We start from the raw sequence: 43736 nt of genomic DNA on the forward strand, positions 1-43736 counted from the left end.
TTGATACTATCATATAGTATTTTAAGGTATTTAATCGACTTAATAAAAACATAACTACCAATAAATCAAAATAATAGTATTTTATCACACTCTATTTATATATGGGTTATATTCCCTCTTTCTCCGCTGATTTATAAAAGATAACTTTTCAAAAGTCATCAAAAAAGCACAAAACCTATGATTCACAATGAGTTATAGGTTTTTTGTTTTTTAGGGGTATCGCATTCTGTTCAAAAGTGCACCTAAAAAGATTCGGGATTCGGTGCACAAAAAAACATCTAAGCGATGTGCACCTTTCAACTGAGCAAACCTAGACGCCAAAGGGTGCCAGAGAGTTTTAAACTGTGTTTTTGGAACGTTTTAATTCGACATTTATTAATATTAAAACAGTTGAATTATGTTAGAAAAACAGTTGTCAATTAATTTCTTTCTCAAACCAACTAGAGAGAAAAGTGATTTAAGAGGTGTTTACCTAAGAATTACAGTAGATGGTATTCGCAAAGAGACTTCTCTTAGTCACAAATGGGATATCAAAAGATGGAACCAAAAAGCAGGTCGTGCTAATGGCGCTAAAGAAGATGCTAAAACGCTAAACTACCTATTAGATACAATTGTATCAAAGATTACCAAGTACAAATTAGAGCTCTTAAGTAATGAAGAGCCTATTACTGCTACTGTACTTATGGATTATATCCAAGGTAAAGGAACAAGTAAAGCTAAAGTTTTAGAAGAATTTCAAAAGCACAATGATGAAGTTTTTAAGTTAGTTCCTAAAGAGTACGCTATTGGAACACATGAAAGATATGTAACAGCAAGATCACATGTAGCAGAATATATCCGTTATGTCTATGGTAAAGAAGATATCGAGTTCAGAGAACTCAATTATGAGTTTGTACTTGGCTATGAACATTATTTAAAGACCATTAGAGCGTGTTCTAACAATACAGCTATAAAGTATATCTCAAACTTCAAGAAGATTGTTCTACGGGCAGTTGCTAAAGGAATTATCCCTTCCAATCCATTTGTGCAATACAAACCTAAAAAGACTAAGCTCAATAAAAAACCATTAAGCAAAGAAGAGCTATCAATTTTGGAAAATAAAGAATTTACCAATGAAAGACTAAGCACCGTAAGAGATGTGTTTGTTTTTCAATGTTATACTGGTCTTGCTTATATCGATGTATTTCAGCTAAAGAAAAGCGATATTACAAAAGATGAAGAGGGTAATTTGTGGATTAGAATCAATAGACAAAAAACAGATGCAAATATTACAATTCCTCTGCTTCCCAAAGCTATTGAAATAATGGAAAAACATAAAGAACATCCTGCTTGTATTGGTAAAGATATTGTACTACCTGTTCGCTCCAATCAAAAGATGAATGAGTACTTAAAAGAGATTGCTTCTCTATGCGAGATAAGCGAATTAAACACCCATAAAGCAAGGAGAACTTTTGGAAGTACAGTAACACTTGGTAATGGTGTACCTATTCACGTAGTAAAAGAAATGTTAGGTCATCACTCTGTTAAACAAACTGAGGAATACGCTCTAACAGAAGAAGAATCTATCAAGACCGAAATGCAGATACTAAAAGGTAAGCTTGAAGAAAAAGCAAATAAGCCAACGGATAGTTTTACTGATTTACTTGAGAGCTTAAAAAAGCTAAATCCTGATAAATTAGCTCAGCTAACTACTTTTATTAATCAATTAAATGGATAATAAAACTCCCTTGAATTCTCTACATTTTCTAATAATTCAACTGTGGTATTTGTTGTAAGGAATTCAAGGGAGCCCATTTTCAACCTTTTTAATGAATAGAAGTTAACTTCTACTCATTAAAAAGGTTCATAATATCTTTTCTGTTGTAGTAATATGAACCAAGTATTTTGCGATACTGCAATTTACCGCTGATGCGCAGTGTTTGTAAGGAAGCTGGAGAGATACTGAGTAATTGCCTTGCTACTTTTGCCTTTACCCAATCAAGAGAGCTTTCTTTATTTTGTTTAGTTAATATTTCTTTTAGCTCTCCAATGATTGTTTGAGCAAACAATCTTAAATCTTCTTTTGTAATTTGATTTTCCATGATAGTTGTTTTTTAGGTTAAACAACTAAGGTAAAGTAGTTACTAAAAGGTTGAAATAATAGGAAGGTAAAAAGCAGACTTGGCTTTAAACGTACATTTATAGAACTTAGTAATTGGTAAAAGATTATTAGCTCCTTTGATCTACTATTATTTTTAACTCAGCTTGTAATTGAGTAATTAGTTCTATCAGTACTTCTGTTTTTTCTGTATCAAAATTAATAAGTCGTTGATGTAGTACTCTATAGTAATCTAATAAAGAAAAAAACTTGTTACCGAATTTATCAAATAAGTATTGATACTTAATTAAGTCAGTGTTCACATTTACGCAGAGTAACCATAAAGAAAAACTAGATAAGTAATTAGGCAAGTACGATAAATGAGCTAATATATATGTCCTACAAAATGACATAAAATAAAGTGATAGTAGATAAGGAATACTTTGCTTGCATTCTTGGTTCTTTTTTAGTTTTTGTAGATTTTTGAGTAGTTCTTTAGCGGTATTATTAGTAACAGAATTATAGTAGTATAGATCAGTATATAAGGATGCGTGAGGGACTAACCAATGTAGAGATGCATTATATTGACTAGATGAATAAATCTTATTCTCATTTTTTATGATGTCAGCAAAGAAATCTTGTGAGCTGTATAATTCAGTTTGAATCCATATTTTAGTATGGGCTATAATAACAAAGTTCGTTTGCTTATTAAACTTATCTTGTAAACTTGATTCCAAGTTCTTAATCTGTTCATTCGCGAATTTATCTCCTATAATAAGAAGATAATAAATAGTTTGACTACCAAGAGTTAACCTCTTATACAGATAAATTTCTTCTATACACTGATTCTGATTTAAGCATCTTTCAATGATGATATCATTAAAAGTTTCTTGTTTATTTAGTTCTATAGTTACCTCTGCAACAATAGGCTTAATTGTCTGGTGTTTGATTAAACGTTTTAAAGTCTTAAAACGGTCTTGAATAAAATTATGAAGTGCGTTTTCAACCTTCTCAAAAGCGTCAAAGCACTCATGGTAATAAACTTCTCTGTCATCTTCTATTGCTTCTTTTACTCTGTTTATTAAAGCAATAAGGTAATATTCCTCTTCGTTTCTCTTAAGAAATAAACTTTCAATCTCTGGATTAAACTTGCTGATTGCTTTTATTCGTTGATGGAGATTACTGCTTGAACTGATATGCCCTACATATAGTTCTTCTAAATATTTCAGATGTAATTCTAATAAACGTTCGTAAAGGAGAAATACACTTGAAATAGCATCTAAAGACTTATACTTGTTTATTTCAGAACTTAAAAGACTATGATCTTGAAAATATCTCTCCTTATGAATATTATACTGATTATTAAATTCTTTGAAACCTCTTGTAGTAAGTTTATCAAAATCAATTTCTTCTTTCTGATAAATTAGATGCTCTTCTTGGTAGATAAACTCTATTAGTGGATAACCGTGCTCAAACTTATATCTCAAAGAATTATAATCAAATAACAATACGATGATACCATAGTTCTTGAATAGTTTTTTAATTCCTTTGCGATTGGCTATTGTATTAACATCACTTCTATTGGTTAGATGTATAAGTAAATAAGAAGTCATCTCTATAGTGTTACTACAATAGTAAATCTCTAATATAGAAGGAAACTCTGTAATAAGCTGTTTAAGCTGATTACTTAAAAAGTCGTTGATAGGAAAAATTGTTGTTTTCATAATTATTGAGTTTTTTTGATTTGATTAAAATTCAATAGAACTCATTGAGTAAACTATTCTGTAAAGAAGTATAATATTCTCATTAAGGGATATTTTACAAGATAATTTTATAACTTTACCTTTCAATCTTTTTAAATCATTGGCTTTATCTTTGAGCCTTCTTAACTCAGCTATTAATTATGGAACATAAAATACATCAAGGAAGAAATGTAAAGCGTTTTAGAGAAATGCTTGGAATCAAACAAGAGGTTCTTGCTTTTGATTTAGGAGAAGATTGGAATCAGAAAAAGATATCTGTTTTAGAACAGAAAGAGGTAATTGATAATGCACTACTACAACAGATTTCAAAGGTGCTTAAGATACCTGTTGAGGCAATTGAGAGTTTTGATGAACAGCAAGCTATCAATATTATTGCCAATACAATTACGAATAACGATAATGCAGGGATTATTGTAACCAATAACATTAATCCAATGCAAGAAATTGTAAAACTTCACGAAGAAAAGATTGCTTTGTATGAACGTATGCTTAAGGAGAAAGATGAGATGATGACTCGTTTAGAGAAATTGATTCAAACTAAGTAGATATAAGTTTATACATATAACGGAAAAAAGGTAGAATTACTATGGATGGTATTCTACCTTTTTCTGTCTATTAAGATTATTCATCCCTCTGATATAATAACCAACATGCCTCTATTAATCTATTTATACTAATAAAAGAGGTATTAACTTCTATTGATGGTGGTTCTATAAAGTCTCCAAGTGCAAACTGTGTTATTTCAAATAAATCAGTTTCTAACTTAACTACAGATTGTTTTTCAAAAATATTTTCAAATACTAAATAGGGATTTAAGTACTCCTCTTGTGATAATGCCCCTAAGAATGTCATTAATTTGGAAACTTCTGATTTGTCTATTGGATTTATCGAATAGTATTTTTTTGAGTTGCTTAGTATCTTATAACTACTTCGTATTATCGAACGTAGTAAAGAATAGATCAAAAAAACTATATGAGGGGTCTTCTGTAGATAAATTTCACTTTTATGAGTGTGATTCATTAATTCTGATAAATGCAATTTTAACTCAGGCGGGTGAACTACATCAAATAAGCAGTAGAACATATAATAAGGATTATTGATTGGTTCTCCATACCATATATGGGCTTCTAAAGAAAATTTTACTTTTTTCATAATCATGTCTTTTAAGGTTTGTTTTAAAAGTATCATGCATTATATCAGTAAACTATTCGTTTGATAGGTAAATTATCTTTAAAAAAAGCATTACTAATTTTAAAATTTAAGTTGAGTTAAGACATATAAAATCAGATAACTAAGTAATTTCAAGTATTATCGCTTTTCATCTCACACATTAGGGGCATATGGTCACTTAATTCAATCCATTCAGAGAAAACACCTATTTCAAATTTAATTAATTTTTTTAATAATTTATATGAACCAAAAATGTAATCAATATGATAAGGTTTTTCGAATTTTCGCTGAAAATAAAATGTTGCTTTAGATTCATTACCTTGAAGTTGATTAAAAAAATCATGATAAAAACTTTCAATATGGTATTCTTTTAATTCATCTACTACGTCCGTATGATTCCACCATCTATCCCATTCATCCCAAATGCTATTACTATTAAAATCACCAACGATTAAAGTGTTTCCTAACTTAGTTTTATTAATTTGCAAATATTTCCATAATTGACCAATATAACCAAAATTTGGTGAATTATTCTTATGTGTCCAAACAGCTAATAAATCAAATTCGTTATTTACTCTACAAGGTAAAAAATATTTAACAAAATGATCTTTATATTGACTTGACCATTGTAATCTTTTTAGTTGAATCCCTTCTTTAGCAAAAATTCCTAACCCCTTATTTTTATTGTCACCTATCCAAAGATAATTTCTTGCAAAATCCTTATATAGAAGATCATTTGTCAACAATGGATTTTCACATTCTTGAATAATCAAGATATCAGCATCAAACTTATTTAATGTTTTGTACTTATTTCTAAAAGCACCATTACAATTCCAAGTTATTATTTTCATCTATATCGATCACTTGAGATTATTATTTCAGACATCGCATTAAAATATACTTATTCTTATGTTTTAAGAACATTAAAATGCCTTTTTAAACTTTTTCAAAGGTCTTTAATTTCAAGATTAATTTATGAACTGAATTGAAACTTGAATACTCTCTTTTAAGAATATCTATAATCTCATCAACGTCCTTTTGAGTAAATATCTCTTTTTGATTTAGAAAATATCGATCTACAGTTTCAATCGTATCTGATTCGTTGTAATTACTACTATATGGTGTTATACGAACAAGTTCTAGTAATCTGTTCATTTCGGAATCTATGAATTCATTCTCAGGATGCCTTTTTAACTTTGTAAGTAACCATTTATAATGAACGTCATCTGCTACTTTATTTAAGTTATTTTGAAATATTTTTAAATTTTTATTTTTTTCTTCTTCGAACTTCCTATCTAATTCATTACTCAATTTTTCTAACTCTCTTTTTATATACTTTCTATGATCATAAGCAGAATATAAATTAACTCCCACTAAAGAGGCAATAATTAAAGCTAATGAACTATAAAAGACAGTAATAATTTTATCATTTGCTGAATTTAAAGTATCTACTTTATCAAGTATCGTTTTGTGTTCTGCATCAGATTCTATTTGTTTATATTTTAATTCCAAAACTGATGCATTTAAATCCTTATTCTGAGAATAAGTTGTATTAAGAGTGTATAAAAAAATAAAAATGATTAAATAAATTGATCTCATGTTTTAAACTTCTGTAGTTGTATAAAATTATAATACTAAATGTCAAATCAAATATACCTTTTTAAAAACAAAAAAAAACAACACTAGATAGTGAATTAATTAAAATAGAGGCTTATTCTTTTCATTGAAGCTTGTAGTTATCTGTTTTTCGAATTCGTTAAAATGATGTTCCAAAAGATTATATAGGTAAGCGTAAATTGTAAGTTTATCATCTGCAATGACCTGAACTATACGAGAAAGTATCTTGTGATGCTTAGGATCAATATAAACCGATTTTCCATGACGTGCTGTGCTTTTGACATCCTTACAAAAGAGCTCTTCATACTCTGTGATGTCATATTCTTTAGTAAGTGGAGGAGCTTTTTTTACACGCTTTTGTTTCATAGGTTCCTCTTTAGTTTCTTCTTGCTCATCTCTTATACCAGAAGCATTCAGTTCAGCCTCTGTAAATCCCTTAGGCCTTACGCCGTCAACCATTAGTGCCATCATTGCTTCTTCGTCAATTCTAGGTTTCTTTTTAAATTCTTCGTTCATAATTTCTGGTTTTTTAGCTGTTTATAGTTTTGTCTACTTATGTAGGTAGTTAAATGTTAATCTGTCCTTTTAGTTGCAATTCCAATGTTTCAGACATTAAACTGTGTAAAGATTTTATCAACAGTCTATTTGTGTGTTTAATCGTTGGGAGCTATATAAAATCATAGCTACGATATTGCGTTTGTCCAACCAAAACATTGATTAGACAAATAACTAGAGATATAGACAAAGAATGAAAAAAAGGTATTTAAGTGGCATACTTGGCGTTAACTAATAGGGGTTTAAATAGTATTCACATTATAAAAAACATATTGTAAATATGTTGAAAAAGTTACTGCAAAAGTAACAGCAAGTTATGTTTTGAGGCACTCGAAATTGAGATTCGAGCTTTCAAAACGACTTGCTCTTGCAGAGAGCTGTAAAACTACTCCAGAGTCGATAGTTTTTTGTTTAAATAGTAGATAGACTCAAAATATTGAGTGGTTTACGGATGTTATGTGTAAGTTTAATTATATTTGAAGTTAAAATTTTGAAAAATGAGTTTAGTTTACCTTTACATAGACAGTTATAGAAACTTTAATAAACAAAGTATAAATTTTGGAGATAAGTATACTTTTAACTATGACGAAATTTCAAAAGAGTTAAAACAAGAAGACAATAAATTATATTTGGATAATTTCTACTCAGTAAAAGATTCCGCAACTAAGACAAAAATCACTAATGTAACTAGTATTGTAGGTGCAAATGGGAGTGGGAAATCTTCAATATTAAATTTTCTACTAGGAGGTTCACTTAATATTGATATTAAAACACCTTTTTTATACGATTTTATTCTAATCTACAAATTAGATAGCAAGTACATTGCTTATTGTACAGAAGGACTAGTTATTGAAAGGCATGGAGAAATTTCAATAGAATCACTTAACAAAAAAGATAATAGATACTACCTCAATGATCATTTATTTAGAGGAGTTGATGATAATATATCTATTTATTTATCTAATATCATGGATTTTAATGTTTTTTTTTCAAACATCAGTTCTGATAAGCTTATCAATTTATCATCAAATTATTTGATGAAGAATAATATTAATCAATACTTAAAAGAAGATTTAAATTTAAAAGTTAAACTGATAGCTAGTAATTTGATTAAAAATGAGCGTATAATTCCATTTGAACTACCTAAAGAATTGCAAATAATATCGTCATATGACTATTGGGGTGAAATAAACAGTGATGAGTCCACTATGTTTAATAGGGGTGGAGATTATTTTATAGAATTGAAGGAGTCAATAAAGTCTCTAACCAATACGTTAACTTCTTTAAAAAGCTATGAAGATGGCTTAAATAGAATTTTATATAACTCTTTACTTCAGTATTTATCCACAGATTTCATTTCGCCATTTATTTTTATTGAAGAATCTAAATCACCAATTAATGAAGAGTCGCTCGCTAAAGAACTTATTATTATAAAAGAATTTTGTTATTATATAAATTTAAAGAATGTTGAGTTAGCGAAAAATATAGAATATCCAATGATTGATATAAGAAACTTAATTATAGATATATTAGATAATCTATTGGAAACTTCCAAAGAAAGTGATAAATTAAGTTATAAGTATTTAGAAAAAAGAATTATGTTTTTAAAATACATATATAAAATTCCTAATTTAGAACATTCAAATAGTGAAATTGTTTTATTTGAAATTTCTGATGCTTTAGTAAATAATTTAAATACATATTTTGATTCCGTTAAAAATATGCAATATATTGATTTTAAATTTAGAGACTTAAGTAGTGGCGAAGGCGCTTTGTTATCCATCTTCTCGAGATTATATTCTCTTCGAGTAAGAATTGACAAAGGTATATATAGATATTCTAAAAATTTGACTTTAATTTTCGATGAGTTTGATTTATATATGCATCCACATTGGCAAAAAAAATTTCTAAAAATACTTATAGAGTTTTTAACTGAAATTTATATAGGAAAAAACATACAAATTATATTTGCTACTAACAGTCCTATTCCCATATCTGATGTTTTAGGATATAATATGGTATTTCTAGAAACCGAAAACGGTAATAGTGCTGTTCGTACTACTTTAAACGAACAGCATGATACTTTTGCAGCAAATATCCACACGTTATATTCAGATTCTTTCTTTATTCAAGATGGGCTTATTGGAGACTTTGCAAAGACAAAGATTAATGAGGTTATTAGTTATTTAAAAGATAAGTCCAATGAGAATCCGTTTAAAAATGGTACAGAATTGAGGCAATTTATACTTCAAATAGGAGAACCGCTAATAAAAAACAAATTGCTTACTATGTATAATGATAAAAATAACTTGTCCATACATGAGCGTTTAGATAAGATTGAAAAAAAAATAGGGCTAGATAATGATTAATATTAAAAGACATCTAACTCAAGATATTATTGATGAGCATTTTTCAAACATCTATTTAAATAATATAAATTTGGAAACGGGTAAAAGTAAAAAGATAATGCCTAACTATCTGGATGAGTTATTAGATTTAGATTTGAATGATAGACAAAGAACAGCAATAGAGTTTTTAAAACTTAATGTTTGCAATCAAGAGAACTCTATTTTGATTCGAGATGTGAATGCTTTGTCTGAATTTAAAAAGGAGTATGAGGAAAGTTTTAAAACTGTATTAGATACGGAAATAGTATATAAACAAAATAAGTCTATGACACTGAGAAGGTATCTTCTGGATAAAGTGTTTTATTATGCGGACTACGATAGATGGGATGCTTATGGCTTAGCTAAAAAATTAAATGTAAATGTTTGTCCGTATTGTAATCAGTTGCCTACTTATACGATTGGGACGTCTCTTAAAAAAGGAGTACGCCCTGAATTTGATCATTTCTTTGATAAAGCAAGATTTCCGTATTTAGCATTGTCAATTTATAATTTAGTTCCCTCTTGTCATATCTGTAATAGTAATTTAAAAGGAAGTACCAAGTTAAATTTAGATGATCATTATCATCCTTACCTAAAAGGTTTTGATGAACAAGGGATTAAGTTTACGCTAGGAATTGAAAAAGTTGAAATGCTTTTGACCAGTATTTATCAAAAGAAAGCGGTTTTTAAAGAAAAAGATACTTACAAAATTGAAATAGTCGGTTCTGAAAACATTAATATTTTTCGATTAGAGGATCGGTATAATTATGATATAAGTTATATAGATGAGATTATAAAAAAAGCTTTTATCTATAACGACTCCTATGTTGAGAGTTTGTACAAAGAATGGGACGAATTGTTTTCTTCTAAAGAAGAAATTAAACAAACTTTAATGGGGAACTATTTAAATTCTCAGGATATAGGAAAAAGACCATTAGGTAAATTAACTAGAGATATAACGGAAGAGTTGAATATTTTTTCAAAAAAGACATTTCTATAGATTATTAATGGAGCAAACTTCACAAAAAACTAATCCTATATAAGTAATTATAAAAATAATTATATTTGTATCAGAATCAAACAATTCCAATCATAGTTTAAAACTTTCGTAATAAGGTGCTCACTCCAATTCAAAAAAGTGAACCTCCCTATTTATAAAGCATACGAAATAAAAGAGGCTAACCCTCTTTCTCCGCAAAGAAGACCGATAATATCGCATGAATATAATGGAGATAGGTACAAACCTCAGCTCCCGTGTTCTGTAAACGAAAAACAATACACCCTAGATCTAAACCTGTTTTTAATTACAAAAAAAGATCAATAAATATAAAAAGCGAAGAGGGTGACCATTTAGGTCACCCTCTTCGTTATCTAAAAATCTATTATTTAGGACTTATTAGATCTTTGTATATTTTTCCGTTTTTGATAATGAGCAGTAAGTTGTTTTTTGGGTCTTCAATTACACTGATATCTTTTAGAGCATTTTTGTCAAAAAGTAAGATATCTGCATAGGCGCCTTCCGCAATTCTGCCTAGGTCTAAAGGATAAGGATCTCTAGCACCACTCATTTTAAGTAGTTGAGCATTGTCATAAGTAATCATTTTTAAAATTTGGTAATTGCTGAACCACTGCTTTAGTTTAACTACTAATTCATTTTGTCTTAGTGGGTTTTTAGGCGGAGAAACTAAGTCAGTTCCAAAAGCTAGTTTTACTTTGTGTTTTTTTGCCCAGGTGTATACTTTGTCAGTTCCTTTGCCCACTAATATTTTATTGGCAATTTGTACAGGATCAGTATAGGCACTTGCATCTTCATCAAAAGGTTGCATGCTCAACCAAAGATTTTTTTGTGCGATAAGTTCTATTGTAGGCTCATCCAACAAATGTCCGTGGTCGATACACTTAACCCCTGCATCAATAGCTTGTCTAACTGCTTTAGGGGTATAGGCATGAACCGTTACATAAGTTCCCCAGTTTTCTGCTGCATCAACGGCTGCTTTAATCTCTTTTGTCGTGTATTGAGTTGCGTCTAACGGATCGTATATCGTAGCCACACCGCCACCGGCCATTACTTTTAATTGAGAAGCTCCTTTTCTCAACTGCTCTCTTGCGGCAACAGTAACCTCTTGTTCGCCATCAGCAATAATACTTCCGCCTAATACCTGAAATCGAGGAGGGTTGTGGTCAATCATGCGAGGTTCAGACCATGAAAAACCAGCATCTCCGTGTCCACTTGTTTGTGAAATCATGGCTTCACTGGGATAAATTCGAGGTCCATTATTGATACCTGAGTCATTCGCTTGTTTGATTCCCATCACGTGTCCTCCTAAGTCTCTTACTGTTGTAAATCCACGTTGTAAAGTGTTCTCAGATTCTTTTGCTGCATTGATAAACAAGAAACTCTCCTCTCCCATTGTAATTGCTGCATTGGAATTAGCTGCTAAAAAAGAATGCCAATGACAGTCAATCATCCCTGGCATCACGAATTTGCCCTTCCCGTCAATTACTCTTGCACCGATAAGTTCTGATGAGGGTAATTCATCCTTGCCAAATACTAGCATTTTAATTTTTTCCTTCTCCATGACGATTGAACCAATTAGAGTTTGCTCGTCTTTACCATTAAAAATTTCTACATTTTTGAGGATAATTCTTTCATCGGTAAAATCTGGAGCCTTACTTTGAGCAAATCCCATAGTCGTTAAAAGAAGTGCTCCGAAAAGCACGTTGGTTTTTAATAATTTTTGTTTCATAATATGTAATAATTTTTGTTAAATATAATACAATTAAACTATTGTTTGTGAATTTTGAGTTTAAAAGAATATTTTTTTAATACAAATTGAGATGTTTTTATTCTTAATTAAAAAAAGCGATAGCAGGGCTACCAGCTCTTGGGGCAGTTGCTTTTACTAAAGCTTCCATTGATGTTTAAAATCTTTATAGCATAAGTCCAACTTAATACCCTGTACCTAAGGTGCAAATCAGAACATAGTAGCCTTCTTTCAATGGGTTGACGATTTGCGGATGTTGATCTAAGGTACAAGGTGACTTGGCGATACTGAGTGTTCAATTTCTTTCGAGTAGGAGGGGATTTGGTGGTTTTGACGCTCGGTAGGGCGTATGATGTTCAAAGAGATCGTCTTGACTAAAGAATTTTTTCTTGTAGAAAATAAGATGGAATCTTCTTTTATAAGAAATAGTTTCTGCGAAGCAGTATGGTGTTGGTTTTCTCTGTTTAGGAGATGTAAACCCTATCAACAACGTTTGATCTTTCAACCGTTATTTTCTTTTGACTTGATACAAAAGAAACAAAAGATCAAGCCCGCACCCGTAATTTTTATTTCGCAACGAAATTGTATAGGAGATGGTGGATTGAGAACTAAAAGTTTGGGTAATTTTGAAAAATAATAGAAACAAAGTTCATTTAAAAAGAATTTTTATACCTTTGCTGTCAAATATACTAGTGTAGTATTCCAAAAAAGTATTCATACCTAAAACTGTTTGATGTCCGTATTATAGCCTATTTTCGAGTAAAAGTCATTCTTTAATGCTTACTTATACTAAAATCACAAGGTAGATTTTAGCAAATTAGTATAAGTTGTTTCAGTTCATAATTATCTATAGGGTTATGAAGCAAGTTGTATATGTAGTATAAGTTTCGAAAATATTGAGTTCTATTTATAATACGTCATTCTATGTGAATTGACATTAACTATGGTATCGAATCAATATGATTTTCCCTAATAATTACGAAGAAAAATGCGGTTTTACTGTAATCCGCGAAATGCTTATCGATAGATGTTTAAGTCCTTTTGGAATTGAAAAGGTACATCAGGTAACTGTGCAAAAAGACTATGCAATAATTTACTATCAATTAGAACAGGTAAAAGAGTTTATACATTTACTTCAAATAGAACGCGGTTTTCCATTGGATACTTATGTAGATACCCGAGCGATTGTTCAGCAGGTGCTAGCAGATGCAGGATTATGGTGTACTACCGAAGAGTTTACTGCGATCAAACAGACATTGAGCAATGGGCAGAAGTTGCTCCAAATTGTATCACAACAAACGGATGATGTATATCGTTATCCGACGGTAGCACTTATTGCAGCGGGAGTTATTCCCATGCATGAATTACTTGATCGAATTGAACAGGTTATCGATAAAAATGGTCAGATGCGCGATGGTGCTTCTAAAGAATTAGCTTCTATTCGAAAAGAGAAAGTGCAAGTAGCGCATGCCATACAGAAGAAGTTCGACACCATCATGCGCAAGGCACAGGCAGCAGGGCTCACAGATAATGAGATGGCTGCAAGCATTAGAGACGGGCGATTGGTAATCCCCGTAACGGCTTCTTTTAAACGCAAATTTAAAGGTGTGATTCACGATGAGTCTCGATCGGGTAAGACTGTTTTTATTGAACCAGAAGAATTAGTTCAAGAAAATACGCGATTATTCGTCTTGGAGCAAGAAGAACGACGCGAGATCGTCCGTATATTGATGGAAATGACAGACGTGGTGCGAAAGCATCATCAGGCACTGTATAAACTTTATAACTTTATCGGTGATGTTGATCTACTGAGAGCCAAGGCTTTGTTAGCACAAAAAATAGGAGGGGTGATGCCGATCGTAGAAAATGTGCAACAAATTGTATGGAAAGATGCTTATCATCCTATTTTGCAGCTTGCATTAAAAACACAAGATCAAGTGTTGAATCCCTTACAGCTGACTTTAGAGAAAGACAATCGCATCTTGGTTGTTTCTGGTGCAAATTCTGGAGGTAAGTCTGTTGCTTTAAAAACCGTAGCGCTCTTGCAATATATGTTGCAATGTGGATTATTGATTCCCGTTGACCCAAAATCTAAAGCGGGGATATTTGAACATATGTTTATGGATATAGGAGATGGTCAAAGTATCGAAAACAATCTGAGTACGTATACCGCTCATTTAAACAATATGAAAGTGTTCTTAGAACACACCCATGCAAGTACTTTGATCTTAATTGATGAATTTGGAGGAGGGACGGAACCAGAGTTGGGTGGAGCTATAGCAGAAAGCATTTTAGAGCGGTTAAATGAGCGTGGGTGTTATGGTATTATTACAACGCATTTTTACAACTTAAAAGGATTGGCTCAGCGTACGAAAGGATTACAAAATGGCGCAATGCTGTATGATTTTAAAGAGATGAAACCGCTGTATGAACTTTCACAAGGACATCCAGGTAGTTCGTATGCTTTAGATGTAGCCAAAAGAATTGGACTTGCGGAGGATCTCTTACTTCATGCTTCTCAGAAAATTGATGCGAATTATTTGCGCATTGAACAACAGCTGCAAGAAGTGGTGGCGATGAAAGTAGCTGAACGCAAGCTCCAACAAGTACAAAGGGTAGAAGAAGAAGTTGCCCCAGCTATAGTGAAGGAAGAAGTGAGTAGGGAAGAGGTCGTCCTCTTAGAGAATGAAGGTATGATGGAGGAAAAAGCGTTAGTCGTTGGAGATTTTGTCAAGCGAAATGGAAAGGGCAAAGCGGGGGAAATAATCGAAATACGAGGAAAGAAAGCGACTGTGGTGATAGAGAGTATGAAGTTTACGATCGCGGTTGAAGAGTTGGTTCGCAGTAATGCGTAAAACAAATAAACTTTCCTCATCAGGCACTCACCCCAATCCAAAAAAGTGAATCGCCCTGTTTGTAAAGCATACAGAGTAAAAGAGGCTAACCCTCTTTTTCCACAACGCAAACCGATAACGTGAGTTATTGGTTTGCGTTTTTTTTAACCCTTTTTCAATACCGTATGTTCTTTTCAACGATATAAAAAGACAACAGATTAACTAGCAGGAAAAGAAAATGAGTCAAGTGATAAAAATGATGAATTTCATTTGAGATTACCTCTCAACCTTAGTTAAATGCAATTGGAGAAACCCGTGGTGTACGTTATGCGTTACAAGATTAAATTTCGTACTTAAAGTATGGGGCGTGCCTAAGATGTCTGTACCTCCAATAAATAGGGGATTGATATTCAAATAAAGATCCGTGACGAGTTCTTTATCGATAAAAGCATTGAAAGTACCAGTTCCGCCACCAATAGCTAGTTCAGTACCTCCTTTTGCAGCCATATAAGCTATTGCTTCCTCAGGACTACTAACAAAAGTATACCCTTTCACAGCGTGAGTGAGATTCGTAGACAATACTATAAGCTCTATTCCCGTAAAAAGAGCTTTAACCTCTTGAGAGAAATTTTGAAAACTTTGAAAAGTATTGTAGCCTATGACTAAATTCCCTACTTGATGTGCAAAATCAAGATAGAACGTTAAGGCTTCTGCAGGTAATTGATACGTTGGATTATCCGATATAACCACTTTACCATTGATGGAGATGTTGGCAATTAAAGCTATTTTCATGTTATAGTTTTTAAAATAAACACAAATCTAAAACACGGTTATTTTATATTTGCTATGACTTACCTCTAGGAAAGTAACAAATATAATGGCAGCAACAAATCGTGATAAAGTATCCAAAGAAACAATTCTAGCGCTAAGAGACGCGATTGAATTATTGAGTGGAAAGTGGAAATTTTGCATTCTTCATAACCTTCGGGTTAATGAAGTCATGCGGTTTAAGGACTTGCAAGAGCAGGCGAAGGGAATTTCTCCAAAAGTATTGGCTAAAGAACTGCAGGAGTTGGAAGATAATTTGCTAATTACTAGGACAGTTAATTCCACTAAACCCATTACAGTATCTTATCGTTTAACAGCACATGCATTAGAGAGTTACCCCGTTTTAGAATCTTTGCTTGCATTCGGTGTAAAGCATAGAAACTTAATAAAAGATAAATAGAATACGAGTTATTCTTAGTACTTAACTACATTCCGGACAAATACCTGATATAGTGAAATTGACAGATTTCATCTTATAGTTTTTAGGCAAGGTAAATGAAGGCTCTATTTCTACCATACAAGTAGTGGTTTGACAGCGTTCACAAGTAAAGTGAAGGTGATTGTGATTGTGTTTTTCCACAGAACAATTGTGACAAATAGCATATTTGATTGTACCTTCTATCGTGGCTATTTTGTGAATAATCCCTTCTTCAAGTAGACGATCGAGTACTCTGTAGATCGTTACTCTATCACAAACGCCGTTTAAGGTAGCAAGTATCTCCGCATGGGATAAAGCTACTTCTGAGTTTTCAATTAGTTTTACTATTTCGGTTTTAGCTTGTGTATTTCTAGTTTGTTTCATAATGTTAAATAATAATGCAACATAGTTGCAATTACAAATTTAATCATTATTATTGCAACTTAGTTGCATTAAATTAAAAATACTAGATTATGACCAATACAAATCAATACGATGTAATTATTGTAGGAGGAAGTTATGCCGGACTTTCTGCTGCAATGGCATTAGGACGTTTATTGAAATCCGTTTTAATCCTTGATAGTGGTTTGCCTTGTAATAGACAAACACCACATTCCCATAACTTTATTACGCAGGATGGACAAACTCCTTCGGAGATCGCCAGAAAAGCAAAAGAGCAGATCTTAGCCTATCAAACCGTATCTTTTTATCAAGGAATCGCTATTTCAGGTAAAAAGACCTCAATTGGCTTTGAAATCACAACAGCTTCACATGATACTTTTAGCAGTAAGAAGCTAATTTTTGCCACAGGTATAAAAGATATCATGCCTGATATTAAAGAAATTGAGGCTTGTTGGGGAATATCAGTGATTCATTGTCCTTTTTGTCATGGGTATGAATTTAAAGAGTTGAAAACGGCTATTTTAGCAAATTCTGATAAGGCTGTTCATGTAGCTTCTTTAGTTGGTAATTTGACGAAGGATATTACGATATTAACTAATGGTTCTGCTAATTTTACTTTAGAACAGCGAGAGAAGTTGGCGCGCAATCACATCGCAATTGTGGAGACTCCAATCGCAGCAGTTCAACATGAAAAAGGACATCTTGAATCGGTACTATTGAAAGATAATTCTCAATTAGATTTTCAAGCGATGTATGCGGCTGTAACTTTTGAGCAACATTGTACAATTCCAAAAGACTTAGGTTGTGAACTAACGGAAACAGGTTATATCAAAGTTGATGCTTTTCAAAAAACAAGTATCGATGGGGTATATGCCTGTGGTGATAATACCAACATGTTTAGATCTGTGTCAGCTGCCGTGGCTAGTGGTTCTATGGCAGGGGCAATGGTTGTTAAAGAACTTTCAGAAGAAGTATTTTAAAAAGCAAAAGAGAGTGACCTTCTAAGTCACTCTCTTTTGTCTTATTTTTCTAGATTTCGTACACTTGGAATACAACAAATAAGGATTGCACAAAAACAAAGAGCTATTCCTCCTGCGATATACACATTTTCAACCCCCAATTGATCTGCTAATTCCGCAGTAAACAAAAGTCCAATGATAGCTGGGATTTGACAGATACTACCAATTAAGCCAAATATCCTTCCAAGGTATTGGGTGTCAAACTGAGTTTGTATTAAGGCCGTAATAGACCCTTCGTATAAGGGAACGGCAATACCCTGAACAATAGCAAGTATAGCATATAGGGTAAATAAATGAGGGGATAACACCCCACAAATAAGTAAAGCAATACCCAGCGCAATATAGCCAACTATGGCCAAAGATATTTTTCTAAACCTTTGATTTAATAGGGCCAGAAAACCTCCTCCAACTAACAGTCCTACACCAAATAGAATCTCAACTAAACTAACTTGATACGGAGTGCCTTTATAGTAATTTAGTGTCATAAGAGGCGTAACCGCTACTACTGGAAAAATAAAGAATCTTGCTATAATTTCAGAAAAAAGGAGCCAGGACATGGGTTTGTTTTTTAAAATAACAGTCGTACCTTTTATCATATCACGATAGACAGACTTGGCTGATTCAGTTGATTGATTCGCTTTGGGTATTTTTACAAAACACAAGGCAACACAAGCGATAAAAGCGCCTACAACATCAAGTAACATGACAACGCTCATATTGTAATTAAGTAGTAAAAATGCTCCCAAAGCCGGACCACTAATTAACGCTATGGATTGAATGACTTCATTTACTCCTGCTATTCGAACGAGTTGCTCTTTTGGAGCAAGTAGAGGAACGGCAGATTTCATGGCAGGGGAGTGAAAAGCTCCACCAATAGAACGCAAGGAAAGCAATAAATAGATCGACCACAATTCTAATAAATCAAAGTAGAAAAGCAATGCAATAATTGCAGAACAGATGGCCACAAAACTATCAGAGGCGATCATGGTTAGTTTTTTGTTCCAACGATCAACAAATACTCCAGCAAAAGGGCCAAGGATAATTTGAGGCAGTAATCCAGCTATCGTTGCATAAGCTAATACTTTAGCTGATCCTGTTTCTAATCCGATCCACAGAACAAAGGCAAATTGAGCAACTGAACTAGTTAGAATAGAAAAAGTTTGGCCTATCCAAATAAACGCGAATTTCTTTTTCCAGTTTTGAACATCATAAGCTTGAATCATTTTACATCTTTTTTCTTTTGCAAGAATAAGACTCTCAACGACTACTTGCCGTTACCATATGGTAATTTCGATTACGGTTTAAGTAGCTTTCTTCTTAATCGGCTCAAGGATTGGGGGGTTAACCCCAAAAAAGAAGCAATGTGCTTTTGAGGAACTAATTGGAATAATTCAGGATCTTTTTCTAAAATAGATAAATAGCGTTCTTTAGCCAATTGATGGGACAATTCAACGGAAATATGAGTGACGTCAAAATAGAATTGCTCAATGAGCATGCGAATTAGATTGGAAATCGCGTGAGAATTTAAACAAAGTGCATCTAGTTCCTTTTTACTAATGCAATACGCTTCACTTTCACCCAGAGATTCTATGGTGTAGTTGGGTTTAATTTCACTGTACATAATATCGCCATAGCGCTCAAACCACAGGGTATTCTCATCGCCATCTGCCAATTTGTAGGCTCTCCAAATTCCCTTGGAAATCAGGTAAAAGGTAGAGGTTGAGTTGGTTTCCTCTAAAACAGCAGCGCGATTCTCAAAAGAAACAATCTCCATATGAGAAAGTAAAAGTTTTAAAGCTGATGAATCAATGGGATATTTTTGACAAAGTAGATCGATTAATGCTTGCATAAAAGAAGTTAGAAAAAGTAAATATATTAAATTATAAAGAGTGGGAAAGAATCCTTCTTTATAATTTAAGGGGGGGGTAGGGATGCATAGCGATGGACCTATACTAAATCCTTTGAAATGTCCATTCCTTTCTGATTTACATCCATTGATTGAGTGTGGATAAAGCAAGTCCTTTGTAAAAAGAAATAGTATGAGCACAATTAACGCCCTAGATTTTCCGATTGTTCGTGTATCGATTGCCTCTACACAAAAGGAAAAGAATCAAGATCAATATTTTATAGACTACGAAAATTTGCTTCAACGCGGAGAAAAATTTGTAATGATTAACGAAGTAAGCGCTCCGGATGTGGCGGAGACCAAGAGTGATAAAACCCATATGAAGATGATGAACCTTTGGATGAAGAAGAACAGAGAAGCTTTGAGCACCCAAGTATTGGCCATGATACAAGTAGAGCCAGATCCGATAAAACGACAAGTAGCTATTGATTTTCAAGTGGTTTTTGAAAAATACTGGGGACATAAACTCATTGTGGTTGATACGTATGAGGAAGCATTGGCCCTTGCTCAAAAAGAGATTGAACAAATAAACTAACACCTAAATAAAGAACGTCTAAAACAAACTAAACCAGTTATTTTCATTTTTTTATGTTGAATAGGGGTGAATCACAATTCACCCTTATTTTTTTATTTAAGTCGTTTAAGCTGTTGTTGGTTTATAACTAAATCCTTCTACTTATATTTGCTTTAGAGGAAGGCGACTACTTCGAAATAAAGTGTTTTTTGATTATGAGTAAAATCTTGGATACCCATTTGCGAACGATTGGAATTAGCGTTTTATACGCCAATCAAAAGAATACAGAAGAAATCAATGATATTCTCAACTATGTAGATTCCCGCATTGATACTTATTCGATTTGTATCTTACAAAAGGGAAGTATCTCAATTCACTATGATCAGGAAATCCATCATTTTGAAGAAAATTCAGTTTTTATTGTCAGCTCATTTATCCCTTTTAATTCCTCCCCAGTCTATTCCGAAACCTTTGATTTAGTGATGCTTACTTTTGCATCTAATATGCCTATTCCTTTAGAGTTTAGCAATGAATTTACGCAATTGATTACGTATTATTTCGGAAGAAAATTCTATCCAATTAAGAATTTACCGCCCGAAGAATTGGTTCGTATGAAAGCAGTGATTGATTTAATACATACCTATTTGGATTTGGACGATCAATATGCCTACCGCATTGATAGTATTCAGGCCTTATTTAAAGTTTTTTTCTATGAATTAGTGCGTATTGTTTCGCGTTATGCTCAACTTATTGATGAAAAACCAACAGTAAAGAAGAAGTTGTTTATGGATTTTTTTCTATTGGTCAAACAAGAGTTTAAAGTACATCGAGATTTACCTTTTTACAGCGATCAGCTTTTTGTTACGGCAAAATACCTATCTGAGGTTGTTAAGGTTTATTATGGGGCGTCTGCAAAAAAGTTAATTGAAGATATTGTGATTCACGAATCCAAATACTTATTAGCAGATCAAACTATTCCCATTTTTGAGATTGCAAGCACCTTAAATTTCAATGATCAATCCATGTTTGGAAAATACTTTAAAAATGCGACAGGATTATCTCCAAAAGCCTATCGCGATGAACTAGAAAAAAAGATAATTAAACCAATATAGTGTTTTTTAGTTTCAAATAAACGATATAAAACAGAAATTTATACCAAATTAGGAGCGTTTTTTCCCTTCTGTATACTTTGCTTTTGCTTGACCTTTGTTCAAGAATAAATAATCAAGTACTATGCAAAGGAATGTATTAAAAGGCACTGTCTTATTTGCCTTATTACTAACAGGTGTTAGTTGTTCAAAAAAAGAATCAAACCTAAGTGAACCATCACAAGCGATTAAAGTTAAAAGTGAAGTGGTTAAAAAGGTGGTGATTGCTAATCCTAAATCTTATGCTGCAACAGTAGAACCAGAGCAAATTGCAACTATTGGTTTTTCAGTTCCTGGAACTGTAAATGGCGTGTTTGTTCAAGAAGGCCAACACGTGCAAGCAGGTCAACAATTAGCTCGATTAGATGATCAAGAGTTTTCGAATGCATATCAGATAGCAGCAGCAAGTTATGATCAAGTTTTGGATTTGTATAACAGGTTTACAAAGCTTTATGAAAAAGGAAGTTTACCAGAGCGAGAATACTTAGATATTAAAACGAAACTCGCTCAAGCTAAGGCTAGTAAAAACATCAGTTCAAAACAATTAGGTGATGCAAGTTTAAAAGCATCCTTTCATGGAGTGATTACGATGAAATCGGTGGAGAAAGGAATGGTAGTCGCACCAGGACAACCGATGTTCACGTTGGCTAATTTGGATCAAGTATTTGCTAAAATCAATGTTCCAGAGAGCGAGATTACTCAATTTAAAAAGGGACAACAAGCCAATCTTTTTATTGCTTCTTTACAAAAAGAATTTCAAGGTACCATCGATTTAATCAACCCTCAAGCTGATCCTGTAACCAGAACTTATATGGTTAAAGTAAGGATTCAAAATGCGAATCAGGAGATATTAGGAGGGATGCTGGGAGATGTGTGGATAAAAGAAGTAGAAAAGGAAGAAATTATTATTCCAGCAAGTGCTATTCATAAAGGAGAGAACGGTGTTACTAATGTATATGTATTAAATGGAGGCTCTACTGGAGTAGTGAAGAAAAGAGTAAAAGTATCTAATGTACGCGGCGCTAATGATTTAGTTATACAAAGTGGATTAGAAGTAGGAGAACGAGTAGTAATTACTTCTAGCGCTAGATTGTATGAAGGAGCAGTAGTTGCACAATAAAAGGAATTTATTATGTCTAAAAAGATAAAGATTAATTTGATAGAAGCTGCGATGAAGTATCGTCAAGTGACGTTAGCTCTTACAGTTATCTTATTGGGGTTGGGTATTTATGCGGTAAAGAATATGTCTAGAGCAGAAAACCCTAATATTGAAATGCCCATAGCGATGGTTGTATCTTTATATCCAGGGGCAGATGTATATCAAACAGAACAACAGATTACCAAAAAAATAGAACAGTATCTATTTACTTTTGAGGAGATAGATAAAAAGAAAACAACATCAGAAACAAAAGCAGGTCAAACTTTTATTACAGTTCGCTTGCGCACAGAGGTGAAGGATAGAAAGAGATTCTGGGCCACATTGCAACATGGCATGAACACAGAGGTGATGCCTAATCTTCCAAAAGGAAGTATAGGACCTATTGTCAACAGTAGTTTTGGAGACGTGACAGCCCTGATCCTTTCTCTTTCTTCTCCTACTAAAGATTACAGTGAATTAGAAGGTTATTTAGACCAAGTAGAAGATGAGTTAAAATCAATTCCTACAGTAGCTAAGATAAACCGCTCGGGATTACAACAGCCACAGATTAGTGTAGAAATCAATAACCAAAAGCTACTTGATTATGGTATTACCGCTTCTACTATAGTTTCTGTTTTACAGGCTCAGAATCTGACCATGTATTCTGGTGAGGTAAAAATGCCTAATAATACTATTCCTATTTTCACTAACAGTGAGATTTCAACTCAGAAGGATATAGAGAACTTACTTGTTTATACAAGTCCTATGGGGGAGGTAGTTAGATTAATTGATGTCGCTAAGATAGAGAGAGGCTATACAGACCAGACTTCTTTTATCAGAATGGGGGAGGACAAGGTATTAATGCTCGCTATTGAGATGCAAAGTGGAAATAACATTGTACAATTTGGAGCGTTAATCGATCAAAAGTTAGCTGAAATTGGCAAAACACTTCCAGAGGATGTAACTATAAACACAATTGTTAGTCAACCTGAAGCAGTAGATTTAAGTGTTTCACACTTTATGACAGAGTTTGTCATGGCCATTGCAGCCTGTGTTCTCGTTGTTGTATTGTTATTGCCTTTTAGAGTTGCAGCAGTAGCATCAGTTGCCGCACCAATATCTTTTATTATCACGTTTGGTGTTATGGATTTATTCGGTATTGAATTACACCAAGTATCCTTAGCTGCGCTTGTGATTGTACTGGGGATGGTGATTGATAATGCTATTGTGATCGTGGATAATTACGTAGAAAAGTTAGATGAAGGTATACAGCCGTGGACAGCGGCTTGGCAAGCTGCCAGACAGTTAACTATCCCTGTATTATCAGCTACTACAGCTATTATCTGTGCTTTTGCTCCAATTCCATTTTTTATGGATGGTATTGCTAGAGATTTCTTGATGGCTTTGCCCATAACAATTGCAATTGCTTTAATCTCATCCCTGTTTGTGTCCTTCTTTGTTACACCACTAACGTGTTACATCTTTATCAAAAAAGGATTACATAGCCCGGAAGACAACCAAGATAAAAAGAAGAAAAAGAACGTATTAGATTACTTACAGCACTATTTTAATAAAGGTATCGCTTTAGCTTTTAGACATCCAAAGTATACCTACATTATAGCTATAAGTTCTGTTGTAGCAGCGCTGGGAATTGCAACTCAAGTAGAGCAAGAGTTTTACCCTTTAAGTGAGACCAAGCAGTTTAACGTGGAGCTTTGGCTTCCAACAGGAACTTCCTTGCAAGAGACAGATAAGGTAGCCAAGGAAGTAGAGGCTATTTTTAGAAAAGACGATAGAGTAGTGAGTATTGCGAGTTTTATTGGGATGAGTTCTCCTCGTTTTAACGTGACTTATTCACCTGAGATCCCTCGTGAGAATTATGCTCAGATTTTTATTACCACACATGATGCTAAAGAAGCCAATCAGGTGGTACAAGATTATCTTGATCAGTTTGACAACTATTTAGAAGAGGGTTATGTTAGATTAAGACAACTTAGTTTACAAGAAGGTGCACCTATTTCAATTCGCATTATTGGTGAGAATATAGAAGATCAAAAGGCAGTAGCGGATCAAATTGAGCAGATATTAAAACGTCATAAGGGAACCAACTGGGTTCGCAACAGTTATCAAGAAGACTTGTTCTCTATTGGAATTACGCCAATTGAGGATAAAGCAGAGCGATACGGAGTACTTAATACGTCTATCATACAAACAGTAGGTACGGGTACAAAAGGAGCGCCTGTGACGCGTTTTTACGAAGGAAATAAACCTGTGGATGTTCAACTTCGATTTGTTGAAGACAACAGAAAGGATCTAGCAGATATATCACAGATTTATGTGCCATCGATATTTGGTAGTTCAATTCCTCTAAGTGAAGTAGCACAGGTAGAACCCCAATGGGCACCAGGAGTGATTACGCACAGAAATGGCCTTCGTACACTTGAGGTAAATAGCGAAACGCAAAAAGGAATAAAAGCGGCTTCCATTATGGCTGATGTGAAGCGTGACATAGATCAAATCAAACTACCACATGGAATTAAGATTCAATATGGGGGAGATATGGAAACATCACAGGAAAATGGCCCTGCAATGATGAAAGCCTTAGGGGTGAGTTTGGTTTTGATATTCTTGATTCTAATGATGGAATTTAAAACTATAGGCAAGTCTTTATTTGTTTTATCTACTTTCCCACTTAGTTTACTGGGTGCATTCTTAGGGCTATGGGTAACAGGTAATCCAATGAGTATGACAGCCTTTATGGGGATTATCAGTCTAATAGGTATTGTAGTTCGCAATGGTATTATCATTGTTGATTACGCCGATGAGTTAGTACGAGACCATGGGTTCAGTCGTCGTGGAGCAGCACTTGCAGCAGCAAAACGAAGAATGCGCCCCATATTCTTGACCTCTGCGGCGGCGGCAGTGGCAGTATTGCCGATGATCCTAGGGAAATCACCCATGTGGGCACCGCTGGGAAGTGTACTAGCTTTTGGACTAATTGTGTCTATGGTACTGACTTTATTTGTTGTTCCTGTGTTGTACTACAGATTTACCAAGTATGTACCCCAACATGAACTGTAATAGGTTTATACATTAAAAACAAAGATCATGCAAACAAAGAAAAGATATATAGTATTTCTAGGTCTGCTGTTTACAGTAACTTCTTTTGCTCAAAATTCTAAAGTACTTGAATTAGCAACCTGTAAGCAGTTAGCCCTAGATCATAATAAAAGAATAACCAAGACAAAGAAGCAGTTAGAAGCTTCTTCAGAAGGCATTCGCGTAGCTAAATTAGAGGCTTATCCTATGCTTGATGCTTCTCTATCAGGAGCTTATTTAGGAGATCCTCTAGGAGGTGCTATGAATGGAATGATTCCTGAGAAAATGGCTAATGCTATGGTTTCAGCTAGTGTTCCCTTATATGCTGGAGGAAAGATAAGAGATGGGGTAAAGGCGAGTAAATCTCAACAAAATATAGCCCAACAAAGTGTGATACTGACAGAAAGAGAGGTACTTTTTGAAACAGAGAAAGCGTATTATGATGTTGTTAAGTTACAAGAAAAGGAGAAATTAGCGAATGAATATATCAAACTATTAGAAGCTTTAGAGAAAGATGTAAACAATAGTTATGAGGTGGGCTTAGTATACAAGAACGATCTTCTTAAAGTACAAGTAGAACTCACCAATGCAAAATTGGGATTAAAGAAAGTACAAGATGGTAAGTTTATGTCTCTATTAGCCTTAAAGCAATTAATAGGGATGGAAAGCACTGAACAAATTGAGATAAAAGAATCTTTATCATTTGTAGATCAAATTACGACTATTTCTGAACAGCAAAGAGAAGAGTCTATAATGGATCGACCTGAAATTCAGATATTAGAAGAGATAGCTAGTTTAGAACACTTGCAAGCAAAGATTCTAAAATCAGATTATTATCCAACAGTTGCTGTAAGTATGATCGGAATATCAGGCTTTGGACAGGGCATAAACTTCACTAATGGCAAAGATAATCTAACGTCTTATGTAGGAATGGTAAGTGTAGAGATTCCAATCTTTGATTGGGGAAAAAGAGGAGCTAAGGCGAAGCAGCAAAAATTAAAAGCGTTAGCCGCACAAGAAGAGTTAGACCAAACCAAAGAGCTGTTAGATTTAGAAATAAGAAATGCTGAAATTTTAGTTAACCAAGCTGCTCAAGATGTAAAATCGTCTGAATTAGCTTTCACTCAAAGTGTTGAGAACAGACGTATTGTACAAGATCGCTTTGAGGCAGGAACTATTGTAAGTAAAGATTTGCTTGAGGCTAATGCGCTGTGGCAAGAAGCATTTAGCAACGTGATTGAGGCGAAAATAGTGTACCTAGTAAACACGGCTAATCTGAGTCGAGTGTTAGGTAGTTATCGATAGTTTTTTTTGCGAATTTATAGAGGATAATTGTTTTACTGGTTAGTAAAAAAGAGAAACCTATGATTTATTTAAAATCATAGGTTTTGTCTTTAAAAATCAAAGTGTTTTTTGAGGCATATAGTTGCTGAAGTACAACTGTAAGGCTTCTTTATTGTACTTATCCTCCCCACGCCAGTAAGTAACAAAAGTCCAATCGTGTTTTCCTTTTGTTGGTCTGTCATATGAGGTAGGTTTTAGGATGTTGATGCAAGCCAATATTTCGATAAGAATTTGACGTTCGTCTTTCGTTGATTTAATAACTGACGCTAGATTTTTCTCCAATGCACTTGGATAATCCTCCGGCTGAGAATTTTCGATAACGGTTAGCATGTTTTGGAAAATAGCGATGTCTTCTGTTGTGGGTTCAGGAATATCTGCTGCATGTAGTTGTTCCAAGTCAAATAAAGTGTAGATAAGATGACCGTGTCGTACACCTCCCCATTTTATTCTTTCAAAGTTTAATACGTTTAGATCTACATTATCGTAGCATTCATCACCTATAATACCATATTTCGCATCCCTACATATCCCACAGGTGTGGCTGATGTGTGTTGCATTTCCGTGTGGATCCAAACTTTGTCCACTTATTACTTTTGTGTATGGGTGTGGGGTTAGTTGCTTGGCAATGAAATAAGAAGCCAAACCAGAGCGCCAGTCTAACCGTCGGGTAGACAAGCTACTCAGAAAAGCTTTGCCAACGAGTTGTGTTGAGATCTTAGGAAGTAGGTCGAATATTTGCGCTAAGCAAGCATCATGAGAAATTGTTCGCGGATCAAACATTACCCCTTTTTCCTTGGCATAAGCAAGGTCATCTGGGGAGGTATACCTGTCTTTTTTGTTGATCCATCCGCTTTTCCAATACGTTTTAAATAATATGTTTTTGGCCTTTTTGTCCATCTGTTTCCTTGTTTTCTTTACGAAAATAAAGAATTAGTTTGTTATGATGAGAGAAAGAGCTTCTTTTACGGCTTATTTCAATTTTTACAAATGAAGCAAAAGAAATGGATTGTTGCTTGTGTTGTACAAAATAGACTAACAGTCATGCGATAATATAATTGCCAAAAATCAATACAATTAGGGAGATCAAACAGTTTTTTTTATCCTTATTTTGCGCTTCGTAAATCTCCTTGAGAAGGAAGTAAAAACGATACAATATGAATCCGAAAAATAAAGAAATCAAATTAACTGGAACCGAAGCTTTAAAGATTATCGCTTCTCTAGATCAATTTGTACGATCTCTAGACAAAATAAGGACTTATCATTCTGATCCAAGGAAAGATAAAACACAAGAAGAACAACATAGGGCCATAGCGACTTACATTAGTGAGCAAAAAGTAGGAGCGGAGTTAGCCTTACTACAAGGGCTACTTAGTGCTAAAATGGATCTTTCTTTAGGGGAAGATGGACTTGATGATGTAGCTCGTGCCTGTCAAGCCAATACGTATTGGTCACCTAAGAAACAAGCAACCACTCAAAACCCTGCATTTGATGCCTGGTATGACGCGCATTTGATAGATTTAAAAACAGCTATCATCAATGAATTTGAGTACCTCTACCATTTTTTACAAAAGAAAAAACAACAAGTGTACGGTTTTGCTCTTATTTTAGATTCTGATTGTTTAACGGCCTATGCTGCCGTTTCAACCCAACAAAGTTTAAAAAAGTTGCATAAGAATTGTGAGTGGATCGCAGAAGAATGGTGTTATGTTTCTGATGAAGAAGATGTCGTCTATGGTTTATCCAATTTTGCTGATACACTGATTGATTTCTATGATGCTCAAATCGTACCATTGTTTCAAAAAGGTTTTGATTATGAACCCATTCAACAAAAAAATTTAGCCTTGTTTACAGAAGCCATGAAGGAAGCAAAAAGCGCATTAGTGGATAAATATGGTGGTGAAGTAGAGGCAATGGCTTTCTTCTTAACGATACCTGGCGAACCAAAAGTAACGCATAATTCAGCACTTGCGATCAACAATCCGAACACAAAAAAGGTAAAGGAACTACTTGAATTTATTTAATTTAAAAAAGAGCATACGACATGAAAAAACCCATAAGCATTACCTTTTTTAATTTTTGTTGTCAATAAATTGATACTTGCGTTGTTTGTTTTTCCATCGTTCCATTGCATACGCCCTCAAATCGACGATTTTATCTTTTTCATCGACAATTTCAAATCCCAATAGGGTTTCTAAAATATCCTCAAGGGTAAGCAATCCTTGTACCTCTCCATATTCATTAGTCACAAGGGCTAGATGTTCTTGTTTATCCGTAAGTTTTTCCCAAGCTTCTAGCACACTCATGTGCTCGTTTAGCTGTAAGATGTTTCGCTTCAAAGTCTTGAGTCGAATGTCAAATCGGTCTTCCGCTAAATGCTCCAAGACTACATCGCGTAAAACATAACCAACCAGGTGCTCTGCCTGTTGACTGTAGATGGGAATACGCGAAAAATAAAGAAACTCTTTATGAGTTAAAAAGTCTTGTACCGTCATTTCTTCGTTGGCGTGTACCATCATGATACGCGGGGTAAGAATATCAGTAATTGCAACTTCTTTGAGTTGAATGAGGTTTTGAATAATCTTGTTCTCCTTTCCTGCGAGTACACCCTCTTGTTCTCCCATACTCGCTAAACTTGCAAACTCGGCTCTACTCATACTAGATTCTTGTTGTTTTTTGCTCAATCGCTTGGTCAAAAAAGAGGAAAGCAAAACCAGAGGGTAGCAACAGCGAATCATCACGGAAATGGACGTAGCAGTAAACGCATATAATTTTTTATAGTAATTAGCGCCAAGAGTCTTGGGAATAATTTCGGTTAAAACTAAAATTAATAGCGTAAGTAACGCAGAGATAACACCAAAATAAGCTTCGCCAAATACAAGTGTAGCTTGTGCACCAACTCCTGCCGCACCTACGGTATGGGCAATTGTATTTAGGGATAAAATAGCGGATAAAGGCTTGTCGATGTCTTTTTTCATTCCAATAAGTTGGGCAGCTTTTGCATCGTCTTGATCAGCTTTACTCTGTAAATAAGCCAAAGGTGTTGATAGTAATACCGCTTCGGCAATCGAACAAATAAAAGAAATACTTAGTGCTAAAAATAAATAAAGCAACAATAGAGTCATTAAACTAGATTTAAGTTGATACAATAGTACTTTTTTTTAAAACTACTCTAGTTTGTAATTCTACTCAAAGGTTCATAATTGACACTGAAACCGCAAGAATAGATACTAAAGTTTACTCTTTTGTCTAGTATTCCTAAATAAAAGTCAAGTTTTCTCTTCTGGAAGAGCAAAATCGCAATACGACAATCCTTTTTTATTGAAACCCCATTTTCTGCATTTTTGACTTAGAATAGCATCTAACGTATGCAAGGGCAGTAATCGCTGTATTACAAATAATAATTAATATTTTGTTATTTATTTTTTATCTGTAAATTTATGGTTAAATAATTGCTTTTTTTAAATTTGAATACGTTTCTTAATAGCTCTAAATTTCTATCTTTAGTGTAGAAATGAGGATTAAAAAATCTGGTAAACTATGCGTAAACAATTCGTTATTTTTTCAACTTTACTGTTGATTGTCATGCTTCTACTTTCTATATTTTTAAATAAGAATTGGAGCATCTTTTTTGTAATTGTTCTCATATTTGTAATTATGGGATATCAAGATATGTATCAAAAGAAACATACCTTGAGGCGTATATATCCTATTTTTGGTCGACTTCGCTATGTGATGGAGGAACTTCGACCTAAAATGTATCAGTATTTTATTGAATCCGATACAGACGGGAAACCGATTAGTCGTATTGATCGTGCAACTATTTATCAACGTGCAAAAAAAGAATTAGAAACTATTCCATTTGGTACACAGCTAGACGTTTATGCGGAGGGGTATGAATGGATGTGTCATTCCATTGCACCTAAAGCCTTTGATACACTAGATCACAATCCGCGTGTACTGTTTGGAAATAAAGACTGTAAACAACCGTATTCTGCCAGTATTCTCAATATTTCGGCTATGAGTTTCGGTTCTTTAAGTGCTCAAGCAGTTGAAGCGATGAATGGCGGTGCAAAATTGGGTAATTTTGCCCATAATACAGGAGAGGGAGGAATAAGCCCTTATCACTTAAAAGGCGGGGGTGATTTAATTTGGCAAATTGGAACGGGATATTTTGGATGTCGAGATGAAAAAGGAAAATTTGACCCTGCTTTATTTGCTGAAAAAGCGAAATTACCCAACGTTAAAATGATCGAATTGAAGATTTCTCAAGGAGCCAAACCAGGTCATGGTGGAATATTACCTGCTTCTAAAAATACAGTGGAGATTGCTCAAATTCGACATGTAAAACCTCATACCATTGTAGCTTCACCACCGTATCACTCGGCGTTTAATTCACCATTGGAATTGGTTGAGTTTATTAAGGAATTGAGAAATTTATCGGACGGAAAACCTGTTGGGTTTAAATTGTGTATTGGACATAAAGCTGAGTTTATCTCGATTTGTAAGGCGATGGTGCATTTAGATACCTATCCTGATTTCATCACTGTAGACGGGGGAGAAGGAGGAACAGGAGCTGCGCCACAAGAGTTTTCAAACTATATCGGAGCACCTATGCTTGACGGATTGGCATTTGTACATAATATCTTAACGGGAATGGGTATTCGCAAGCACATTAAAATCATCGCTTCAGGAAAAGTAACGTCTTCGTTTCATTTAGCACGCGCAATGGCTTTAGGAGCAGATACGTGTAATGCAGCTCGAGCAATGATGATTGCAGTTGGTTGTATTCAAGCACTTTTGTGTAATACCAACCGATGTCCGACCGGAATTGCCACTCAAGATCCTAAACTTACTATAGGATTGGATGTTGCTGATAAAAAAACGCGAATGGCTAATTACCACAAAGGAACAATTGAGAGTTTTGTAGAATTATTAGGTGCTTCAGGATTAGATGATATGAAAAACATTACGCGTTCTCATATTTATCGACGTGTTTCATTGAATGATATGTTGACCTATGAAGAAATTTTCCCTTCTGTAGAAGTGGGTGCTTTACTCTTAGGACAAATTCCAGATAGATACAAACAAGATTTCGAATATGCCAATATGAATCAATGGGGAATTACAAGTAAAAGGCAAGAATAAACACGTTACTCTACACAGTTGATTTTTTAGAATTTAAGGATCTTAGTCGTTATTTTCTTTAAAAAGAATGTTTTGGATGAAAATAAGTAGAAATTTCTTCTTGCAAAGAATGTAAAAATGAAGCATATCTTTTTTGATGTACTTCTGTAAATCACGTTAAAACTAAAACAAAACTAGAATGAAAAGAAGAAGTGCCCTTATCTTGAGTTTGCTATGTACATTCTTGATTATGAGTTGTGCGAATACAACGACCAGCAAAGATGTCGTGCCACAACACGATACGTTTAAACTGCAATCCAACCAATTAAAAGAGGAAAGGGTTATCAATGTATGGACGCCTAAAGACTATGGTAATAGTATGGATTCTCTACCGGTGATCTATATGGCAGATGGCGGAGTAAAGGAAGATTTTCCTCATATTGCTAATACTTTAGAAGAGTTAATCAAGGAGCAAAAAATACCTGCTGTTATTTTAGTTGGTATTGAAAATACACAAAGGCGAAGAGATTTAACTGGATTTACAACAGTTGCAAAAGACAAAGAAATTGCACCAGTGGTGGGAGGATCTGAGAAGTTTAGAGCCTTTATAAAAGAAGAGTTGTTTCAGGAAATTGAGAAAAGATATAGAACAAAAGGCGAAAGGACTATTTTAGGAGAGTCTGCTGCCGGATTATTTGTTGTGGAAACCTTTTTTTTAGAACCAGAACTGTTTGCGAATTACATTGCCTTTGATCCTTCATTGTGGTGGAATGATCACTTTTTAGTTCGAACGGCAAAAGCGAGTTTAGAAAAGAATAAAGCAGTAAAACGCAAACTTTGGTTTGCGGGATCTAATGCTACTGATATTTTTCCTTATACGAAAGAACTCGCAACTATCTTAGCAGAGAATAAGGATGATGCTTTGGAGTGGACCTATGCAGATGAACCCAATGAATTGCATACAACGATCTTTAGAGCTACAAAAAACAAAGCGTTGACTTGGATATTTAAGAAGTAAATAGCTGTGTTTTACAAGGAATACCCGATGGCGTTTCGAATAAAACAAGCAACTGAAATAGGTGACACCACTTAGAATAATTTCATGTCGCCATCTTTGATCCACTGGTTCTTTTTCATGATAACGTAAATCACGTAAGATAAAATCGCAGGGCATATAAACTGTAAGCTGATAATAGCTAAGAGAATATAAGAGGTTGAATAGGATTCTTTCATAGCATTGAAAGTTCCTATTTGACCAACTAAACCACAACTTCCCATACCTGATTCTAACGCAGTATTTTGCATGTCAAAGAATAAAATGGCAATGGGACCAAGTATGGCACTGGCTAATGTTGGGGGAATCCAAATTTTCCAATTCTTGTAAATGTTAGGTACTTGCAACATGCTCGTTCCTAAACCTTGTGCTAGTAATCCTTTAATACCGTTGTCTTTGTAGCTAATTGTAGCAAAACCAATCATTTGAGCACAACAACCTATGGTAGCCGCTCCTGCAGCTAAACCATCCAATTGCAGCATCAAACACAGAGCAGCTGATGAGATGGGTAAGGTTAAAACCATGCCGACCACTACGGCAATTACCACGCCCATAATGAGCGGATTAGCGGCTGTTGAAAGGATAATAACTTGTCCAATCCACTGCATCAACTGATTGACACTCGGACCAATCAATTGAGCTAATGCTACTCCTACCAGAACAGTAACAATGGGAGTAATGACAATGTCAATTCTTGTTTCACCCGCAACGGCCTTTCCTACTTCTACGGCAATAATGGTTGCAATAAACACACCCAATGGCCCACCCAACTGGTAAGCAGCTACTCCTACAACAGCAGAAGAAAATAAAACCAACTGTGGCGCTCGCAAACTATACGCAATAGCAAGTGCTATTACTGGACCAGTAGCCTGATTGGCAAATGGCCAAACCACGTCTTTTAAAAATGAAATCGCAAATTCCTCACCTATTGTTTTGAGAATAGTCCCCACAAGTAAGGTAGCAAATAAACCGTAGGCCATAGCTCCCATAGCATCAATAAAGTATCGTCTGCTCGAAATTTGGATGTCTTTTTTTTGAAGAAATTGTTTCATTGATTGGGAGGTTAAATCAGCGTTTCATTTTATAGAACGACTAAATTACGATTAAATTGGGAAGTACTAAAGCATATTGGCTAACGTGAAAAGAATAGTTTCATGCGAATGAATAAGGCAGACAGTCCGAATGTAAATACGCTGTTCAATGCAAAAAAATACACCGTTAGTAAAATACTATTGGTTAAAGATAGAGTCGTTAGGCTTTTCTTTTATTGGTTTATAATACGTAAAAATACATTTTTTTATATTTGCTTTTATAAAGCTAAAAAAGGAAATCTTATTCCTGTAAAAGGAGCATGAAATCAAAAGGATCATTTTCGTTTTCGCTGTATTTTTTACGGAGACGTTGTTTTGCCTTTTTTACCGCATCAGTAGTAATACCAATAATCTGTGCGATTTCTTGATTGTTTAAACCCAGTTTTTGCAAGAGAACAATGCGCAAGTTCGATTCCGTCAAATTGGGAAAGTGACTAAGTAAACCATTGTAATACTCAGGTTGCTCCTCGCGAAAAGCCTGTTTAAAATAACTCCAATTGTCATCTGTCATCAAGTGCGAAGATAATAGATCCTCTAGTGAATTTTTCTGATCTCGATTTCGGATGTGTAGAAGTTCTTTTTCTAACTGGCTAATTTGTTCGTTTTTACTGTCAATATACGTGTGAAACGAGTCGAGAGAATTGTTTGCTTCAGCTAGTTTTGTTTCTATTTGCATTTTGTCATACTGAAAACCGAGCATTTTGTTTTTAAAGGCAATCGAGTTTAATTTAATACGACGTTTGTATAATACGTACAGTAGAAGAACGATAATGATTAAAAGAAAACTAATGAAGAACCAAGTTCGCTGTAGTAACAGTGATTTTTCTAATTGTATTTTTTGAAGATCATATTCCCATTCCATTCCTTTTAATTGGTAGTTTAAGGCCACTTTATCAATAGTTACTTTATCTTCTGCCGTTACTAGTAAGCTGAGCTTGTCTAGTTCTCTTCTCAATTGCAGTTCTTCACCATCGTCCTTTTGGATTTGTGCTATTTTTAGAAGCAGTTCTACACTTTCTTTTTCGTATATTTTTAGGTACGTTTTGCTATGGGCAAAGTGTTTAACCTGTAGTAAAGTTTGCTTAGCTAGTGCTGTTTTATCTTGCTTTAAATACATTTTCCCTAGCTGCAACTGCGCAAACATTTCATTTCTGGATTCTCCCAATTGCTCTGAAATAGCAATGTCCTCTAAAAGAAGTTTTTCTGCTTTTTCCCAATTGCTTCGAATGATTTCAACTCTTGCCAAATCACCAAGTGCTTTGGCATAGCGTATACTATCCTGATTGGCAATTGCACTTTGTTTGGTTTGTAAAAAGTATTTCTCGGCAGTAACCAATTCATTTTTATAGAGGTAGTTAGTTCCCAAGGCATTTAAGATTGTGGCACGTGCTTTGGAATTTGAAGATAGTAGTTTTAAAGCGCGATTCAGAAAAGCAATACTTATATCATATTCCGTGAGTGTTTGGAAAAAATAAGCATTTTGTTTTAAAACCTCATATCCATTAAATAGTTCTTCATCCGTGAGTTGGTTCAATGCCTGAGCAGACTTCGTAAAATAAATATAAGCATCGGTATATTGGTTATACGAATAGTAGTAAAACCCTATTTTGGAATAGACATACGTTTGAAAAGCCAGATCCTCTTCATTTTCGGTTAGTTGAAGAACTCTAGTATATAATTCGGTACTTCTTTTGTTCAACCTATCGTGTTTTTGTGCATATAAATCAGCCAATCGAATAAGATATCCAATGGTTAATCTATTTTTATCATGGAGATTAGGGTTGAATTGAACCTCTTGAAGGAGCTTGTAGACTTCACTTGTAGTAGAAATAGAATCCAATTGTTGAAATTCTTTTTCAAGTAGCGTATTGGTTTTGTCTTGTGCAAAACACCCGCAAACTAGCCCTAACGAGCAAACGAATATGTAAAAAAGAGTTTTGATAAGGGGATTTTTTTTGCTAAAATACTTAAAACTACAATCATTATTCTCAAATGATGAGATTTAAATTTTAACTTATACTACGAATAGTGAATAATGCTGAAAAATAAATTAATTAGGCAGTGAATTACTAGGCATTATATCATTGGTGTTGATTGCTAGTAGTGTATAGGGTATTTTACCTTTTAACGCTTAAATTGTCCTCCAAGTGAATAAGTTATTGAAGAGTTGTAAGTTGTTATGTTAAATTTCTTACTATTTTTTAAAAAAAACATTTCTGTTTATTATAGTTGACAAAATGAGTTGTTTTAGCTATAATTGTTTACTATAATAAACAAGATATGCTAGATTTTATTACAATTAAAGAGGTGAAAGACAATATAGGAAATTGGTGTAAAGAGATGCGAAATGCAGAGAATCTCTCTCAACAGCGATTAGCAGATGAACTAGGACTTTCGAGGTTTACCATTGTTAAGTTGGAAAATGGTGAAAATCCAACGCTCAAAACGGTATTGAAAGTATTGCAGTATTTTGATGAAATGAAGGCATTCAATCAATTTGTTTTGAAAAAAATAGACAACCTTAAAGATAATCAATCCATGTATTAATTATGGCTAAAAATCAAATTATCGCTGTTCACTTTAAAGATTTAGAAATTGGAAAAATTGGATATGATGACTCTTTAGATCCATTGCGTATTGCGAATGATAATGAGTTAAAAATCAATGTGTTTTTAGTTGTTTGATTAGTAAAGCACAAGAGAATAAATTAGAAGAATGACGTATTTCGGATGAACAAAAATCATGGAAAATTGGTGTAAAAAAGAAACATCCTTAGGATAAAGGAATCCAATTTGGTATTTTTGCCCCCTTTTAAAATAAATTAATTCCTATGAAATTACGATTTTTGGCGTTCTTGCTAACGATTATGACCTTCATCAGTTGTGATGATCCCTTTAAAAGACAAGACTTTTACTTATCTAATCCTACCGATCAAGAAATACAAGTATCGATTGATGACAAAACCTATGTAGTAGCTCCTTTTGGGTATGAAGTTCTCAAACTAAAAACAGGAACACACGAATTGACCTATAAAGGACAAAAAACGGCGTTTAATGTATTCTATCATAATACAGGAGGTATTATCAATCCAACTTTAGAACCGCATTATATTTATTCAATGGTCTATGCAACGGAAGGCAATTTTGACAAATTTGGCTCTACGATGACAGAAGTGTTAATCGATGGCGTGCCGTATGAAGATAATATCAAATCAACGAATGCACTTTTTATTGATAACAACTTTTATCGTTGTACCTATTTTCTAGGTGAAGCCTATCCAGAAGAACAAATTACGTATGATAAAAAAGCGGTCGGTAATTTCTACAATAAATTTTTTACCAAACAAGAATTTGTAGCGTTTTATGATGAAATGCTTGATGAGGAAGAAAAAGGATACTATGAACAAAATAAAACCGTTGAGGGACAATGTACCATTACAGAATCAACCACTGTTGATTTGGTGTTACCGGATGTAGACCAAGCTGATGTGATTGCTTCCTACAAAAAAGAAGTAGCATTGGTGGAGGAGTTTAAAAATTCAACAGATGCCGCAAGACAAAAAGCAATTCACAAAGAGTTATTTGACTTGTCGATGAGTCGTTCAAAATTAGATATTAATTACAGCAAGCTAACCACAGCTCAAAATCAATCGATGAATGATTTTGTACATGCAAGTGGCAAAATATCAGGGGCGGGAATTATTCAATTATAGTTCATACCTCTTTTACATAACTTACTTGTTGTTTAAAATAAGCATAAGAAAAAGCGATCTATGTACTCATAGATCGCTTTTTTTATTTTAAAGTAGATTTATATGAGGGGAAGTAATTTAACTTATATTTTTGTTAATTTAAATTAGTATATTCGTTTTTAATCTTAGAAAGAATGGCTTTTGTAAAGAATACTAAGGTGAATATTTATCTAGAAAATAACAGTATAAAATAAGAAAAGATGAGAAAATGGTTAACTTTAGTGGCCTGTGCGTGTCCACTTCTTTTTTTTGGACAAACAGAAATGCCTCAAGGCGAACAAACAATTGCGCTTAGTCAATTAGGCGTTTCTCTAGACAATATTACGCCTAAAGAATATGAAGACCACATTGTTCAAACATGGAACATAGATAGAAATAAAATTGTCTATGTTACGACAGAAATGTCTTTGTTTCGGTTAGCATCATCCCTACACGGATCGATGTTGTCTTTTGCAGAAGGTCAAAAATCTACCAGTGCAGAAATACTCGATGGAAGAAAAATGAACGATAAAAAAGCCTGTGGAATAGCCTTGAATAACCTCGATTTAGATAATGTCAAAAAACACCTAAAGAAAGGAAAAAACTATCAAAAGTTGAAGCTAAAACGATTAACAGATCACAGTGATTATCAGCTAGGAGAAGAATTGACAAGCGTATTGATTTACTCCAAAAAACTCGACTACTTTATTGGCGATTACTTTAAAATAGTAACCGAGTACAACAAACAAAATGTAGACTATGTACTCATCGTATTTGACGACGAAATCACGAGCCAAATTCCAGGTGCATTGAATAATGGTGGAGTGAGATAATAAAACAAGTGTACTTAGGAAGTAGTTTCGGAGCGAATTACTCCATTTATTTTTTAGCGTTTAGGAGCAAGGTTAAGAATGTTTTGCCGATATAAGGATTGATTGAATGTTGAAATTCTTTTTGTAGTGTAAAAACAGCAACGGATGCTTTTGCTTCTGGTGAATAAAGAACATCCGTTCCCCACCAACCTCCGTGGTAAAATGCGTGAAATCCAAAATCAAAATGAAAAATACCCAAGCAATACTTCGATTGCTCTGGAGCAAGCACATAGCTAGACATAGATGCTAAAATAGTAGGATCTTCAATGATTTTTCCTTCAAATAAATAATGAAAGAAAAGTGCAGCATCCTTGGCTGTTGCTGCAATTCCACCTCCGCCATATAGATCCCAAGAAGGATTGATTTCACTTGAATTGTGTTTATACTGTTTGGCATATTGATGTGCTAGAGGAAGGGTACCAGTAGGATAATCTTCTAGTTGTATAAACCAGGTTTCATTTAACCCCAATTCCTCGTATTTTAGTAAAGAACGCATCGCTTCGTAAAAAGGTTGTTTGGTTTGGTTTTCTAAAATCTCGGTAAGTAAAAGATAGTTGATATCTCCGTAGCTAAACTCTTTTCCTATTTCTTTAGGATTGCCCAATTGAATTGCGCGGTCTATTTGTTCTTGTTTACTCCACTGATAGGTTGGATTTTCGTTGACAAAAGTGAAATATGCGTCATCAACGTAATCCTGAATACCAGCGGTATGAGATAGGAGATGTTTGATTGTAATAGCTTTTAAATCATATCCTTTTTGACTAAAAAGCTGACGTGTTTGCTCTGTAAGTAAAGTATCTATGGCTTGGTTGATACTAACCTTGCCCAGCTCAACTAATCGCAAAATAGAAGCGGCGACATAGGGCTTGGTATTACTCGCAAGTAAAACAGGTTGCTCTGCAAGTAGAGGAGTAGAGGAATTTTTATCATTCAATCCATGAGCATAACTCCAAGATAGTTGTTGCTCAGGCGCTTCTACGTGAACAATAATTCCTACTGCATCTCGGTTTTGATTGTAAATAGAATCTATTTTTTGTTGAAAAACCGTTTGTATTTGCGCTACACCTGCGATAGGCAAAAAGAGGATAAGTAGAGAAGATATTGTTTTCATCAGATATTAGGTTCGGTTGGTTGAGGGATGTAAAGTACTAAAAAGTTCAAAGCTTTTAGGGTGTTTATCTTGAGAAAATAAATATTATTTTGAAGATAAAATTTCATTATCTAAGTGTAGGATAAAAATGGTTTGGTTGGAGGATCAAATAGATCTTATTCGTATATTTGTAAAATAACTGCAAATTTAAATTTAAGAAAGATGATTGAAGAATTTAATTTTGGAAATTTTTGGTCTTTCAAAGAGGAGCAGACCTTAAATATGACTGCTGCTAAGATCAAATCAAATAATTCACGATTGGATGTAACGAATGTTATAGAAGTTGATGAGAAGTTGTCTTTACTAAAATCAAAAGCAATTTATGGTGCAAATGCGAGTGGTAAGAGTAATGTTATTAAGGCACTAGTTGCATTTATTCGTATTGTAAAATCTTCGGTTAAAGACGAGAAGGTTTTAAGTATGGTAGATCCTTTTAAGCTGTCTTTAGAAACTATTGATGAACCAACATTTTTTCAACTGGTAATTAGAGTTGATAATGTAAGATATCGTTACGGTTTTGAGGCAGATGAGAATTCAATTAAAAGTGAATGGTTGTTTTTTACACCTAAAAAAAGAGAACAAACATTATTTATTCGTGAAGGACAAGAAATTGTTCGAGTAAGTGAAAAGCATTTTGAAGAAGGAAGTAAGTTTATTTCTTTATTGGATTATGATGATGAGAATACAATTTTTAGAAATAATTCGCTGTTTTTAACTTCATTATCTTCTTTTGGATTTGGTAAGATATCAAAAAAAATTGTAAAGGCTATCACGTCCATCATGGTTATAAATGGGTTGGGACATAGCGGTATGTATGCCGCTGCAGGCAAAGCTTTAGATGACATTGATAAGAAAAAATTTATTCTTGATTTCCTTAAAAATGCGGATACAGGGATCAATAATTTGGAGAAAATTCAGATGACCAAAGAAGAGTTACCTGAAGACATGGATGAGGATTTTAAAGAAGAAATAAATAAAGGAAACATTATTGTTTCAAGTAGAACGCTGTATAATAAAGCCGAAAAAGTAACTGATATTCCTTTTTTATTTACTAGTCATGAATCGGAGGGAACTATCAAGATGTTTGAATTAAGTCCTTTTATCTATAGCGCACTAAAAGAAGGAAGAATGCTTGTTATTGACGAATTTGATTCTCGCTTTCACCCGCTTTTGACTAAAAAAATTGTAGAATTATTTAATTGCGCTTCCAATCAACAGGCCCAATTAATTTTCACAACACATGATACAAACTTGTTGAGTGCAGAAATTTTAAGACGAGATCAAATTGATTTTGTTGAAAAAGACAACTATGGAGCGAGTCATTTGTATACCTTGGTAGAAATTAAAGGAGTCCGAAATAATGCCTCATTTGAAAAAGATTATATTCAAGGGAAATACGGAGCTGTTCCTTTTTTAGGTGATTTTACAACGAGTTTACATTTTGATTATGCCCAAGAAGACTAAAGCAATAAAAGATTCGGATAAAACAAAAGCGTGGAACAGGAAAAAGAAGCCAACTCCCTATAGAGTAGAAACAATAGCAATAAAAAAAACAATATTAATTGTATGTGAAGGACAAACGGAGAAATTGTACTTTGAATCTTTTCCCGTTTATGGTGTAAAAGTAGAAGCTATTGATCTGGGAGGACAATCAAAAACAAAACTTGTTGAAACAACGGTAGATATAATTAATGGAACAACATATACCTACGATGAGGTTTGGTGTGTTTTTGATATGGATTATTCACGAGGGGCGCAAGAATGTGCAGATTTTGATAATGCAATAAACAAAGCTATACAGTTAGGATATAAGGTTGCTTATTCTAATGATTCTTTTGAATTGTGGTTTTATTTACATTACCATAAAACGGAAGCAAGACAATTACGATCGTTCTATTATGACCAATTGAGTAAAAAAATGAATGTAAACTACGAAAAAGACGGTAAGAAGTATGGCTTTTGTCAAAATATATATCGTTTTTTAGCTGGTGACAAAGAAGCGTCCCAAAGTAGAGCGATTAAATTTGCAGAAGAGTTGTACAACAGTCAAATAGATTTACCTTACCACCAACAAAACCCTGTAACAACAGTTTTTATGCTTGTGCAAAGTTTGAATGAAAATTTGAGACAATAGTGTATTTTTGTAGCAGTAAGCAACAAAAGGCCAGTTTAAAACACAAAAAACTATGGGAAGAAATACGCCAGCAAACCGAAAAGTTGTCAAAGATAAATTGGCGAAAAAGAAGCAAAAAGAACAAGAGGCGATGGTAAAACGCAAAGCCCTTTTAAAGGAGATCGTTACGCAAATGACAAATAAAAAATAGAATCTTGTTGGAGAGATTCTATTTTTTTATTTACATATGTGTAAGAGCCCATTTTTCGATGGTTTCTTGAACTAGTGAATCCGAAAAAACTTGGGTAAGCATGCGTTTTCTCTTCTTTTTATTTTTAGGCAAGGGATAAAACTTTTCCTTGTACTTAATTACGATATTATAGCGATCGATAACCGTCTTATCAAAAGAGATATAATTATCGTAAAAGGTTAGATCCTCCACTTGTTCTAGTTCGCGAAACAGTTGTTCACTTTGTGGAAAAATGCGAAGTAAACGCAATACATTATCTTCAGAAGAAATTAGTGTTAATTGACTTAAATCCGTATGGCGAATGCTGTATTCTCGTTTTAGCCGTTGATCATACAAGATATTATTTCGCAGACGCAAAGAATCAAAAGAAATTGCGTTCTCTTTGTATGTCATTTCGCCTTTGAAAGTATCAACAAAGCTGATGTGTTGTCTCGGATTCTTGGCAAAGTTACCTAGATAGAGTGGATTACCTGCTTGAAAGAATCCTGACAATTCTTTTATTTGAGCATACCCATTTGAGGTAGTTGCCAGTAAGAAAAGGAGTAAGGCGATTTTTTTCATTTAAAAAGTGTTTTTAAATGCTTAAATATAAGGAAAATGACTGTAACATTCGCAATAAAATAAGGACTAGTTGATCTAGTTTTGCCTATCGTTCAAGAGAAACCTATTTTAATGATATGACTATCAATTAGCGTTTGTGTATTCGCTGTTTAAAGGATATAGTGCTTTTTGTCCATACAGTTTCTTAAAAGTCAATTCATTAATGATTTTTTGTTCATCATTGATATATTGATAATGCCTTTTTGTAAAGGAATTTCCATCTTGTGTATCTCGTTTAATGAAGTTGTAAATGCGAAGCAGCTTACCGGCATTGTATTGGTAAATACTTTGCTGAATATCCTTATGATTAGTATATTCATAGAGCAACCTTTTTCTGAAATTTGTAGCAAATACAACCGAGTATAACGCATTGTATGATGTGTTTTCCAAATAATCTTGTTCTTCGGTATCATACAAGAAGTATATATGTTTAGAAGGTAAATAATGAAAAGCACAAAGATCGAGATACCCATCAAAATTGTAGTCTTCTAAGTACAAATCGAATTTATCACTATTTTCACTTTCCCATAGCTGTGAATCAAGGGGAATTTGAATGACGTTATCATATTGGTCTTTTTCTTGAATGTACTGGACATAGTAGTTGTCTGATCCCGGTGATTTTTCCATGACATAAATCTTGTATCTTGAATTCAACTTATAAATGCAACTTTTTGGGTGCGGATAATAAGCAATAAAAACATTTATTTTTCAGAGAGGAAAGAGAGACAATGTCCCCCTTTCTCTCACTCTGAATGGATAAAGTTTGCT

Annotated in this window: 40 protein-coding genes; 22 read left to right on the top strand and 18 right to left on the bottom strand. The window is 33.9% G+C overall.

The window, feature by feature from the left end:
- The first annotated feature begins 397 nt into the window (after positions 1–397).
- A complete protein-coding gene (locus H4K33_RS14635) occupies positions 398–1717 on the top strand; it encodes a site-specific integrase (RefSeq protein WP_182650294.1) in 1320 nt (439 codons plus the stop codon).
- A gap of 109 nt (positions 1718–1826) precedes the next feature.
- Here the strand turns inward: H4K33_RS14635 and H4K33_RS14640 are convergent, their stop codons facing one another.
- Entirely contained in the window at positions 1827–2081 is a 255-nt protein-coding gene (locus H4K33_RS14640; protein ID WP_182650296.1) for a DNA-binding protein, read from the bottom strand.
- Positions 2082–2208: 127 nt separating this feature from the next.
- Positions 2209–3801, bottom strand: a complete 1593-nt coding sequence (locus H4K33_RS14645; protein WP_182650298.1) for a hypothetical protein — start codon at positions 3799–3801, stop codon at positions 2209–2211.
- A gap of 179 nt (positions 3802–3980) precedes the next feature.
- On the opposite strand from H4K33_RS14645, the gene H4K33_RS14650 reads away from it, so the two are divergent.
- The gene (locus tag H4K33_RS14650) at positions 3981–4385 is read left to right on the top strand and encodes a helix-turn-helix domain-containing protein (RefSeq protein ID WP_006265048.1); all 405 of its coding nucleotides are present in this window, start codon (positions 3981–3983) and stop codon (positions 4383–4385) included.
- A gap of 76 nt (positions 4386–4461) precedes the next feature.
- On the opposite strand, the gene H4K33_RS14655 is transcribed toward H4K33_RS14650, so the two are convergent.
- The 4 genes from H4K33_RS14655 to H4K33_RS14670 all read right to left on the bottom strand — a co-directional run bounded on the left by H4K33_RS14655 (position 4462) and on the right by H4K33_RS14670 (position 7143).
- A complete protein-coding gene (locus tag H4K33_RS14655; protein ID WP_182650301.1) occupies positions 4462–4992 on the bottom strand; it encodes a hypothetical protein in 531 nt (176 codons plus the stop codon).
- A 149-nt stretch (positions 4993–5141) separates the two neighbouring features.
- On the bottom strand, positions 5142–5861 hold the full coding sequence (locus tag H4K33_RS14660; RefSeq protein ID WP_182650304.1) for an endonuclease/exonuclease/phosphatase family protein: 720 nt from the start codon (positions 5859–5861) through the stop codon (positions 5142–5144).
- 85 nt (positions 5862–5946) lie between these two features.
- Positions 5947–6609 carry a hypothetical protein gene (locus H4K33_RS14665; protein ID WP_182650306.1) on the bottom strand — a complete coding sequence of 221 codons (663 nt, stop codon included), beginning with the start codon at positions 6607–6609 and terminating at the stop codon, positions 5947–5949.
- Positions 6610–6708: 99 nt separating this feature from the next.
- On the bottom strand, positions 6709–7143 hold the full coding sequence (locus H4K33_RS14670) for a DUF3408 domain-containing protein (RefSeq protein ID WP_182650308.1): 435 nt from the start codon (positions 7141–7143) through the stop codon (positions 6709–6711).
- 536 nt (positions 7144–7679) lie between these two features.
- Between H4K33_RS14670 and H4K33_RS14675 the strand changes: the two genes are divergently transcribed.
- Positions 7680–9551 (top strand): AAA family ATPase, encoded by a 1872-nt coding sequence (locus tag H4K33_RS14675; RefSeq protein WP_182650311.1) that lies wholly within the window; start codon positions 7680–7682, stop codon positions 9549–9551.
- Complete coding sequence (locus H4K33_RS14680; RefSeq protein ID WP_182650313.1) at positions 9544–10569, top strand: hypothetical protein; 1026 nt, start codon at positions 9544–9546, stop codon at positions 10567–10569. Before H4K33_RS14675 ends, H4K33_RS14680 begins: the two co-directional genes overlap by 8 nt.
- A 382-nt stretch (positions 10570–10951) precedes the next feature.
- Here H4K33_RS14680 and H4K33_RS14685 read toward each other — a convergent pair whose 3' ends face one another.
- Positions 10952–12316 carry an amidohydrolase family protein gene (locus H4K33_RS14685; RefSeq protein WP_220485337.1) on the bottom strand — a complete coding sequence of 455 codons (1365 nt, stop codon included), beginning with the start codon at positions 12314–12316 and terminating at the stop codon, positions 10952–10954.
- 977 nt (positions 12317–13293) lie between these two features.
- On the opposite strand from H4K33_RS14685, the gene H4K33_RS14690 reads away from it, so the two are divergent.
- Positions 13294–15189 (top strand): DNA mismatch repair protein MutS, encoded by a 1896-nt coding sequence (locus H4K33_RS14690; RefSeq protein ID WP_182650315.1) that lies wholly within the window; start codon positions 13294–13296, stop codon positions 15187–15189.
- 255 nt (positions 15190–15444) lie between these two features.
- Here H4K33_RS14690 and H4K33_RS14695 read toward each other — a convergent pair whose 3' ends face one another.
- Positions 15445–15960, bottom strand: coding sequence for a dihydrofolate reductase family protein (locus H4K33_RS14695; protein WP_182650317.1), 516 nt, complete (start codon positions 15958–15960; stop codon positions 15445–15447).
- An 85-nt stretch (positions 15961–16045) separates the two neighbouring features.
- Here H4K33_RS14695 and H4K33_RS14700 point away from each other — a divergent pair, with 85 nt between their 5' ends.
- Positions 16046–16396: a helix-turn-helix domain-containing protein gene (locus H4K33_RS14700; protein WP_182650319.1), complete on the top strand. Its 351-nt coding sequence runs from the start codon at positions 16046–16048 to the stop codon at positions 16394–16396.
- Between the two features lie 21 nt (positions 16397–16417).
- Here the strand turns inward: H4K33_RS14700 and H4K33_RS14705 are convergent, their stop codons facing one another.
- Positions 16418–16798: a Fur family transcriptional regulator gene (locus H4K33_RS14705; RefSeq protein ID WP_182650321.1), complete on the bottom strand. Its 381-nt coding sequence runs from the start codon at positions 16796–16798 to the stop codon at positions 16418–16420.
- An 89-nt stretch (positions 16799–16887) separates the two neighbouring features.
- Here H4K33_RS14705 and H4K33_RS14710 point away from each other — a divergent pair, with 89 nt between their 5' ends.
- Positions 16888–17796, top strand: coding sequence for an NAD(P)/FAD-dependent oxidoreductase (locus H4K33_RS14710; protein WP_182650323.1), 909 nt, complete (start codon positions 16888–16890; stop codon positions 17794–17796).
- Between the two features lie 41 nt (positions 17797–17837).
- Here H4K33_RS14710 and H4K33_RS14715 read toward each other — a convergent pair whose 3' ends face one another.
- Together H4K33_RS14715 and H4K33_RS14720 are read right to left on the bottom strand one after the other, a co-directional pair.
- A complete protein-coding gene (locus H4K33_RS14715; protein ID WP_182650325.1) occupies positions 17838–19058 on the bottom strand; it encodes an MFS transporter in 1221 nt (406 codons plus the stop codon).
- A 71-nt stretch (positions 19059–19129) separates the two neighbouring features.
- The gene (locus tag H4K33_RS14720; protein ID WP_182650327.1) at positions 19130–19684 is read right to left on the bottom strand and encodes a Crp/Fnr family transcriptional regulator; all 555 of its coding nucleotides are present in this window, start codon (positions 19682–19684) and stop codon (positions 19130–19132) included.
- A gap of 190 nt (positions 19685–19874) precedes the next feature.
- On the opposite strand from H4K33_RS14720, the gene H4K33_RS14725 reads away from it, so the two are divergent.
- From H4K33_RS14725 to H4K33_RS14745, 5 genes are all read left to right on the top strand, one after another.
- Positions 19875–20276 (top strand): hypothetical protein, encoded by a 402-nt coding sequence (locus H4K33_RS14725; RefSeq protein WP_182650329.1) that lies wholly within the window; start codon positions 19875–19877, stop codon positions 20274–20276.
- A 194-nt stretch (positions 20277–20470) separates the two neighbouring features.
- A complete protein-coding gene (locus H4K33_RS14730; RefSeq protein WP_220485338.1) occupies positions 20471–21367 on the top strand; it encodes a helix-turn-helix domain-containing protein in 897 nt (298 codons plus the stop codon).
- A gap of 121 nt (positions 21368–21488) precedes the next feature.
- Positions 21489–22523, top strand: a complete 1035-nt coding sequence (locus H4K33_RS14735; protein ID WP_182650331.1) for an efflux RND transporter periplasmic adaptor subunit — start codon at positions 21489–21491, stop codon at positions 22521–22523.
- A 12-nt stretch (positions 22524–22535) separates the two neighbouring features.
- On the top strand, positions 22536–25622 hold the full coding sequence (locus tag H4K33_RS14740) for an efflux RND transporter permease subunit (RefSeq protein ID WP_255493767.1): 3087 nt from the start codon (positions 22536–22538) through the stop codon (positions 25620–25622).
- Between the two features lie 27 nt (positions 25623–25649).
- A complete protein-coding gene (locus tag H4K33_RS14745; protein WP_182650333.1) occupies positions 25650–26945 on the top strand; it encodes a TolC family protein in 1296 nt (431 codons plus the stop codon).
- Between the two features lie 96 nt (positions 26946–27041).
- Here H4K33_RS14745 and H4K33_RS14750 read toward each other — a convergent pair whose 3' ends face one another.
- Complete coding sequence (locus tag H4K33_RS14750) at positions 27042–27881, bottom strand: hypothetical protein (RefSeq protein WP_182650335.1); 840 nt, start codon at positions 27879–27881, stop codon at positions 27042–27044.
- A gap of 257 nt (positions 27882–28138) precedes the next feature.
- On the opposite strand from H4K33_RS14750, the gene H4K33_RS14755 reads away from it, so the two are divergent.
- Complete coding sequence (locus H4K33_RS14755) at positions 28139–29005, top strand: DUF4303 domain-containing protein (RefSeq protein ID WP_182650337.1); 867 nt, start codon at positions 28139–28141, stop codon at positions 29003–29005.
- 48 nt (positions 29006–29053) lie between these two features.
- Here the strand turns inward: H4K33_RS14755 and H4K33_RS14760 are convergent, their stop codons facing one another.
- The gene (locus tag H4K33_RS14760) at positions 29054–30106 is read right to left on the bottom strand and encodes a CNNM domain-containing protein (RefSeq protein ID WP_182650371.1); all 1053 of its coding nucleotides are present in this window, start codon (positions 30104–30106) and stop codon (positions 29054–29056) included.
- Positions 30107–30521: 415 nt separating this feature from the next.
- Between H4K33_RS14760 and H4K33_RS14765 the strand changes: the two genes are divergently transcribed.
- Positions 30522–32129 carry an FMN-binding glutamate synthase family protein gene (locus tag H4K33_RS14765; RefSeq protein WP_182650339.1) on the top strand — a complete coding sequence of 536 codons (1608 nt, stop codon included), beginning with the start codon at positions 30522–30524 and terminating at the stop codon, positions 32127–32129.
- A 178-nt stretch (positions 32130–32307) separates the two neighbouring features.
- Positions 32308–33126, top strand: a complete 819-nt coding sequence (locus H4K33_RS14770; RefSeq protein ID WP_182650341.1) for an alpha/beta hydrolase — start codon at positions 32308–32310, stop codon at positions 33124–33126.
- Positions 33127–33197: 71 nt separating this feature from the next.
- Here the strand turns inward: H4K33_RS14770 and H4K33_RS14775 are convergent, their stop codons facing one another.
- Both H4K33_RS14775 and H4K33_RS14780 read right to left on the bottom strand, forming a co-directional pair.
- A complete protein-coding gene (locus H4K33_RS14775) occupies positions 33198–34214 on the bottom strand; it encodes a PTS transporter subunit IIC (protein ID WP_182650343.1) in 1017 nt (338 codons plus the stop codon).
- A gap of 280 nt (positions 34215–34494) precedes the next feature.
- Positions 34495–36093 (bottom strand): hypothetical protein, encoded by a 1599-nt coding sequence (locus H4K33_RS14780; RefSeq protein WP_182650345.1) that lies wholly within the window; start codon positions 36091–36093, stop codon positions 34495–34497.
- A 440-nt stretch (positions 36094–36533) separates the two neighbouring features.
- On the opposite strand from H4K33_RS14780, the gene H4K33_RS14785 reads away from it, so the two are divergent.
- From H4K33_RS14785 to H4K33_RS14795, 4 genes are all read left to right on the top strand, one after another.
- A complete protein-coding gene (locus H4K33_RS14785) occupies positions 36534–36800 on the top strand; it encodes a helix-turn-helix transcriptional regulator (RefSeq protein WP_182650347.1) in 267 nt (88 codons plus the stop codon).
- Between the two features lie 2 nt (positions 36801–36802).
- Positions 36803–36937, top strand: coding sequence for a hypothetical protein (locus H4K33_RS16620; RefSeq protein ID WP_255493768.1), 135 nt, complete (start codon positions 36803–36805; stop codon positions 36935–36937).
- A gap of 146 nt (positions 36938–37083) precedes the next feature.
- Positions 37084–37965 carry a hypothetical protein gene (locus H4K33_RS14790; protein ID WP_182650349.1) on the top strand — a complete coding sequence of 294 codons (882 nt, stop codon included), beginning with the start codon at positions 37084–37086 and terminating at the stop codon, positions 37963–37965.
- A 239-nt stretch (positions 37966–38204) separates the two neighbouring features.
- Complete coding sequence (locus tag H4K33_RS14795) at positions 38205–38816, top strand: hypothetical protein (protein ID WP_182650351.1); 612 nt, start codon at positions 38205–38207, stop codon at positions 38814–38816.
- A 46-nt stretch (positions 38817–38862) separates the two neighbouring features.
- On the opposite strand, the gene H4K33_RS14800 is transcribed toward H4K33_RS14795, so the two are convergent.
- Positions 38863–39966, bottom strand: coding sequence for a serine hydrolase (locus tag H4K33_RS14800; protein WP_182650353.1), 1104 nt, complete (start codon positions 39964–39966; stop codon positions 38863–38865).
- 201 nt (positions 39967–40167) lie between these two features.
- Between H4K33_RS14800 and H4K33_RS14805 the strand changes: the two genes are divergently transcribed.
- From H4K33_RS14805 to H4K33_RS14815, 3 genes are read left to right on the top strand one after another with little or no spacing between them, the layout of a single operon-like run.
- Positions 40168–41469: an ATP/GTP-binding protein gene (locus tag H4K33_RS14805; protein ID WP_182650355.1), complete on the top strand. Its 1302-nt coding sequence runs from the start codon at positions 40168–40170 to the stop codon at positions 41467–41469.
- Entirely contained in the window at positions 41453–42139 is a 687-nt protein-coding gene (locus H4K33_RS14810; protein ID WP_182650357.1) for an RloB family protein, read from the top strand. Before H4K33_RS14805 ends, H4K33_RS14810 begins: the two co-directional genes overlap by 17 nt.
- Before the next feature lie 52 nt (positions 42140–42191).
- Complete coding sequence (locus H4K33_RS14815) at positions 42192–42329, top strand: hypothetical protein (RefSeq protein WP_182650359.1); 138 nt, start codon at positions 42192–42194, stop codon at positions 42327–42329.
- A 30-nt stretch (positions 42330–42359) separates the two neighbouring features.
- On the opposite strand, the gene H4K33_RS14820 is transcribed toward H4K33_RS14815, so the two are convergent.
- Positions 42360–42929, bottom strand: a complete 570-nt coding sequence (locus tag H4K33_RS14820; protein ID WP_182650361.1) for a hypothetical protein — start codon at positions 42927–42929, stop codon at positions 42360–42362.
- Positions 42930–43052: 123 nt separating this feature from the next.
- Entirely contained in the window at positions 43053–43595 is a 543-nt protein-coding gene (locus H4K33_RS14825; protein ID WP_182650363.1) for a hypothetical protein, read from the bottom strand.
- Positions 43596–43736 lie beyond the last annotated feature (141 nt).

Origin of the sequence: Myroides sp. WP-1 (assembly GCF_014145635.1) — a bacterium.
Taxonomy (GTDB): domain Bacteria; phylum Bacteroidota; class Bacteroidia; order Flavobacteriales; family Flavobacteriaceae; genus Flavobacterium.

What these genes read in the sequence shown, in the direction of transcription:
- H4K33_RS14730 (WP_220485338.1), top strand. Translation starts at nt 20,471, where the DNA reads ATGAGTAAAATCTTGGATACCCATTTGCGAACGATTGGAATTAGCGTT.
- H4K33_RS14750 (WP_182650335.1), bottom strand. Translation starts at nt 27,881, where the DNA reads ATGGACAAAAAGGCCAAAAACATATTATTTAAAACGTATTGGAAAAGC.
- H4K33_RS14690 (WP_182650315.1), top strand. Translation starts at nt 13,294, where the DNA reads ATGATTTTCCCTAATAATTACGAAGAAAAATGCGGTTTTACTGTAATC.
- H4K33_RS14665 (WP_182650306.1), bottom strand. Translation starts at nt 6,609, where the DNA reads ATGAGATCAATTTATTTAATCATTTTTATTTTTTTATACACTCTTAAT.
- H4K33_RS14770 (WP_182650341.1), top strand. Translation starts at nt 32,308, where the DNA reads ATGAAAAGAAGAAGTGCCCTTATCTTGAGTTTGCTATGTACATTCTTG.
- H4K33_RS14670 (WP_182650308.1), bottom strand. Translation starts at nt 7,143, where the DNA reads ATGAACGAAGAATTTAAAAAGAAACCTAGAATTGACGAAGAAGCAATG.
- H4K33_RS14635 (WP_182650294.1), top strand. Translation starts at nt 398, where the DNA reads ATGTTAGAAAAACAGTTGTCAATTAATTTCTTTCTCAAACCAACTAGA.
- H4K33_RS16620 (WP_255493768.1), top strand. Translation starts at nt 36,803, where the DNA reads ATGGCTAAAAATCAAATTATCGCTGTTCACTTTAAAGATTTAGAAATT.
- H4K33_RS14790 (WP_182650349.1), top strand. Translation starts at nt 37,084, where the DNA reads ATGAAATTACGATTTTTGGCGTTCTTGCTAACGATTATGACCTTCATC.
- H4K33_RS14685 (WP_220485337.1), bottom strand. Translation starts at nt 12,316, where the DNA reads ATGAAACAAAAATTATTAAAAACCAACGTGCTTTTCGGAGCACTTCTT.
- H4K33_RS14645 (WP_182650298.1), bottom strand. Translation starts at nt 3,801, where the DNA reads ATGAAAACAACAATTTTTCCTATCAACGACTTTTTAAGTAATCAGCTT.
- H4K33_RS14675 (WP_182650311.1), top strand. Translation starts at nt 7,680, where the DNA reads ATGAGTTTAGTTTACCTTTACATAGACAGTTATAGAAACTTTAATAAA.
- H4K33_RS14800 (WP_182650353.1), bottom strand. Translation starts at nt 39,966, where the DNA reads ATGAAAACAATATCTTCTCTACTTATCCTCTTTTTGCCTATCGCAGGT.
- H4K33_RS14795 (WP_182650351.1), top strand. Translation starts at nt 38,205, where the DNA reads ATGAGAAAATGGTTAACTTTAGTGGCCTGTGCGTGTCCACTTCTTTTT.
- H4K33_RS14705 (WP_182650321.1), bottom strand. Translation starts at nt 16,798, where the DNA reads ATGAAACAAACTAGAAATACACAAGCTAAAACCGAAATAGTAAAACTA.
- H4K33_RS14725 (WP_182650329.1), top strand. Translation starts at nt 19,875, where the DNA reads ATGAGCACAATTAACGCCCTAGATTTTCCGATTGTTCGTGTATCGATT.
- H4K33_RS14775 (WP_182650343.1), bottom strand. Translation starts at nt 34,214, where the DNA reads ATGAAACAATTTCTTCAAAAAAAAGACATCCAAATTTCGAGCAGACGA.
- H4K33_RS14640 (WP_182650296.1), bottom strand. Translation starts at nt 2,081, where the DNA reads ATGGAAAATCAAATTACAAAAGAAGATTTAAGATTGTTTGCTCAAACA.
- H4K33_RS14785 (WP_182650347.1), top strand. Translation starts at nt 36,534, where the DNA reads ATGCTAGATTTTATTACAATTAAAGAGGTGAAAGACAATATAGGAAAT.
- H4K33_RS14650 (WP_006265048.1), top strand. Translation starts at nt 3,981, where the DNA reads ATGGAACATAAAATACATCAAGGAAGAAATGTAAAGCGTTTTAGAGAA.
- H4K33_RS14715 (WP_182650325.1), bottom strand. Translation starts at nt 19,058, where the DNA reads ATGATTCAAGCTTATGATGTTCAAAACTGGAAAAAGAAATTCGCGTTT.
- H4K33_RS14820 (WP_182650361.1), bottom strand. Translation starts at nt 42,929, where the DNA reads ATGAAAAAAATCGCCTTACTCCTTTTCTTACTGGCAACTACCTCAAAT.
- H4K33_RS14680 (WP_182650313.1), top strand. Translation starts at nt 9,544, where the DNA reads ATGATTAATATTAAAAGACATCTAACTCAAGATATTATTGATGAGCAT.
- H4K33_RS14760 (WP_182650371.1), bottom strand. Translation starts at nt 30,106, where the DNA reads ATGACTCTATTGTTGCTTTATTTATTTTTAGCACTAAGTATTTCTTTT.
- H4K33_RS14710 (WP_182650323.1), top strand. Translation starts at nt 16,888, where the DNA reads ATGACCAATACAAATCAATACGATGTAATTATTGTAGGAGGAAGTTAT.
- H4K33_RS14815 (WP_182650359.1), top strand. Translation starts at nt 42,192, where the DNA reads ATGGGAAGAAATACGCCAGCAAACCGAAAAGTTGTCAAAGATAAATTG.
- H4K33_RS14765 (WP_182650339.1), top strand. Translation starts at nt 30,522, where the DNA reads ATGCGTAAACAATTCGTTATTTTTTCAACTTTACTGTTGATTGTCATG.
- H4K33_RS14700 (WP_182650319.1), top strand. Translation starts at nt 16,046, where the DNA reads ATGGCAGCAACAAATCGTGATAAAGTATCCAAAGAAACAATTCTAGCG.
- H4K33_RS14810 (WP_182650357.1), top strand. Translation starts at nt 41,453, where the DNA reads ATGCCCAAGAAGACTAAAGCAATAAAAGATTCGGATAAAACAAAAGCG.
- H4K33_RS14735 (WP_182650331.1), top strand. Translation starts at nt 21,489, where the DNA reads ATGCAAAGGAATGTATTAAAAGGCACTGTCTTATTTGCCTTATTACTA.
- H4K33_RS14660 (WP_182650304.1), bottom strand. Translation starts at nt 5,861, where the DNA reads ATGAAAATAATAACTTGGAATTGTAATGGTGCTTTTAGAAATAAGTAC.
- H4K33_RS14825 (WP_182650363.1), bottom strand. Translation starts at nt 43,595, where the DNA reads ATGGAAAAATCACCGGGATCAGACAACTACTATGTCCAGTACATTCAA.
- H4K33_RS14655 (WP_182650301.1), bottom strand. Translation starts at nt 4,992, where the DNA reads ATGAAAAAAGTAAAATTTTCTTTAGAAGCCCATATATGGTATGGAGAA.
- H4K33_RS14745 (WP_182650333.1), top strand. Translation starts at nt 25,650, where the DNA reads ATGCAAACAAAGAAAAGATATATAGTATTTCTAGGTCTGCTGTTTACA.
- H4K33_RS14720 (WP_182650327.1), bottom strand. Translation starts at nt 19,684, where the DNA reads ATGCAAGCATTAATCGATCTACTTTGTCAAAAATATCCCATTGATTCA.
- H4K33_RS14755 (WP_182650337.1), top strand. Translation starts at nt 28,139, where the DNA reads ATGAATCCGAAAAATAAAGAAATCAAATTAACTGGAACCGAAGCTTTA.
- H4K33_RS14805 (WP_182650355.1), top strand. Translation starts at nt 40,168, where the DNA reads ATGATTGAAGAATTTAATTTTGGAAATTTTTGGTCTTTCAAAGAGGAG.
- H4K33_RS14740 (WP_255493767.1), top strand. Translation starts at nt 22,536, where the DNA reads ATGTCTAAAAAGATAAAGATTAATTTGATAGAAGCTGCGATGAAGTAT.
- H4K33_RS14695 (WP_182650317.1), bottom strand. Translation starts at nt 15,960, where the DNA reads ATGAAAATAGCTTTAATTGCCAACATCTCCATCAATGGTAAAGTGGTT.